Here is a 52,978-nt window from a genome sequence, read left to right as displayed (position 1 = left end):
GCCGACTGCTTCCCCGCGGTCGACTACTTCGAGAACAGCGGCCTCCCCTTCGTCATCGCCCTCAACGGCTTCGACGGGCACCAGCCGTACACGCCCGACGAGGTCCGCGAGGCGCTGCAGATCGGCCCCGACGCCCCGATCATCACCACCGACGCACGCCACCGCGCCGACGCCAAGAGCGCCCTCATCACGCTCGTCGAGCACGCGCTCATGGCACGCCTGCGGTAGGCCCGTCGCCGTACCCCGTCCCGTTCCCGGGAAGGCCCCGTACTCCGTCACACGTCACGGTGTACGGGGCCTTCCCGTGTCCGCCGCCCCGAGTCCGCTCCTCCCACCGTGCCCCGGCGGGAGGGGGAAAGGCGAAGGCCCCATCCGTTTCCGGGGGAACGGACGGGGCCTCGGGGTCCGGGAGGGCGTCAGCCCTGCCAGGAGTGCGGAGCGCGGAAGCCGGACTGGCGTTCCAGACGGCGCCATCCGGCGGTGCTGCGGCCGCGGTGGGCCGGGACGGCCTGCGGCTGCGAGGCGGCGCGGGCGAGGAGCACGGCCGTGATGGCGGCCAGTTCCTCGGGGTCGGCGTGCCCCTTCTCGACGCGGAGCAGGGATTCTGCGGGCGTGGTCATGTGCAGCGTTCTCCTCGTGGGTTACTGCGGGGGGTTGCCGTGCTTGCGGGACGGCAGGTCGGCGTGCTTGGTGCGGAGCATGGCGAGGGAGCGGATCAGGACCTCGCGGGTCTCGGCCGGGTCGATGACGTCGTCGACCAGCCCGCGCTCCGCGGCGTAGTAGGGATGCATCAGCTCGGCCTTGTACTCCTTGACCATGCGGGCACGCATGGCGTCGGGGTCCTCGGCGTCGGCGATCTGGCGGCGGAAGATGACATTGGCCGCACCCTCCGCGCCCATCACGGCGATCTCGTTCGTGGGCCAGGCGTAGGTGAGGTCGGCACCGATGGACTGGGAGTCCATGACGATGTACGCGCCGCCGTATGCCTTGCGCAGGATCAGCGAGATACGGGGCACGGTCGCGTTGCAGTAGGCGTACAGGAGCTTCGCACCGTGGCGGATGATCCCGCCGTGCTCCTGGTCGACTCCGGGCAGGAAGCCCGGCACGTCCAGCAGCGTGATGATCGGGATGTTGAAGGCGTCGCACATCTGCACGAAGCGTGCGGCCTTCTCGCTCGCCTCGATGTCGAGGACGCCGGCCAGCGACTGCGGCTGGTTGGCGACGATGCCGACGACCTGGCCGTCGAGCCGGCCGAGGGCGCAGATGATGTTGCGCGCCCAGCGCTCGTGGACCTCCAGGAAGTCGCCGTCGTCGACGATCTCCTCGATGACCTTGTGCATGTCGTACGGACGGTTGCCGTCGGCAGGCACCAGGTCGAGCAGGACGTCCGAGCGACGGTCCGCCGGGTCCTCGCTCTGCGCGTGCGGCGGGTTCTCCCGGTTGTTCTGCGGGAGCATCGACAGCAGGTACCTGACCTCCGCGATGCACGTCTCCTCGTCGTCGTAGGCGAAGTGGGCCACACCGCTGGTCTCGGCGTGGACGTCTGCGCCGCCGAGGCCGTTCTGGGTGATCTCCTCGCCGGTGACCGCCTTGACGACGTCCGGACCGGTGATGAACATCTGCGAGGTCTCGCGGACCATGAACACGAAGTCGGTCAGCGCCGGCGAGTAGGCGGCACCGCCCGCACACGGGCCGAGCATCACGCTGATCTGCGGGATGACGCCCGAGGCCCTGGTGTTGCGCTGGAAGATGCCACCGTAGCCCGCGAGGGCCGAGACGCCTTCCTGGATGCGGGCACCGGCGCCGTCGTTCAGCGACACCAGAGGTGCGCCGGCGGCGATCGCCATGTCCATGATCTTGTGGATCTTCGTGGCGTGCGCCTCGCCCAGGGCACCGCCGAAGATCCGGAAGTCGTGCGCGTAGACGAAGACCGTGCGGCCCTCGACCGTGCCCCACCCCGTGATCACACCGTCGGTGTAGGGCTTCTTCGACTCCAGCCCGAAGCCGGAGGCGCGGTGCCGCCGGAGCTGCTCGACCTCACGGAACGACCCCGCGTCCAGCAGCAGCTCGATGCGCTCGCGCGCGGTCAGCTTGCCCTTGGCGTGCTGCGCCTCGGTCGCCCGGTCACTGGGTCCGCGCCGCGCCTGATCGCGAAGGGCGTGCAGCTCGGCCACACGCCCCCGTGCGTCGGTCGGCTCGCCTGCGGTCTCGTCCAAAACGGTCATGTACGAACCCTACGGAGCCGACCAAGAAAATCCTGCCGTTGACTCCGTACAGTCTCGCGCCCGATCTGCTGTCAGCCCCGCACAGAACCATTTCGCGGCACAGGCGAAGTACCAGCTGAACGGCCTGCCGTTTTGTTGTGGTCCAACAATGGCGTCAGCCGATGGTCACCTCGCAGCCATGTACGACACCTGCCGTACCCGGAATGACGCGCAACCGCAGGCGGCGGCCGGTGGCCAGTACCTCGATCGACGGAGCGGCTCGCAGGACCCGGCCCACCGGGCGGTCCCAGGCGAGCTCCAACGGCAGCCCGGAGCGCATGGGTTCGCCGATGTGGAGGGTGGCGGTCCGGTCGTGCCTCCGTACCACCACACTCGCCGGCGACGTGACGGTGAGGGCGCCCACGGTAGCGGGCCGCCAGAAGTTCGCCGCGGTCAGCCCGAGCGAGGGCACGGCGACCGACTGAGAAATATCCGAATTGTCGAGGACCTCCAGCCAGCCCGGGTCGGCCGCACGGTCCTCGACCGCCGGCCGGGAGGCCCCGGGCATCAGGATGTATCCGTACGACAAGTTCACCGGATCGGTCCCGTGGTCCAGCCACAGGGTCTGGTAGTGACGGGTCCGCCGTTCGGGAGTGCTGCCGGTGTTGATGTCCCGCCACGCCCCGGTCCGCGCCTCGCGCAGGGTGCGCAGCCCCGACCCGCCGGGCCGCTCCGTGCGGTCGCCACCGGCCGGGGCGACCGGGAGGAGGACCCAGCCGCCGTGTCCGTCGAGCTGGGCCCAGCGGCCGTGGCGCCCGGTGGTGAGGGCCGCGGTCGGGTGCTCGCCGAGGTTCCTGTTGTCGACGACCGTCTCCACCGGCACACCGTCCGTGCAGGTGATCCCCGCCCCGAGGCAGATCACGGCATCGGCGGCGCAGAACCACGACTTGCGCGCCTCCAGGGTCGATCCGAGCCCTCTGAGGTGCTGGCCCACGGCCGCGTACTCGCCGTCGGTGGAGCCTCCGACCCACTTCACGGCCGGTTTCGGTTCCCCCCACTCGCCGCCCTCCCGGTCGGACAGGCGGCGGGTCGACACGGTCGTCCCGGGCAGCCGGTACCAGTCGACGGTCGGCCAGAACCAGTCGGTGTACTGGTCGCCCAGGTCGGTGCCGGGCCACCAGTAGAGCATCCCGGCGCCGGTGTGCCAGCCGCGCGGGTTCTCCCCGTTGCCGCACTCGTAGGCCGAGATCCGCTCCGAGGCCATGGCGATGTTGGCCGTCCACCCTGGCCGACGGTGGACGGCCCGGTCCATGGCGGAGAACAGCTTGTGCCCGACGGGCTCCGGCGCGGCGGGGACGGGGGCGGCGGCCACGGCGTGCAGCCGCGCCAGATCGGCCACCCCGAACTGGGGGTCGGTGAGAACGGGACTGACGGTGTCCCGCTCGATCCAGCCCTTGATCATGGAAAGCCAGCGGGTGCGCTCGGCGGCGGGCGCCCCGCCCGCGAGCAGCGCGACGGCCGCGATGAGCGCATGGCCGTGGAAGTGGTCGCTGCGCATGACCCGGCGGCTGTCACCTGAGAGGTGGCCGCGGCTGATCGCCCGTCCGTTGACGCTGTCCATCATGAGACCGTCGTGGATCAGGGGGGCGAAGGCGTTCTCGACGCTGCCGAGGACGTTGGCCCGACCGGGGTCGGTGATGTCCCAGGCGGAGCCCGCGAGAAGGGCGAAGAGGCGGCCGAGGCCGTCGAGCAGGACCTGCCCGTACGTGCCGGAGTAGGCCACCCGGGCGTGCTGGACGAACGACCCGTCGGCGTAGAGGCCGTCACCCGTGGTGACGTGCCGGAAGACGGGTGACAGCGCGTCGCGGGCGAGGGTGATCCTCGCCGGCTCCGCGCCGTTGATGCCGCGCAGCACGACCGAGCGGCACAGGTCGACCCGGTTGGCGCCGGTACTCGTGCCGGTGTAGGAACCGAGCGCGCTGTCCGGAACGAAGTGGTCGACGGCCTCGCAGGCGGCGCGGCGCCGCTCGTCGGTGAGCTCGCCGTGGAGCGCCGTGACGATGTCCATCAGCAGGCGCGGGCTGCCGATCCGCCACTCCCACCAGTTGCCGTAGCGGGTGGCGTCGGGGTTGTAGATCCGCTCGGAGAGATGATCGAGGCCACGGACGACGTCGGCGAGCATCGTCGTGTCACCGGTCGATCCGGTGCCCGGCTGGAGGAAGGCCTGTGCCATGGTCCACAGCCTGCTGTAACTGGCCGTGATGCCGGACGGCGGGTCGAAGCGGAGGCCGGGGAAGAGGGAGTCCCCGGCCGGCGCCATGGAGTCGCGGAAGGCCCGGGCGAGCCGGCCGGTCTCCGCGAGCCGGGAGGCGTAGGGCTCCGCGGTCGGGTCGTAGCCGGTGCCGAGCTGGAGGGCCAGCCAGCGGCGGCGCAGTTCGGCGTACGCACCGTCGGAGCGGCCGTTCGCTCCGGCAGGCAATCCCGACGCGGAAGCGGGGGCGGGGGCGGGCAGGGCCAGGGACAGCGCACCCGAGCCGGAGGCGAGCAGCAGGGCACGGCGGGACCAGGCGGGCGGGGCGGGCAACAGGGCCTCCCGGGGACGAAGTGACACGATCCGCTCGGCAGCTGGCGTAGCACCCCCGGAGGTCGGCCACAACGCCTGAATCAGGCCGCTGCCCGACGACGGCGCGCCCGCCCGGCCCGGACGGCGAGGGCCGGCGGACTGCGGCACCAGGGGACCGGACCAGGCGCGCGAAGGGGATGTACCCCACCAAGAAAAGTTGAAGTTTGAACGGGAATGCTTCTATGATGGATGTCGTTGAAGGTTCAACGAGTGGCCGGGAAGGCCACCGCCCCGCCCGACCACGTCCCCGAGGAGCAATCATGGGCCTGTTCAACCGCAAGACCAACGAGACCGCCCCCGCCGCCCCCCGCGCGGTGGACCCCGCGCTGGCGGCCCTGACCGGCAAGTACGCCATCGACCCGGCCCACAGCAGCATCGGCTTCACGGTCCGCCACGCCATGGTCACCAACGTGCGCGGTACGTTCAGCGACCACGAGGGCACGCTGCACCTGGACGGTGCCGACCCGTCCCGCTCCACCGCCGTCATCGACGTCAAGATCGCCAGCATCGACACCGGCATCGGCGACCGTGACGGCCACCTGCGCAGCGGTGACTTCTTCGACGCCGAGACCTTCCCGGTGATGTCCTTCCGCTCGACCACGGCCGAGCAGCTGGGCGGCGAGAAGTACCGCATCAGCGGCGACCTCACCATCAAGGACGTCACCCGCCCGCTCTCCATCGACCTGGAGTTCAACGGCGCGGCGACCGACGTCTACGGCAACGAGCGCGTCGGCTTCGAGGGCAGCACCGAGATCCTGCGCTCGGACTGGGGCCTGACCTGGAACGCCGCGCTGGAGACCGGCGGCGTCATGGTCAGCGACAAGGTGAAGCTGAACTTCGACATCTCGGCGATCAAGCAGGCCGTCTGACGTCGCACTCCCGCGCTCGGCCCTCGAACCCCCGTCCCCGCGGACGGGGGTTCGGCACGGACCCGCCCCGTACCCCCGGGCGCGGTCACACGGCTCGCCGGTAGGCGCTGCCGTCCCTGGCGCGGGTCAGCAGCCCGGCCTCGACCAGATAGCGGCGCAGCGCGGAGCAGTCGTCGTGGACCCCGCGGATGGCGTCGTTGACCTCGACCTCGGTGTACTCCCGGCCCTGCTGGAACAGGGTCCGCGCGAGGTGGTCGAGCAGTTGCTGACGGCGGGCCGTCTTCCGCGGGATCGCCGTCAGCCGGCCCCGGGAGAAGAGTGCGGACACGTCCCGTGAGCCGCCGGATTCGTTGTCGGACATGCGCCGAAGCCTCATGCACCCCACCCCGGCGGTGCAACGCGATTTCGCCGCCCCGCACTACAGCGGTATCTCTATGTCGAGGACCGGGCCGGTGGCCCGGGCGGGCGGCGCGTCCAGGACCTCCAGGACGTGGAGCATCGGAACGTTGATCGCGGCCACCGCCGCGGTCAGGGTGTGGTGCCCGTCCCGCCGGGCGACGTCGGCGGCATGGGCGGTGAGCGCCGTCCCCAGCCCCTTGGCCTGCCAGGCGTCCTCGATCAGCACCGCGAACTCGCCGACACCCTGCTGAGCGGTGCGCATGACGTTGGTCATGGCGATGATGCGGTCCGTCCGCTGGGCGGTGGTGGTGACCAGGGTGGTGCCGCGCTCGGGATCGCAGAGCAGCCGCCAGCCGGCCGCCGACAGTCCGGGGGTGCCCGCGTGGTAGCGCATGGCACGGCTGCCGGGCGAGCAGCGCTGGTGCAGCGCCTGCACCGGGGCGAGGTCGGCGGGGGTCGCCTCTCGCGTCCGGGTGGGGGTGCCGTCGGCAAGGGTGATCGGGTGTCCGGTGCGGTGCGTGCCGGTTTCGGGCATGCGGGGGCCTCCTCGCGGCCGGTACGGGCGGAGTGCCGCAGACCCCCGTGCGGGCGGACACCCGTCTCGGCACAGGACAAAGTCTTTTGCGATCGCAAGGCCGGCTCAAGAGGGGTTCGCGCCATCCTGGCTACGCTTCGCACAGGAAGCGTCACCGAACGGAGCTGGTCGGGAGTGGCGCGAATCGGACCGGCAGGGGCCACGGCGGGCCGGACGTGGCCGGCTGCGCCGGGCCCGGTCACCGGGGCCGGCTGCTCATCCCTCGCGGAGGCGGTGCACCTGTTCGCCGGTGCGGGACTCGATCTCCGTGGTCACCTCGTGGAGCAGGGAGTGGCTCACCCCGTTCAGGGCCCGTGCCACCGCCAGTTCATCGCCGATGTGGGGGACGTCCTGGTCCGATCGGTTGCGGTGGGCCGTGCCCTCACCGACGTACAGCTCCGCGTTCTGCCCCCGCAGGCGCGCCTCCGCCTGGGTGGTGCGGTCGCTCTCGGTGATGACGATCTCGACGTTCCACTTCTTGGTGCGCATCAGAAGCCACCGCCTCCGTCGAAGCCGCCTCCGCCACCCCAGTCGCCGCCGAAGCCGCCGCCGAAGTCGGAGGAGTTGAAGTCCGCGCCGGAGAAGTCGCCGCCGCCGAAGTCGCCACCACCGTACTCGGAGGCGTACGCCGGGGTGGACAGGGCGCTGCCCAGCAGGGTGCCGGCCAGCAGGCCCGGCAGCAGTCCGCCGCCGAAGTAACCGCCCGCCCAGGGACCGTAGGCCGGTCCCGCCTCCCAGTACGGGCGGCGGCCGGACTCGGTCTCCACGGTGCGGGCCATCGGGTCGTGGCCGTCCTGCAGACGCGCCGCGTCGGCGGCGCACACGGGCACCTCACGAGGGGTGCCGGCCACCGGGGTCCAGGTCATCTCGGTCACGGAAGGGCCGTGGCGCGGGTCGAAGAAGCACGGGGCGCGGCGCTCCGGGAGCGGGGCGCCCTCCCTGCGCGAGGCCAGCACCGCGAGCGCGTAGCGGCCCTCCTCCAGCGCCTCGGTGACGACCCGGACGTCGTGCGGGTGCTCGGCGGCCGCCATGGCGGACTTGGCCTCCTCGTAGGAGTCCAGGGCGCGTTCGTAGTCTGCGCGCATCGAGTCGTCCGCGCCGGGCTCGGACGGGCGGAAGTCGAGCCGGTCCAGTTCCTCGCCGTAGGCGGTGATGTCCTCGTCGACGACCACCCGGAGCTTCTCCAGCGCGGCCCGCTCCTCCTCGGCCTTCCTGCGGCGGCTGCGGCGGGCCACGGCGTAGGCACCGGCCGTGCCCGCGACGAGGACGGCGCCGATGGCGATCAGCGACCCCGTCCCGGCGCCGGTGGGGTCGGAGCCCTCGCTCCAGGAGGCCGGTGCGCTGCCGCGGACGGCCGGGAGCGCCTGGTCGACGAAGTTGCCGAGCTGCGTGGCGGCGTCGGTACCCGGGGTGTTCACACCTGCGACGAGGTTCCGCACGGCGTTCCGGGGCAGGACAGCGCCGTCGGCACCCGCGTCGAAGCGGTCGCCGAGGCGGATGCCGTACAGCCCGGTGATTCCGGTGGCCGTGCGCAGATCGCGCAGCACGCTGTCCGCGGGGAACTGCGTGCTCTCGGGCAGGACTGCGATGAACACGGGTTTGTCCGCGCTCAGGATCCTCTGCTCGAGGGCCTTCTCGTCGGCCGGGGAGAGCTGGGAACGGGCGGCCGGGTCGACATGGACCGGGTCCTGCTTCAGCGCGGCGGCCGCGTCGGAGATGCCCGTGGTTCCGGCGGCCGCGCCGGGAACCAGGGCCAGCAGCAGCAGAAGCGTCAGCCCGGCGAGGGCAGACAGCAGGGAAAACGGCCTGGTCCTCATACCATCGAAGCTACCCGAACGGCCCGGAATAGGACATAGCCCCCGGTCGGGACACCAGGGGCCGTGGCCTCGTGACGGTCCGCGGCTACTCCGCGGGCTCGACGCCCGCGCGCAGCAGTCCGTACGTGTACGCGTCCTCGAGGGCCTGCCAGGAGGCCGCGATGATGTTGTCGCCGACACCGACGGTGGACCATTCACCGGTGCCGTCGCCGGTGGTGACGAGTACCCGGGTGGTCGAGCCCGTGCCGTGCCGGCCTTCGAGGATGCGGACGCGGTAGTCGACCAGCTCCAGCTTGGCCAGCTGGGGGTAGATCCGCTCCAGGCCCACCCGCATCGCCCGGTCCAGCGCGTTGACTGGACCGTTCCCCTCGGCGGTGGCGACGATGCGCTCGCCCTTGGCCCACAGCTTCACCGTGGCCTCGTTGGCGTGGCTCCCGTCGGGCCGGTCCTCGACGATCACCCGCCAGGACTCGGTGCGGAAGTACGTGAGGGCACGACCTTCCGCCTCCGCGCGCAGCAGCAGTTCGAAGGAGGCGTCGGCGGCCTCGTACGTGTAGCCGCGCAGCTCGCGATCCTTGACCCGCTCGACGACGCGGCCCACGAGCTCCCGGTCGCCGCCGAGGTCGATACCGAGCTCCCGGCCCTTGAGCTCGATCGAGGCGCGACCGGCCATGTCGGAGACGAGCATCCGCATGGTGTTGCCGACCTGCTCGGGGTCGATGTGCTGGTAGAGGTCCGGGTCGACCTTGATCGCGGAGGCGTGCAGTCCGGCCTTGTGGGCGAAGGCGGAGACACCCACGTAGGGCTGGTGGGTGGACGGCGTGAGATTGACGACCTCGGCGATGGCGTGCGAGATCCGGGTCATCTCCGTCAGGGCGCCCGGCGGCAGCACCCGCTTGCCGTACTTCAGCTCCAGCGCGGCGACGACCGGGAAGAGGTTGGCGTTGCCGACGCGCTCGCCGTAGCCGTTGGCGGTGCACTGGACGTGCGTGGCCCCGGCGTCGACGGCGGCGAGCGTGTTCGCCACGGCGCAGCCGGTGTCGTCCTGGGCATGGATCCCGAGGCGCGCTCCGGTGTCGGCGAGGACGGTGGCGACGACCGCCTGGACCTGGGCGGGCAGCATGCCGCCGTTGGTGTCGCAGAGGATGACGACGTCGGCACCCGCTTCGTGTGCGGTGCGGACGACCGCCTTCGCGTAGGAGGGGTTGGCCCGGTAGCCGTCGAAGAAGTGCTCGCAGTCGACGAAGACGCGTCTGCCCTGCGCGCGCAGATGGGAGACGGTGTCGCGGACCATGGCCAGGTTCTCGTCGAGGGTCGTGCGAAGCGCGAGTTCCACATGGCGGTCGTGGGACTTGGCCACCAGTGTGATCACCGGGGCCCCGGAGTCCAGCAACGCCTTGACCTGCGGGTCCTCGGCAGCGGTCGCACCCGCGCGGCGGGTGGCGCCGAAGGCGACCAGCCGGGCGTGCTTGAAGTCGATCTCCTGGCGGGCCCGGGCGAAGAACTCCGTGTCCCGGGGGTTGGCACCCGGCCATCCGCCCTCGATGAAGCCCACGCCGAACTCGTCGAGGTGCCGGGCGATGGTCAGCTTGTCCGCGACGGTGAGGTTGATGCCCTCGCGCTGCGCTCCGTCGCGCAGCGTGGTGTCGAAGACATGGAAGCCGTCGTCGAGGACCGTGTACCTATCGGTGTCCGTGGCCTCTGTGTTCATGGCTGTTGTGACTCCTGTCGGATGAGTGGCTCCGGAAGCTCTGGCTCCACTTGCCCCCATCTTCGCGCGCCTCGGTCTCCGGCCGGGGTGGGGGCCGCAAAACGAAAAAACCTCTCGCGGGTGCGAGAGGTCTGCGCGCGGGTCTGGGGCACGGTGCCGCCGCCGCGGGGGGTTGCTGTCCACGGGTCAGCGGTCACTGCGGACCGGCGCGCTGCTGCCGATAATCATGGCGAATGCGAGCACGGTGGCAGTCTGCCACATATGCGTGCCGGCATGGACAGGGGTCTCAGTATGCGGGCGCGTTCCGGCCGCAGGCCGTGTTCGGGCCGGCCCCAGGCACCCGATCGGCGGGCGGGGGGCCGCCCGGCCGAGTGGTAGGGGAATCCCCATGAGCTCACAACCCCCGACCGGGCCGCCCTCAGGACCCGTCCCCCGGCCTTCCGGTCCGGCCCCCGGGCCCCCGCCTCCCTCCGGTGGCGGGACCCACCGCGGAGGCCCGCGGCGAAAGTGGGCGCTGATCGCCGGGGGCGCCGCGACGGCGACGGCACTCGTCGTCGTGCTGGTGGTGTCGCTCGGCGGCGACGGGGACGGCGGCGGGAGCGCGGCCTCGCCCACGCCCACCGACACGAAGGCGGCTGAGGCCGCGGCGCACGCCGTCGCGACGCGCGTGGCGCTCGCGCCCCCGGACTGGGGATCCGGGTTCACCCAGCACAAACCGTACGAGGTGGATCCCGCGCCGGAGTCCCTGGTGCGGGAGAACTGCGAGTTCGCCAGCCGCCCCAGCCGCATCGGCACGCTGGCCTCGCTGCAGCGCCATGTGACCGAGGCGTCGTCCGGTATCGCGGGGACGTCCGAGGTCAAGGTGTTCATCGACGAGGCCACGGCGAAGCAGTACCTCGCCGACGCCCGCGACAACATCCACCGCTGCCCGGACCAGTTCCGCGGCAAGGAGCGCTGGAACAGCGTGCGCGAGGCGAGCCCGCCGCAGCTGTCCGGCTTCGACGAGCTGGTCTCCGAGGAGGGCCGCCAGGTCGTCTCGGCGGGCGGGGCCAAGGTGAACGACCGCTACGTCATCGCCACCGGCCGGGACGGCCGGAACATCCTCAGCGCCTACGTGGTCGGCAAGGCCGACCTTGAAGCGCAGATCCGGAGGTACGCCGCCGACTCCCTGCTGAAGATGCAGCAGCGCCTCGAACAGCAGCCGGAGGCCGCAGCGGCGCGGTGACGAGCCGCCGCGCCGCCCCGTGCGCACGCCGCCGCCGCGCGGAGCCCGCGCGACCGCGGGTGTCGTGGGCGGTGGACGGCGGTCACGGGAGCAGCGAGTCGGCGATGAACTCCTGGACGTGGGTCAGGACCTGGGCCCGGCCGGTACCCGGTATGCCGACGGCCACGTGCACGCTAAAGCCGTCCAGCAGCGCGCGCAGCCGGGCGGCGTAGCGGTCCGGGTCGACGGCGCGGAACTCGCCCCGCGAGATGCCTTCGGCGAGCAGGGCGACGAGATCGCGGTGCCAGGCGCCCTCGATGGCGGCCTGCCGGGCCCTGGCGTCCTCGTCGGCGTTCTGCGAGCGGTTCCACACCTCCAGCCACAGCGTCCAGTGCGGGTCGCGGTGGCCGTCCGGGACGTACAGGTCCACGTACGCGTCGAGTCGCTCGCGGGCGCCGGCCGGCCGGGACAGCAGCGCGCTCCGCTCGGCGCCGAGCCGGCCCTCGCTCCACTCGAGGGTCCGCAGCAGCAGCTCGTCCTTGGTGCGGAAGTAGTAGAGCAGATGGCCGCTGCTCATCCCGACCTCGCGGCCCAGCCCGGCCATGGTGAGCCCGTCGAGCCCGTGCTCGGCGATGGTCGCCATCGCCGCGGCGAGCACCTCCTCGCGGGGTGGTGCGGTGTTGCGGCGTCGGGGGCCCGGTGGAACGTTCACCCGTACGTTCTACCCGATCTCCCGGCCGGCCGGTGGCGGCCCCCCGGGCGGATCCGCGGGCAGCCGCCCGGAGGCCGGGCACGGGGTCAGACCCGCGGCTGCTGCTGGGTGATGCAGTGGATCCCCCCGCCGCCGGCGAAGATCGTGCGGGCGTCGACGAGGGTCACCGTCCGCTCCGGGAAGAGGCGGCGGAAGACGCCTGCCGCGATCTCGTCGTTGGGGTCGTCGAAGGAGCACAGGACCACTCCCCCGTTGCAGAGGTAGTGGTTGATGTAGGAGTAGTCGACCCACTCCCCGTCCTCGTCCTTCAGCACGGTCGGCGCCGGGACCTCCACGACCTCCAGAGCGCGGCCGCGGGCGTCCGTGCTGCCGCGAAGGATCTCCGCGTAGGTCCTCGAACGCTCGTGGTCCGGGTGGGCCGGGTCCTTCTGGCTGTGGACGAGCACCACGCCCGGCCGGGCGAACGCCGCGACGATGTCGACGTGACCCTGCGTGCCGTACCTCCCGTAGTCGCCGGCCAGGCCGTGCGGCAGCCAGATCGCCTTGCTCGTGCCGAGCCTGGCGTGGATCTCCGCCTCGACCTGCTTGCGCGTCCAGTCGGGGTTGCGCCCGGCGCCGAGCTGGACGGTGTCGGTCAGCAGGACCGTGCCCTCGCCGTCGACGTGGATCGCGCCGCCCTCGTTGACGAGCGGCGAGGAGAGGACGGGGGCACCCGCCAGGTCGGCCACCTGCCGGGCGATCTTGGAGTCGTGCTCCCAGCGGGCCCAGTCCTGGGCGCCCCAGCCGTTGAACACCCAGTCCACTGCGGCCAGCCCGCCGTCGCCGTCGACGACGAACGTCGGGCCGATGTCCCGCATCCACGCGTCGTCCAGCTCGCGCTCCACGACCTCGACCTCCGCGCCGAGCAGTTCGCGCGCACCCTCCGCCTGCCCCGGTCCCACCACCATGGTGACCGGCTCGAAACGGCGTACGGCGCGGGCGACGGAGGCCCAGGCGGCACGCGCCCCCGCGAGTTCCCCGTCGTCGCGGAAGGTCGGGTTGGGGCCGGGCCAGGCCATCCAGGTGCGCTCGTGCGGGGCCCACTCGGGCGGCATACGGAACGTCATCACAGGTCCTTGTGGAGAGGGTTCGGAGCAGAACTGGGGCCCCGGGGAGCCGGACGGCTCAGAGGAAGTACAGGCGGTTCAGGGACATCGACTCGACCGGATCGGAGCGCAGGGGATCCCCGTCGAGCGTGACGAGCCCGCTGTGCGCGTCCACGGCCACGTCGCCGACGCGGGAGTTGAGGAGCAGGTCGCCGGGGCCGATGCCCCGGGTGCCGCGTACCCCGACACGGCGCCTGCGGGTGGGCATCGCGTCGCCCCCGAGGGCGGCCGCGGCCTGGGACACGAAGGCCACGGAGATGTCGGCGGGGGTCGCGCCGTGGGCACCGAACTGCGGCCCGAGGACGAGCGGTTCACAGGTGTCGGTCGCCGCGTTCGGGTCTCCGGTCACCCCGTACGCGGGGAAGCCCGCCTTCAGCACCAGCTGCGGCTTCGCGCCGAAGAACTGCGGCTTCCACAGCACGATGTCGGCGAGCTTGCCCGGCTCGATCGAGCCGATCTCGTGCGCAAGCCCGTGGGCGATAGCGGGGTTGACGGTCAGTTTGGCCATGTAGCGCAGGACACGGGCGTTGTCGTCGTGCGCACCGTCGCCCTCCATGGGGCCCAGCTCCGCCTTCATCTTCCCCGCCAGCGCGAAGGTGCGCCGCACGGTCTCGCCCGCACGGCCCATGCCCTGGGCGTCGGAGGAGGTGATGCCGATCGCGCCGAGGTCGTGCAGCACGTCCTCGGCCCCCATCGTCCCGGCCCGGATCCGGTCGCGGGCCATGGCCGCGTCGCCGGGCAGGTCGGTCTTGAGGTCGTGTACGGAGACGATCATCCCGTAGTGCTCGGCGACCGCGTCCCGGCCGAAAGGCAGGGTGGGGTTGGTGGAGGAGCCGATGACGTTCGGCACGCCCGCCATCCTGAGCACGTTCGGCACATGCCCCCCGCCGCAGCCCTCGATGTGGAAGGCGTGGATGGTCCGGCCCTCCAGCACCCTCAGCGTGTCCTCGACGGAGAGACACTCGTTGAGGCCGTCGCTGTGCAGCGCGACCTGGACGTCGTGTTCCTCGGCCACCCGAAGGGCCGTGTCGAGCGCGCGCGTGTGGGCGCCCATGTCCTCGTGGACCTTGAAGCCCGACGCGCCGCCCTCGGCGAGGGCCTCCACGAGCGGGGCCTCCCCGGAGGACGAGCCGCGCGCCAGGAAGCCGATGTTGACCGGCCAGGCGTCGAAGGCGCCGAAGGCGTGCCCGAGCGCCCAGGGGGAGTTGACGCCGACGCCCCAGACCGGGCCGAACTCCTGCCCGATGATCGTCGTGACACCGGAGGCGAGCGACGCCTCCATCACCCGCGGCGAGAGCAGGTGGACATGGGTGTCCACGGCACCGGCGGTGGCGATGAGCCCTTCGCCGGACACGATCGTCGTTCCGGTGCCGACGACGACGTCCACGCCGTCGAGGGTGTCCGGGTTCCCGGCCCGGCCGATGCCGGCGATGCGGCCCTCGCGGATGCCGACGGACACCTTGCGGATGCCCTGGACCGCGTCGATGACGAGCACGTTGCTGATGACGACGTCGCAGGTGTCGCGGACGGCGGCCGCCTTGAGGTGCAGTCCGTCACGGGCGGTCTTTCCGAAGCCCGCGAGGAACTCGTCCCCGGGTCGCTGCGAGTCGGACTCGACGCGGACGACCAGTCCGGAGTCGCCGAGGACCACCCGGTCCCCGGCGCGCGGGCCGTGCACGCTCGCGTACTCGTGCGGATCGATGCCGGTCACTGGTCCTCCTCCGGCCGGCAGGGCGCCTGCTGCCGGGACTCCCGTGGTTCGGGGTGCTGGTGGGCGGGATCGTGCGGGCCGGGTTCCCCGGGAGCCGCTTCCTCGGGAGCCGCGTCCCGCTGACCGGTCCTCTGCCGAGCGGCACTCTGCTGCGCGGCCCTGCGCCGAGCGGTCCCCCTCCGGGCGGAGTCCGGCACGGCGGACTCCGGCACGGCGGACTCCTGACCGACGGTGTTGGGGTCGAGGGGTCGCCGCCGGCCGGTGGCCCCGAGATAGCCGCAGGCGGCGGCCCGGTGCAGGGCCTGCTCCTTCGCTCCCGGAGCGTCGAGCGGGCCGTCGACCAGGCCCGCGAAGCCGATCGCGACCCGGTCGCCGCCGATCGGCACCAGCCCGACCCGGACCTCGTCGCCGGGGCCGAAGCGGACGGACGAGCCCGCGGGAACGCAGAGCCGCATGCCGTAGGCCGCCGCCCGGTCGAAGTCGAGCCGGGGATTGGCCTCGAAGAAGTGGAAGTGGGAGGTGACGCTGACCGGCACGGCCGCGGTGTTGCGCACCGTGAGGCGCACGGCCGGCTCCGGCTCGGGGTCCGCGGGGCCGGGGAGCACGGCGCCCGGCGCGGAGTCGCCGAGACTGCCGCCTCCGATCGGATCGGGGACGACAGCCAGCCGTGATCCGTCGTCGAAGACGGCCTCGACGTGGACCTCGGTGACGACGTCGGCGACGCCGGGGAGTACGTCCTCGGGGCCGAGCACGCGACGGGCCGCCTCGACGGCCTCGGCGAGCCGTCGGCCGTCCCGGGCCGCCTCGCAGACCGTGTCGGCGATCAGCGCGGTGGCCTCGGGGACATTGAGCCTGAGCCCACGGGCACGCCGGGCCCTTGCCAGTTCGGCCGCGCCGAACAGCAGCAGCCGGTCCCGTTCGGTCGGGGTCAGTCGCACGTCACCACGCCTCCCTGATGGCCCGCCGGGCCCTCGCGCTGGATGCACCACACCGGAATTTGCTCGTCCGGTTCCGGATGTTCGAACGTCACTCTAACCCCGACTTCAGCGCACGGGAAGCATTGACGCGAGGGCGACACCGGGTCCACATTGAGCAGCACTCAAATCTTGCCCGACGAAGGAGAGCCGGATGCCGATCGAACAGCGCGGAGTCGACACCGTCCCCGAGGCGGAACGGACGAGTGGCCCCCGCGACCTGGTGGCGATCCTGCTGGGCTCCAACCTGTGCCTGGGTGTGATCGTCTTCGGCTGGTTGCCGGTGTCCTTCGGCCTGGGACTCCGGGACGCGGTCACCTCGGTCGTCGCGGGCACCGTCGCCGGTGTGGCCGTGACGGCGCCGCTCGCACTCGTGTCGCTGCGCACGGCGACCAACCTCTCCACGTCCAGCGGCGCGTTCTTCGGCGTGCGTGGACGGCTGATCGGCTCGGTCGTCGGGCTCCTGCTGTCCCTCGGCTACACCGCTCTGACCCTGTGGATCGGTGGCGACGTCATGGCGGGAACCCTGGCACGGGCGCTCGGCCTGCCGGGCGGGGGCACCACCCACGCACTCGTCTACGGCCTGCTGGCCGCACTCACCGTCGTCGGCGCGGTCTTCGGCTACCGACTGCTGCTGCGGATGAGCAGGATCCTGTGCGTCGGCATGACCGTGCTCCTCGCCCTGGGTCTGGCGGCCTACGCTCCGGACCTCACCACGGCGGCGCCGGCGGGCACCCCTTACCTGCTCGGCTCGTTCTGGCCCACCTGGACCCTGTCCGCCGTGGCCGCCGGACTCAGCGGGCCGATCGCGTTCATCACGCTCCTCGGCGACTACACCCGCTACATCTCCCCCGGGCGCCACAGTCCACGGGCCGTGCTGACCGCCACCTGTCTGGGCCTCTTCGCCGGACTGCTGATCCCCCAGTTGTTCGGCACCGTGACCGCGCTGGCCGCCCGGGCCTCGGCCGACTACGCGGGGCCCCTGGTCGAGGCCGCCCCCGCCTGGTACGTCCTGCCGCTGCTGGTGGCCGCCGCGGCCGGCTCTGTCGGCAACGCCGGACTGATGCTCTACTCGATGGGCCTCGACCTCGACGCGATCCTGCCCCGGGCCGGCCGCACGGCGGCCACCGTGATCGTCGCCCTCGTGGCCACCGCGTTCGTCTTCCTCGGGCACTTCGCCTGGGACGCGCGGTCGGCGATGACCTCGTTCGTGCTGCTGCTCACCGCGATCGGCACACCATGGGCCGTGATCACCCTCATGGGTCACCTGCGCTGCCGCGGCCGCTACGACGCCGACGCGCTCCAGGTCTACAACCGGCGTGCCCGGGGCGGCGCGTACTGGTTCCGCGCCGGCTGGGAGCCCCGGGCAACCGCCGCCTGGGCACTCGGCGCGACCGTCGGCCTCCTCGCCGTGTCGACCCCGTTCCACGAAGGCCCACTGCTCGGCCTGACCGCGGGTGTGGACTGCAGCTTCGTACTGTCGGGCCTGGTGGGTGGGCTCACGTACGGGGTGATCCGGCCCCGCCGGCCCCGGATCGACGCCGGCGGGGCGCCCGCCGCCGCCCAGGGCCGGGCCGAGCCGGCGGCGGCCGGTTCGTCCTGAAGCCGCCGCGAGAGCGGGTCGACCGGTGCGGGGGCGGGTTCGTCCGGGCCCGGAGACCCGTGCGGCTCTCCGGGCCTCCGCACGGGAGGGGCGACGGATGCGGCCGCACCGCCGTGACACCGCGACCGCGCGGCACGGACGGGGCCCCGCGGTCCCCGCGGCGGGCGCGGGCGGTGCGGAGCGCTTCCCGTACCGCCGGGCCCGGTGGGTGGGACCGGCGGCTCAGCCGAGCTCGTGCATCCAGCCGTGCTCGTCGGCGGCCGTGCCGGTCTGGACGTCCAGGAGCGCCTTGCGCAGCTCCATCGTGACCTTGCCCGGCTCGCCGTTCGACTGGGTCCACTCACCGCCGGTGGACTTGACCGTACCGACGGGCGTGATGACGGCGGCGGTGCCGCAGGCGAAGACCTCGGTGAGGGTTCCGTTCTCGGTGTCGCGCTTCCACTGGTCGGTGGTGATCCTGCCCTCCTCGGACTCGTATCCGAGGTCGCGGGCGAGCGTGAGCAGGGAGTCGCGCGTGATGCCGGCGAGCAGCGATCCGGTGAGCTCGGGCGTGACGATCCTGTCCCCGTACACGAAGTACAGGTTCATACCGCCCATCTCCTCGACGGTCCGGTGCTCCAGTGCGTCGAGCCAGACGACCTGGTCGCAGCCCTTGGCCGCGGCCTCGGCCTGCGCGAGGAGGGAGGCGGCGTAGTTGCCTCCGGTCTTGGCGAAGCCCATGCCGCCGGGGACGGCGCGGACGTAGTTCTCCGACAGCCAGACGGAGACGGGCTTGACGCCGCCGGGGAAGTACGGGCCGGCCGGCGACGCGATGACGATGAACAGGTACTCGTTGGCCGGACGGACGCCCAGGCCGACCTCGTTGGCGAACATGAACGGGCGCAGGTACAGGGAGGCCTCCCCGCCGTGCGCCGGGACCCACGCCTTGTCCTGCTGGACCAGGGCGTCGCAGGCCTCGATGAAGGTCTCCACCGGCAGTTCCGGCATGGCCAGGCGGCGGGCGGAGAGCTGGAAGCGCCTGGCGTTCGCGTCGGGCCGGAAGGTGGCGACCGAGCCGTCGGGCCTGCGGTAGGCCTTCAGCCCCTCGAAGATCTCCTGCGCGTAGTGCAGGGTCATGTTGGCCGGGTCGATCGACAGCGGGGCGTACGGGGTGAGCTGGGCGTCGTGCCAGCCGCGGCCCTCCGTCCACTTGATCGTCACCATGTGATCGGTGAAGTGGCGGCCGAATCCCGGATTGGCCAGGATCGCCTCGCGCTCCGCGTCGGACAGTGGGGTCGAGGAGGGCTTGAGCTCGATCGAGGGCGTCGTCATGTCTGCGTGTCCTTCACCGTTTGGTTGTGACGGACCGCGCTCACGTCTGTACGTCTGCTCGCCCTGCGTACGGCAGTACGAGGACGTCCGAGCTTCCCCGCATGGTGCGGCCCCACGTTCGATTATCGCAGTGCGTGGGGACCGGAACGGAACAGCGTGGGCTGCGGCCCATGACTTGATGGTGGCACCCGGGGACCGCACAGGAGAAGCCGCCGGGTGCGTGTGCGACCCGGCGGCTTCGAGGTTTCGAGAGTCGAGGGGTCAGCCCGCTACCCGTACGGCGAGCGCGTCGCCGATCTCGTCGGTGGTGCGGGTGGTGCCGTCCCGCTCGGCCAGGTCGGCGGCGACTGCGTCCTCGATGCGGACGGCCTCGGCCTCGTGACCGAGGTGACGCAGGAGGAGTGCGACGGAAAGGATCGTGGCCGTGGGGTCGGCCTTGCCCGTGCCGGCGATGTCGGGCGCCGAGCCGTGGACGGGCTCGAACATCGACGGGAATTCACCCGTCGGGTTGATGTTCCCGGAGGCTGCCAGGCCGATACCACCGGTCACGGCGGCGGCGAGGTCCGTGAGGATGTCACCGAAGAGGTTGTCGGTGACGATGACGTCGAAGCGCTCGGGCTGGGTGACGAAGAAGATCGTCGCGGCGTCGACGTGCAGATAGTCGGTGGTGACCGCGGGGTACTCCAGGGCGACCTCGTCGAAGATCTTCTTCCACATGTGGCCCGCGTGGACGAGGACGTTGTTCTTGTGAACCAGCGTCAGCTTCCTGCGGGGGCGGGCGTCGGCCCGCGCGAACGCGTCCCTGACGACCCGCTCGACGCCGTACGCCGTGTTGACGCTGACCTCGGTGGCGACCTCCGCCGGCGTGCCGGTGCGCAGGGATCCGCCGTTGCCGGTGTAGGGACCCTCGGTGCCCTCGCGGACGACCACGAAGTCGATCTCGGGGCGGCCGGCCAGCGGGGTCGCGGTGTTCGGGAAGAGCTTCGACGGACGCAGGTTGACGTAGTGGTCGAAGGCGAACCGCAGCTTGAGCAGCAGCCCCCGCTCCAGGACCCCGGACGGCACGGACGGGTCGCCGATCGCTCCGAGGAGGATCGCGTCGTGCTGCCTGAGGGAGTCCAGCTCCGCGTCCGGGAGGGTCTCGCCGGTGCGGTGCCAGCGCCTGGCACCGAGGTCGTACTCCTCGGTCTCCAGCTTCACGTCCTGAGGGAGCACGGCCGAGAGGACCTTGAGGCCCTGGGCCACGACCTCCTGGCCGATGCCGTCACCGGGGATCACTGCGAGATTGAGGCTGCGAGACATATCCGCACCGTACTCCCCGTCCCATCGGATGACACGCGATGTCCATCATGCGGACGCGTCGGGTTCCGCCCGGCACCGGGGCCGGTGGGGCCGGTGGCCCCCGGGCGCCACCGGCCGGGCCTGCCGGTCAGTGGCCGGTCTCGCCGCCGTTGTCCCTGCGGTCGAGGGCGCGCTGCAGGGCGGCGGCGGCGTTCGCGGCGGCACTCCTGCGGTCGGATTCGCTCACCCGGGGTGTGTGACGGACGCGGCGGCGGAGAAGGGTCTGCTCGGACATGGTCGACTCCTTGAGATCGGGAACGATCGAAGGCGCCGGAAGGGGCGGGGAGCGGGCCGCAGGGGTTGCCTGCCTCGGGGCTCCGGCTCGGGCCGCCATTCGCTGGATCGAGCGAGACGTTCGGCTCCTACAAAGCTAAGGGAGCGGAGCCTCGCTGTCTCCACAATTAGTCGGACTTCCTACTATCTGAGACGCGATCTTGAAGAAGCGCTGGTGGGGGCGCCCCTGCCCGGAAGAGGCCCGGGCACCTCCGGCGTACGGCCGACGAAGGGTCAACTGGGCCCGCTCCCCCGGCGGGTGACGGGTCAGAGCACGTCGCCGTCCCGCCAGTCGAAGAGCAAGGAGGCCGCATCCGGGTCCGGAACGGCGCGGCCGGGCGGCTGCCGGAGGAAGGTGGAGTCCTCCTCGTCCGGCAGGGGGACGACGCCGTCGGGGCCCAGGGTCCCGATCCGGCCACGCCACAGCTGCCAGCCGCGGGAGCGGTACAGCTCCGCGCCCTCGTCGGACGCCGAGAGCGCGCCGAGTTCGTACGCTCCGTCGATCACCCTCTCCAGCGCGCCCATCACCCGCCCGCCCAGCCCCTGGCGGCGGCGGTCGGCCCGGACGGCGACCGCCTCGACGTAGCCGACGCGGTACGAGCGTCCGCGGTGCACCACCCGGCGCATGATCACACTGCCATGGGCGGCGAGGCCGTTCCGGTCTCGGATGAAGGCGTGGACACCGCCGAGGCCGTGGGACCAGTCGTCGTCGTCGAAGTCGCCGTCGAAGGCGACGTCGAGCAGGGCGCGGATCTCGCCGAGGGCGGCTTCGGACAGCTGGTAGGTGTGGGCCGTGCGCAGCGACCCGGTCGTGTTGTCCGTCATGCGGGCAACTCTGTCAGTCCCGGGCGGTCCCGCTCCTCCCGAGGCCCGTCCCGGCGTCGGTAATCCGCCATCCCCGGGGGCCCGGTCGGGCCCGCGCTGCATCGCTCCGAGCCGCCGCACGGGGCGTCCCCGTCCGGCCGGGCGGGGCCCCGGGCGATCCGGCTGTACGCGGACGGCCGGGTCCGCCGCTTCGCGGGCTCGCCGGAGCGATCAGGCCACGAGCGGGCGGCGTCCGGGGCGTACCGAGTCGTGGGGCGCCGCTGTCAGCCCGCGAGTGCGAGTGCGAAAAGGCCGAGGCCCTCCTCCCCGCCGCGATCGGGCCGGACCCCGGCGGGTCGGGGCCGGTGCCCGGGCCCGTGGCCGGGCCCCCGCCCGCGCGACGCGCCCCGACGCCGCGTCCTACCGGGAAGTGGCCTTCTCCAGCTGGTCGGCGACCCGCCCCACCCAGTCGGTGAACTCCTCGCGGTGGTGAGCCTCATCCCCGCACAGCGCCGCGACCTGCGGATCCGTGATCCGGTCAGGTCCCGCCGCCAGGAGCCGGTGCAACTCCTTCATCACGGAAGCGAGTCGCCGCGCATCGGAATGCTCGATGGCGTCGACCCCGTGACCGGGACCGAGAGTGGTGGAACCAGGCATGGCGTGCCTCCTCGCGCGGGCCCCCTCCCCAGCAGCGTAAGCCCGCTCCCGGCCGGACGCCGGACGTGAGCCGCCCCCGGCCGGTCCGTGGGGAACCGGCCGGGGGCGGTGTTCACGGAGCCGGGCCGTGCGGCCCGGCACGCGGGCGTCAGCCCATGTGCGGGTAGCCGTACTCGGTCGGCGGGACCAGCGTCTCCTTGATCGCGCGGGTCAGCGTCCAGCGCATCAGGTTCTGCGGGGCGCCCGCCTTGTCGTTGGTGCCGGAGGCACGGCCGCCGCCGAAGGGCTGCTGGCCGACGACGGCGCCGGTCGACTTGTCGTTGATGTAGAAGTTGCCCGCGGCGTAGCGGAGCTTGTCCATCGTGTACGCGGTCGCCGCTCGGTCACCGGAGATGACCGAGCCGGTCAGCGCGTAGGCCGACACCGACTCCATCTGCTCCAGCATCTCCTCGTACCTGTCGTCCTCGTAGACGTGCACCGCGAGGAACGGGCCGAAGTACTCGGTGGTGAAGACCTCGTTCGCGGGGTCCGTGCACTCGACGACCGTGGGGCGGACGAACCAGCCCTCGGAGTCGTCGTAGGTGCCGCCGGCGACGATCGTGCAGGTCGGGTCTTCCTTGGCACGGTCGATCGCGGCCTTGTTCTTGGCGAAGGCGCGCTCGTCGATGACGGCGCCGACGAAGTTCGTCAGGTCGGTGACGTCACCCATCCTGATGCCGTCGACCTCGGTCGCGAACTCCTCCTTGAAGCCCGAGTTCCAGATGGAGGCCGGGATGTACGCACGCGAGGTCGCGGAACACTTCTGGCCCTGGAACTCGAAGGCGCCGCGGGTCAGCGCGGTCTTGAGGATCGCGCGGTCGGCGCTCGGGTGCGCGACCACGAAGTCCTTGCCGCCGGTCTCGCCGACGATGCGCGGGTAGGAGCGGTACTTCTCGATGTTGTTGCCGACCGTCTTCCACAGGTGCTGGAAGGTCCGGGTCGAGCCGGTGAAGTGGATACCGGCCAGGTCCGGGTGGTTCAGCGCGACCTCGGAGACGGCGATGCCGTCGCCCGTGACCAGGTTGATGACGCCCTTGGGCAGCCCGGCCTCCTCCAGCAGCTCCATGAGCAGCACGGCGGCGTGGGTCTGGGTCGGGGACGGCTTCCAGATCACCACGTTGCCCATCAGGGCCGGGGCGGTGGGCAGGTTGCCGGCGATGGCCGTGAAGTTGAACGGCGTGATCGCGTAGACGAAGCCCTCCAGCGGGCGGTGGTCCAGCCGGTTCCACACACCCGGGGAGTTGGCCGGCGGCTGCTCGGCCAGGATCCGGCGGGCGTAGGCGACGTTGAACCGCCAGAAGTCGACCAGCTCGCAGGGGGTGTCGATCTCGGCCTGCTGCGCGGTCTTCGACTGGCCCAGCATCGTGGAGGCGGCCAGCGTCTCGCGCCAGGGGCCGGCCAGCAGCTCGGCGGCGCGCAGGATGATCGCGGCGCGGTCGTCGAACGACATCGCGCGCCACGCCGGGGCGGCGGCGAGGGCCGCGTCGATCGCGTCCTGCGCGTCCTGCTGGGTGGCACCCCGGAAGGTGCCGATGACGGCCTGGTGGTTGTGCGGCTGGACGACCTTGAACTCCTCGCCGCCACCCATGCGCTTCTCTCCGCCGATGGTCATCGGGAGGTCGATGGGGTTCTCGGCCAGCTCCTTGAGCTTGGCCTCCAGCCGGGCACGCTCGGCCGAACCGGGAGCGTAGCCGTGCACCGGCTCGTTGACGGGGGTGGGGACCTGGGTCACAGCGTCCATGGCTACCTCTTCCGAGTGAATAGCTGACTCCAGCCGGGAGCAGCTGAAGCGGTGGCTTGCGTTGGGTCGCGGTCAGGGTCGGGGCCCGGCCGTCACGCGCCCGCCGCGGCGGGTGACGGAGAAGCCCCCTCGGGGCGGAGTCACGAGTTCCGTAACTCCCTTGCACGGAAACGGGTCCGGCCCGGTCGGCCGAAGGGCGCCGGCTGTCGCCGTCCGGCTCGCGTCCGGGTGATGACGGTCGGCGCTCCCTCTCCGCATCAGTTCTTGGCGATCATCATCAGTTCTTGGTGATCATCGAGCGGACGAAGAACAACAGGTTGGCCGGCTTCTCCGCCAGGCGGCGCATGAAGTAGCCGTACCAGTCGGTCCCGTACGCCGTGTACACCCGCATCCGGTGCCCCTCGGCCGCCAGGCGCAGGTGCTCGTCGCTCCGGATTCCGTACAGCATCTGGAACTCGTACTCGTCCAGTTTGCGCCCGGCGCGGCGCGCGAGCTCCTGGCTGACGGAGATCAGTCGCGGGTCGTGGGACCCGATCATCGGGTAGCCCGTGCCGTCCATCAGGACCTTCAGGATTCGGACGTACGCCTTGTCGACCTCGGCCTTGTCCTGATGGGCGACGGAGGCCGGCTCCTTGTACGCGCCCTTCACGATACGCACACGGCTGCCGTTGGCGGCGAGGCGGCGGGCGTCCTCCTCGGTGCGGAAGAGATATGCCTGGATCACGCACCCGGTCTGCGGGAAGTCCTTCCGCAGCTCCTCGTGGACGGCGAACATCGAGTCCAGGGTGGTGTGGTCCTCGGCGTCCAGGGTGACCGTGGTGCCGATCGCGGCGGCGGCCTCGACGACCGGGCGGACGTTCTCGAGCGCCAGCTCGTGACCGCCCTCCAGGGACTGGCCGAACATCGACAGCTTGACCGACATCTCGGCCCTGGTGCCCAGCCCCAGGGGCTCGAGGTGCTCGATCAGCCGCAGATAGGCGTCGCGCGCGGCGGTGGCCTGCTCACGGGTGGTGATGTCCTCGCCCACCACGTCCAGGGTGACCTCGAGCCCCTTGGTGGTGAGATCGGCGACGATCGGGATGACCTGATCGACCGTCTCTCCGGGGATGAAGCGGTCGACGACCGGCTTCGTCATCGGCGCGGCCGAGACGAGACGACGCATCCTGTCGCTGCGTGACGCGGCGAGGATCACGGGACCCAGCACGGGCACCTCCACGGAACACGGGTAGCAGGGGGCCGGAACCGACTGCGCGGTGTACGGCACGGATAACCACCGTGAAACCTAAATATCGCTCCGGCGCCGGGCCATCGACACCTGTCACGCATCCAGCCGCACCTCTTCAGACATTTGTCTGAAGAGGTGTCCACCCGATGGGAGAATGTCCGGGTGAAGGGCGATTACCAGGAACTGGTGGACGAGATATCGGGCCTGCTGGGCGTCCCGGCGACGCTGGAGAACCGGGACTTCGAACTGATCGCCTTCGGCGCGCACGACAGCGACGACGACAGCGCCATGGACCCCGTGCGCACCCGCTCGATCCTCACCAGGAAGTCGACCCCCGCGGTGCGCTCCTGGTTCGAGGGCTTCGGCATCACCAGGGCGACCGGCCCGGTGCGGATCCCGGCGGCCCCTGAGGCCGGTGTCTTCCGCGACCGGATCTGCCTCCCCGTCCGCCATCGCGGGATCGTCCTCGGCTACGTGTGGCTGCTCGACGCCCGGCCCGGGCCGACGGCCGGGCAGCTGACCTCGGCCATGCAGGTGACCGACCGGATCGGTGCCCTGCTCGCCGACGAGGAGAGGGCGGGCACGGATCTGTCCCGGGAGTTCCGCGCCGTGCTCACCGCCGAGCGCGGCTGGCAGTACGACATGGCCCTCGCGGCCCTCCGCACGGCGCTCGGGACTGCCGCCGAAGGGCTCCACACCGTGGTGTGCGTGGCCCCGTGGTCCTCCGGGGACGCCCCGTCGGCCCGCGCCGTCGCCGGGGCGGCGGCCCTGTGCACGGTGCCCTGGCCCTGGGCCGCCGGCCCCGCGGCGGGGCGCTCTCCGGAATCCCCCCACGCGGGCGGCGGTGCCCCCGGCGACCCGGGCCGCGGTGCCACGGCCTCCCCCGGCAGGACCAGGAAGGGCGGACGCGGCGGACCGAGGCCGAACGAGGCGTCTCCCACGGTCACGGACCCGGCCGGTGACGGCGCTGAGGGCGGGCACGCCCTCGCCGTCCTGCTGCGACTGCGCGCCGCCGACGTGCTCGCGCCCGCCCTCACCGCGGCCGGACGGCTCTCGGAGGACGCCGCATCGGCAGCCGCGGGTATCGCCCTGCCCCGCCGGGGCGTGGGCGACCTCGCCGCGTCCTGGCGGGAGGCCGCCTCCACCGCTCGCGCCGTCCTCGCCGAGCCCGGGCTCGGCCCGGTCGCCGACTGGTCCTCGATCGGGCCGTACCGACTGCTGACCGCGCTGCCCCCGGGCCGGTCCCGCGACCCCTCGGCCGCGGCGCTGCTCACGCCGGTGCATGCCGAACTCGCCCGTACCGCCGAACTGTTCCTCGACTGCGCCGGTCAGGCGGGCCGTGCGGCCTCCGCCCTCGGCATCCACCGGCAGACCCTCTACTACCGCCTCTCCCGGGTGGAGCAGCTCACCGGGCTCGATCTCGACGACGGCGAGGACCGGCTGCTGCTGCACATGGCCCTGAAGGCCGCCCGACTGTGACCCGGGGCGCGGGGACGAGGCCCTGGCCGGGAGTCGACGGCGGCGGCCGGGGCAGCGGGGGCGAGGCGAGGCCAGTGCTCCCCTGCCAGACGCGTTGACCTGCAGAAACGCTCCTTCCGGGGTGTCCCGTCCCCCTTCGGGTGAACGGCGCATGACGGTGATCGGGGCAGGGCAGCTTGATCGCGTCCTCCCGTCGCCAGGGACGGGGTCCTCCACCGCACTCCGGGAATCGCCATGCTCCGCAGGTCCGCCCTGTCCGCCGCAGCACTCGCCGCCGCCCTCTCCCCCGCGCTGCTCCCCGCCCCGGCGGGCGCGGTCCCGGTCGCGCCCGCCGCCCCCGGCCAGGTCTGCTTCTGGACCGCGGCCGGACAGCATGGCACCGGATGGTGCTACAGCCCGCCGGGTTACCGGGACGTCCCCGGCTTCCTGCACGACAACGCCGCCTCCTTCCGCTCCGACGTCAACCGCGACGTGTACGCCATCGACTGGGCCCGCGGCACCTGCTACGCCCGGCTGATCCGCGCCTACGACCACAGCGACAACTGGTCCTGGGGATCCCGGATCGACGGGGTCGCCGACACCGATCAGGGCTGCGAGGCCGGCTGAGCCGTGCGTGCCCTGCGAACCGCCTGCGCCGCCGTCGCGGCCCTCGTCCTCGCCGGATGCGCGGCCGGGTCCGCCCGCACCGCCCCGGCCCCTCCGGCGAACGGACGGGAAGGGGACGCCCTCATCCGGTACGCCCAGCAGGTCCTGGTCGACCGGTGCCTCGCCGGACGGGGCCTGACCACGGCGGGAAGGCCCGCGTCACCGGAGGAGAGCGGTCGGCTCCAGGCCGCGCTCTTCGGCGCGGGTCCCACGGAGCTGTCCCTCACCCTGCCCACCGGCCACACCGTTCGGGCCCACACCGACGGCTGTCTGGCCGCCGCCCGGCACACCCTCTACGGCGACCAGCGCCGCTGGTTCCGTGCCGAGGTGACCGTCAACAACCTGGGCGCCGAGGCCGCCGCGCGGATGCGCGCCGATCCGGCCCACCGGGCGGCGCGAGCCCGGTTCGTCCGCTGCCTGAAGTCGGCCGGTGAGTCGCCGACGCGCGCCGGGGACACAGCCGCCCTGCAGAGGTGCCGCCGCGGGAGCGGGCTGGCGTCGGCGGAGGCCCGGCTCGAACCGGTCCAGCTCGCCGAGGTCCGCTCCCTCCGGCGGGACCAGCTGACCGTCCATGAGCAACTGCGCACCGGCGCACTGCACCGCGCGGCGGAGATCTCCGCCGCACACCACCACGGGAACAACCCAGAGAAAGGTCCTTCATCGCCATGACCGTGAAGCGCACCCTCGCCTCCGCGGCGACCGCCGTACTCCTGCTGACCGGCGGGCTCGCCGCGGCCGCCGCACCGGCCGGCGCCGCCGACTGCCCGAGCGGTGAGTTCTGCGTCTGGGAGAACGCCCACTTCGCCGGCCAGCGCGCCAACTGGTCGGGAGACGACCGCTGGTGGGAGAGCTGGATCGCCGACGAGGACTCTTCGTGGGCGAACCACGGCATCTCCGGGCCCGGTATCAAGGACCACGTCAAGGTGTACTCGAGCGCCCACCTGGGCGGGCACATGACGATCTGCCTGGCGCCGGGACAGGAGGTCGGCTACAACGGCGCGGCCAACGACAACGGCGACTCCCACACCTGGGCGATGGGCTGCTGACCCGCCCCGAAGGTGTCCCCGCGCCCCGCGCGGGGACACCGGTCCTCGGCTGCACCGTGCCGGAACGCGGCGCACCCGCCCCCGCGGAAGCCCGTGCGGGACGGGCGTCGCGGAGACGGGTGCGGGTGCCTGCGGAACCGGCCTCAGGCCGTGAGGTTCACCGAACGGGCCGAGGTGGCACCGATCTCCTCGGCGATCTCGTTGAGCACGTTCTGCGGCACGGTGTCGTCGACGGTGAGCACGACCAGCGCCTCGCCGCCCTCCTCCTGGCGCGAGACCTGCATGCCGGCGATGTTGAGCCCGGCCTCGCCGAGGATGCGGCCGACGGTGCCCACGACGCCCGGACGGTCCTCGTAGCGCGCGACGACCATGTGGTCCGCCAGCGCCAGGTCGATGTCGTAGTCACCGACGGCCACGATCTTCTGCAGGTGCTTGGGCCCGGCCAGCGTGCCCGAGACGGCGACCTCCTCGCCGCCCGACAGCGTGCCGCGCACCGTCACCACGTTGCGGTGGTCCGGGGACTCCGAGCTGGTGGTGAGCCGGACCTCGACGCCGCGCTCCTGAGCGAACAGCGGGGCGTTCACGTACGACACGGTCTCGTCGATGACGTCCTCGAACACGCCCTTCAGCGCGGAGAGTTCGAGCACCTTCACATCGTGCTGGGTGATCTCGCCGTACACCTCGACATCGAGCCGGACCGCGACCTCGCCCGCCAGCGCTGTGAAGATCCGGCCGAGCTTCTCGGCGAGCGGCAGACCGGGGCGGACGTCCTCGGCGATGACACCGCCCTGGACGTTGACCGCGTCCGGTACCAGCTCTCCGGCGAGGGCGAGGCGGACGGACTTGGCGACGGCGATACCGGCCTTCTCCTGGGCCTCGTCCGTGGACGCGCCGAGGTGCGGGGTGCAGACGACCTGGTCGAACTGGAACAGCGGGGAGTCCGTGCACGGCTCCTTCGCGTACACGTCCAGGCCCGCGCCCGCGACCCGGCCTTCCTTGAGTGCGCTGGCCAGCGCCTCCTCGTCGACGATCCCGCCGCGCGCGGCGTTGACGATGCGGACGGTCGGCTTCACCCGGTGCAGCGCCTCGTCGCCGATGAGGCCGAGCGTCTCGGGGGTCTTGGGGAGGTGGACGGTGATGAAGTCCGAGACCTCGAGCAGCTCGTCCAGCGTGAGCAGCTTGACGCCCATCTGCGCGGCGCGCGCGGGCTGTACGTAGGGGTCGTACGCGACGATCTTCATGCCGAAGGCGGACATCCGCTGGGCGACCAGCACGCCGATGCGGCCGAGCCCGACGACGCCGAGGATCTTCTCGCTGAGCTCCACCCCCGTGTACTTCGAGCGCTTCCACTCGCCGTTCTTCAGCGCGGTGTTGGCCTGCGGGATGTTGCGCGCGGTGGCCACGATCAGACCGCAGGCGAGCTCGGCGGCGGTCACGATGTTGGACGTCGGCGCGTTGACGACCATGACACCGGCCTTGGTGGCCGCGGAGACGTCCACGTTGTCCAGGCCGACTCCGGCTCGCGCCACCACCCTGAGCTTCCTGGCGGCGGCGATGGCCTCGGCGTCGACCTTGGTGGCGGACCGCACCAGCACGGCGTCGACATCGGCGATGGCGGGGATCAGCTCGGCGCGGTCCGCGCCGTTGCAGTGCCGGATCTCGAAGTCCGGACCGAGCGCGTCCACGGTGGCGGGCGACAGCTCTTCGGCGATGAGTACAACGGGTTTACGGGGCGCAGTGCTCACGTGAGTCCTCACTGGTCCAATGCGGACGGCCGTCCCGACGGCCGCTGGCGGTGGAGGGGCTAGCCGCGTGGAAGACGCACGACGCTGTGGGCCTGACCTGACGCGTATGTACTGACCACTCTAGTGGTGCGGGAGGGCGTCTATTCCGCCTTGGCGGAAGGATCACCCGTCCGGGTTGGACTTGCTGTCCAAGGACGGTCCCGGGATGCGGCGCGAGGGGCTGCGGGGACCGCCGGGGTGCCCTGGACGACGTGCGGCGGGCCCCCCAGGGCCCGCCGCACCGAGGCTCACGCCTCCTCGTTGTCCACCCAGCTCATGAGCTTGCGCAGCTCCTTGCCGGTGGTCTCCAGCAGGTGGTTCTCGTCCTGCTTCTTGTACTCGTTGTACTTCTTCAGACCGCCGTGGTACTCGTCCATCCAGTTCTTGGCGAAGGTGCCGTCCTGGATCTCGCCGAGGACCTTCTTCATCTCGGCCTTGGTCTGGTCCGTGATGATGCGGGGGCCGGTCACGTAGTCGCCCCACTCGGCGGTCTCGGAGACGGACCAGCGCATCTTCTCCAGGCCGCCCTCGTACATGAGGTCGACGATCAGCTTCAGCTCGTGGAGGCACTCGAAGTAGGCGATCTCCGGCTGGTAGCCGGCCTCGACCAGGGTCTCGAAGCCCGCCTTGACGAGCGCGGCGGTGCCGCCGCAGAGCACGGCCTGCTCGCCGAACAGGTCGGTCTCGGTCTCCTCGGTGAAGGTGGTCTTGATGACGCCGGCGCGGGTGCCGCCGATGCCCTTGGCGTACGAGAGCGCCAGCGCGAAGGCGTTGCCTGTCGCGTCCTGCTCGACGCCGGCGATGCACGGAACGCCGCGGCCCTCCTCGTACTGGCGGCGCACCAGGTGGCCGGGGCCCTTGGGGGCGACGAGCGCGACGTCCACGCCGGCCGGGGGCTTGATGAAGCCGTACCGGATGTTGAGGCCGTGGCCGAAGAAGAGCGCGTCGCCGTCCTTCAGGTTGTCCTTGACGGACTCCTCGTACACCTGGGCCTGGATCGGGTCCGGGACCAGGATCATGATGACGTCGGCCTCGGCGGCGGCCTCCGACGGCGTCACCACGCGCAGGCCCTGCTCCTCGGCCTTGGCCTTGGACTTGGACCCCTCGTGCAGACCGACGCGGACGTCCACACCGGAGTCACGCAGCGACAGCGCGTGGGCGTGGCCCTGGCTGCCGTAGCCGATGACCGCGACCTTGCGGCCCTGGATGATGGACAGGTCGGCGTCGTCGTCGTAGAACAGCTCGGCCACTGGGTTTCTCCTTGGGTGTTCCGGTGTTGCGTCCCACCGTACGGCGGGGAGCGATGAGGGGGTCTGGGGGTCTCGCCATCCGGGCGGCCCGGCCGGATGCCGGCCGGGTCCGCGTGTCAGGCGCTGCGCTCGAGGGCGCGCAGGCTGCGGTCCGTGATGGACCGGGCGCCGCGCCCTATGGCGATCGTGCCGGACTGGACGAGTTCCTTGATGCCGAACTGCTCCAGCATCTTCAGCATGGCCTCGAGCTTGTCACTCGAACCGGTGGCCTCGATCGTGACGGCCTCGGGCGAGACGTCCACGGTCTTGGCGCGGAACAGCTGGACGATCTCGACGATCTGGGAGCGCGTCTCGTTGTCCGCGCGGACCTTCACCAGGACCAGCTCGCGCTGGATCGCGGCGCCGGGTTCCAGCTCGACGATCTTCAGCACGTTGACCAGCTTGTTCAGCTGCTTGGTCACCTGCTCCAGCGGCAGGTCCTCGACATTGACCACGATGGTGATCCGGGAGATGTCGGGGTGCTCGGTGACCCCGACGGCGAGCGAGTCGATGTTGAAGCCGCGGCGGGAGAAGAGCGCCGCGATCCTGGCGAGGATGCCGGGCGTGTTCTCCACCAGGACGGAGAGCGTGTGCTTGGACATGGTCGTCGTGTCTCTCTCTTCGCTCAGTCGTCTTCGTTGTCGCCGAAGTCGGGGCGGACCCCCCGCGCGGCCATGACCTCGTCGTTGGAGGTGCCGGCGGCGACCATCGGCCACACCATGGCGTCCTCGTGGACGATGAAGTCGATCACGACGGGACGGTCGTTGATGGCGTTGGCCTCGGCGATGACCTTGTCCAGTTCGGCCGGGTCCTCGCAGCGGAGGGCGACGCAGCCCATGGCCTCGGACAGCTTCACGAAGTCCGGGATGCGGGTGCCCTTGCGGGGGGTCTGGCTGGCACCGACCTGAGAGCCGATCGTGTGGTGCCCGGTCTCGTCGGAGTGCAGGACGGTACTCGAGTAACGCTCGTTGTAGAACAGGGTCTGCCACTGACGGACCATGCCCAGCGCACCGTTGTTGATGATCGCGACCTTGATCGGGATGCCGTTCAGGGCGCAGGTGACCAGCTCCTGGTTGGTCATCTGGAAGCAGCCGTCGCCGTCGATCGCCCACACGGCGCGGTCCGGCATGCCCGCCTTGGCGCCCATGGCCGCCGGGACGGCGTAGCCCATGGTCCCCGCGCCGCCGGAGTTCAGCCAGGTTGCAGGCTTCTCGTAGTCGATGAAGTGCGCGGCCCACATCTGGTGCTGGCCGACACCGGCGGCGAAGATCGTGTTCTCCGGAGCGAGCCGGCCGATCCGCTGGATGACCTGCTGCGGCGAGAGGCTCCCGTCCTCGGGCAGGTCGTAGCCCAGCGGGTAGGTCTCGCGCCAGCGGTTGAGGTCCTGCCACCAGGCGGTGTAGTCGCCGGTGTTGCCCTCGCTGTACTCGGCCTGGACGGCCTGGACCAGGTCGGCGATGACCTCGCGGGCGTCACCCACGATCGGGACGTCCGCGGCCCGGTTCTTGCCGATCTCGGCCGGGTCGATGTCGGCATGAACGATCTTGGCGAACGGGGCGAAGCTGTCCAGCTTTCCGGTGACGCGGTCGTCGAAACGGGCGCCGAGGGCGACGATCAGGTCGGCCTTCTGCAGCGCGGTGACGGCGGTGACCGAACCGTGCATGCCCGGCATCCCCACGTGCAGCGGGTGGCTGTCGGGGAACGCGCCCAGCGCCATCAGGGTGGTGGTGACGGGGGCCTTGGTGAGTTCCGCGAGGACCTTCAGCTCGGCGGTCGCCCGGGCCTTGAGGACCCCGCCGCCGACGTAGAGGACGGGGCGCTTCGCCTGGGTGATCAGCTTGGCGGCCTCGCGGATCTGCTTGGCGTGCGGCCTGGTGACCGGCCGGTAGCCGGGGAGATCCGTCTGGGGCGGCCAGCTGAAGGTGGTCCGCGCCTGGAGGGCGTCCTTGGCGATGTCGACAAGGACCGGGCCGGGGCGGCCGGTGGAGGCGATGTGGAAGGCCTCGGCGATCGTCCGCGGGATGTCCTCGGGCTTGGTGACCAGGAAGTTGTGCTTGGTGATCGGCATCGTGATGCCGACGATGTCCGCCTCCTGGAAGGCGTCGGTGCCGATGGCCTTGCTGGCCACCTGGCCGGTGATCGCGACGAGCGGCACGGAGTCCATGTGCGCGTCGGCGATCGGCGTGACCAGGTTGGTGGCCCCCGGGCCCGAGGTGGCCATGCACACGCCGACCTTTCCGGTGGCCTGCGCGTAACCCGTGGCCGCGTGACCGGCGCCCTGCTCGTGCCGGACCAGGATGTGACGCACCCTGGACGAGTCCATCAGCGGGTCGTACGCCGGGAGGATGGCCCCGCCGGGAATGCCGAACACCGTCTCGGCCCCGACCTCCTCGAGCGAACGGATGAGGGACTGCGCGCCCGTGACGTGCTCAACGGTGGCGGAGGGCTGTCCGCCGGTGCGGGCCCGCGGCTGCGGATGGTGGGCCCCGGAGGCCTGCTCGGTCATCGGCATTCTCTTCTCGAAGCTGAGGGTTTTGCGGGGGTTTGGTGGTACCAGTGCAACAAAAAACCCCTCGTGCCGGGAGGCAAGCGAGGGGAGCGCGTCGGTGCCGTGTGCAGAGCCCGTGCAGGGGCCGTGCTTCAGCCGACGCGCTTTCCAAGTACGAGAATTCGGGTGCGCATGGCACTGACCTTCTCCCCGGCGCACCGTGACTGTCAAGTGGGTGGGACAGGCGTCTCATTATTTGAGCGCATCGGGGGACGGACGACGATCTCGGACGTGGCCGGGGAACGCCGGACGGGCAGCGACCGGGCGGAGAGCACCGGCAGGGCGGACCCATCGGGCACCGGGAACTCGCCACGCGCCAGCACACGGCGCAGCCGGTGCTCGTCGAGCGGCCCGGAGAAGGCCATCCCCTGTCCGTGGGTGCATCCCATGGCACGCAGGGCCAGCACCTGCTCGGGAACGTCCACGCCGTCCGCCACGGACTTCATGCCGAGGTCCCGGGCGATCCGCAGCAGACCCGCTGTGATCTTGTGAAGTCTGGCCGATTCCACCACGCCCTCGACCAGCCCGCGGTCGAGCTTGAGCACGTCGATGGGGAGACGGCGCAGGGCGATGATCGCCGCGTATCCGCTGCCGAAGCCGTCCAGGGCGATCCGTACGCCGAGTCTGCGCAGCGCCACCAGACGGTGCTCCAGTTCGTCGAAGGAGATCCGCGGGTCGCTGTCCGCCAGTTCGATCACCAGGGAGCCCGAGGGAAGCCCGTGGCGGGTGAGCAGGCTCTCGACGGAGCCGAGCGGTGTGGACCGGTCCAGCAGCCTGCGCGCGGGGATTCGTACCGACACGGGGACGCGATGACCGAGCCGGACGCGTTCCGCCGCCTGCTCGACGGCCTCCTCCAGCAGCCGGTGGCCGAATCCGGCGGTCGGGTCGCCGTCCTCGGCGACCCGGCGCAGCTCGTCGGGGGTGAACAGGATGCCCTGGGACGAGCGCCAGCGCGCCTGCGCCGCCACGGCCGCGATCCGGCCGTCCACGAGGCCGACCACGGGCTGATGGACCAGGGTGAACTCGCCGTCCTGGAGCGCGGTGCGCGCTCGCGCGGACCGGTCCATGAGCAGGGCGGCGTCGGTCTGCATCTGGGGCGCGTACAGCTCGACCCGGTCCTTGCCGCCCGCCTTGGCCCGGTACATGGCCAGGTCGGCGTTGCGCAGCAGGTCGCCGGCGCTGATGCCGGGCTCGGCGAAGGCGACGCCGATGGACGCGGCGACCCTGAGCTCATGGCCCTCCACCCGGTACGGCTGGGAGAGCATGAGCCTCAGCCGGTCGGCGATCTCCCTCACCTGGTGCTCCCGGGCGGCGTGGTCGCGGGAGCCGTCGCCGAGGATGAGCGCGGCGAACTCGTCACCACCGAGCCGGGCGGCGGTGTCCCCCGCCCGCACGGACTCCTGGAGGCGGCGGGCGGCCTGGATCAGCAGCTCGTCGCCCGCCTGGTGGCCGTGGCGGTCGTTCACCCCCTTGAAGCCGTCGAGGTCGATGAAGAGCACGGCCGTGCCGGCGTCCCCGGCACGCCGGCCGCCGAGCGCCTGCCGCACCCGCTCGGTGAACAGGGCGCGGTTGGGCAGGTCGGTCAGTGGGTCGTGCTCGGCGTTGTGCTGCAACTGGGCCTGCAGACGCACCCGTTCGGTGACGTCCCTGCTGTTGAAGATCAGCCCGCCCTGATGGCGCTTGACGGTGGACTCGACGTTCAGCCACTGGCCGGTGCCGGACCTGAAGCGGCACTCGATCCGGGTCGTGGGCTCCTCGACGGGCGGGGCCGCCAGGAATCTGCGCACCTCGTGGACGACGCGCCCGAGGTCCTCGGGATGGATGAGCGACGACAGCTCGGAGCCGATGAGCTCGTCCGCGTCGCGGCCGTAGACGCCGGCGGCGGCCGGGCTCACGTAGCGGAGTATGCCGGTCGGGGCGGCGATCATGATCACATCGCTGGAACCCTGCACCAGGGAGCGGAAGTGGTTCTCCTTCTGCGCGAGTTCATGGGTGAGGGCGATGTTGTCGAGCAGCATGATGCCCTGCCGCACGACCAGGGCGAGGACGACCGTGCACCCCGTGAACACCACCACCCGGTCCACGCGGCGGCCCTCGATGACGTTGTAGAGGATGCCGAGCGTGCAGACGGCGGCGGCCAGGTAGGGGGTGAGTGCGGCCAGCGAGCCCGTGATCGGCCGGACGGTCGGGCGGGGGCCGCGGACCTGCGCGACGGGCGGCTCCGGCCGGCGCACCCCCCAGGGCGCGTACGCGAGCAGGAGCGAGGCGGCGAACCAGCCCGCGTCCAGCAGCTGGCCCGAGCGGTAGCTCTCCCGCAGCAGCGGCGAGGTGAACAGCGCGTCGCACAGCACGGTGAGGGCGAGTGCGGCGATCGCCGTGTTGATGCCGGACCTGTTGGCGTGCGACCGCCGGAAGTGCAGGGCCAGGACCATGCTCACAAGGACGATGTCGAGCAGCGGATAGGCCAGTGACAGCGCCGCCTCGGACACGCTCTCCCCCTCGAAGTGCGCGGTGTGCGCGAGGGCGAGGCTCCAGGAGAGCGTGAGCAGGGAGCCGCCGATGAGCCATGCGTCCAGCCCCAGACAGACCCAACCGGCCCTGGTGACGGGCCGTTTGGCGAGGACGAGCAGTCCGACGATGGCGGGCGGGGCGAAGCAGAGGAAGAACAGATCGGCCGGGGACGGGCTCGGGACCGGCCGGTCGAGGACCACCTCGTACCAGCCCCAGACCGCGTTTCCGCAGGCGGCCATGGCCGAGGACACGGAGAACAGCATCCAGGCGGGCCGAAAGCGGCTGCCCCGCGCACGCGCGTAGAGGAAGCAGGAGACCGCGGCGAGTCCGGCGGCGAAGCTCAGCCCGAAGTCGCCCATGATCAGGGCCAGTTGCTCGGACCCCCAGCCCAACGCCGCGCCGATGGCGTAACCACCGCTCGCGAGGACCAGCAGGACCTGCGGCAGCAGCCCCGTGCCGCCGCCTTCCCGGGCCTGGTGGCGGGCGAGGAGCGCCGCGGGGGCGATCACCGTACCGCTCCTGACAGCGTTTTCATCCGGCTCCGCCTGCGGGGCCGGCCGTGCGGGCCGCCGCGGAAGCGCCTGCGCGGCAGGTCCGGGCCGGGACGGGACGGGCCGCCCGGTCCCCGCATCGGAGTGCGCGAGGGTGGTCGGCGGCGCTCCCGCCGCGTCGGATGGTTCGTCCACTGGCTGTGCATCGCCCGTCGACCCCCCTCGAAGTCTGGTCGCTCCGCAGCGCCGTTCCCGAACCCGACGCAGCCCCCAAGTCGGGACGATACACCAGAGTCGTCACTCAGGGACATAGGCCATCTACGCTCAGTGACGGCAAGACTGTTTGTCGACACGGCGCGCATCCGACCGACTCCGCAGGGTGTCCGGCGCGTACCAGTGTGGCGTCTACCCGGTCGTGAGGACCACGTTTCGAAGGGGCTCGCCCGCCGCCCAGCGGGTCAGCTGTGCGGCCAGCAGCCGCTTGGCCCGCGGCAGGAACGCCGACGTGGAGCCGCCGACATGGGGGCTGACGAGGACGCCGGGAGCGTGCCAGAGGGGGTGCCCGGCGGGCAGCGGCTCGGGGTCGGTGACGTCGAGAGCCGCGGTGATCCGGCCGGTTGCGACCTCCTTGAGCAGCGCTTCGGTGTCGACGACCGGTCCGCGCGCCACGTTCACCAGAAGTGCGCCGTCCTTCATCCGGGAGAGGAATCCGGCGTCGGCGAGATGACGCGTGGCCGGCGTGAGCGGAGTGGAGAGGATCACCACGTCCGCCTCCGGGAGCAGCGCCGGCAGATCGGTGAGTGCGTGCACTTCGCCGCGCTCGGTGGTACGGGCGGAGCGCGCGACGCGCGCCACCCGCGCGCATTCGAACGGCACGAGCCGCTCCTCGATGGCCGCGCCGATCGAACCGTAACCGACGATGAGCACGGACCTGTCGGCGAGCGCCGGGTAGAAGCCCGCGTGCCACTCCTCCCGCCGTCGGCCCTCCACGAAGCGCGGGATGCCGCGCAGGGAGGCGAGGACCAGGGCGAGGGCGAGTTCGGCCGTGCTCGCCTCGTGGACTCCCCGGGCGTTGCACAGGCGCACGCCCGGCGGCAGCGAGCCGAGGCCCGGCTCGACGTGGTCGATCCCCGCCGAGAGGGTCTGCACGACCCGCACGTGCGTCATCGCGGCGAGCGGCCGCACGGCGACGTCCGTGCCCTTCATGTACGGGACGACGTAGAAGGCGCACTCCGCGGGGTCCGCGGGGAAGTCCTGTCCGCCGTCCCAGAAGCGGTAGTTCAGCCCCGACTCCGAGGGAGCGGGGAGCCCTTCGATCTCGTCGGCCGGAATCGGGAGCCACACGTCAGCAGTCATGTTCAGGAGGCTAACCGCCGGGAGGCTGAGCGTGGCGAGGCGGGACGCAGACGTTAGTTTGGGGGGCGGCACGAGGAGGGGTACGGGCAGGTGGACCGCAGGACAATCGGTGCGGGGGCGCTCGGTGTGGGCGCGATCGGCCTCGGATGCATGCCGATGAGCTGGGGGTACACCGGCTCGCAGCAGCGTGGTGACCGTTCGCTGCGGACCGTGCACGCGGCGCTGGACGCCGGGGTGACGCTGCTGGACACGGCCGACATGTACGGCCCCTTCACCAACGAACTCCTGCTCGGCAGGGTGCTGAAGGAACGGCGGGCGGACGTCTTCGTCTCGACGAAGGTCGGGCTGCTCGTCGGCGACCAGCACATCGTCGCCAATGGCCGGCCCGGCTACGTGCGGCGGGCCTGTGACGCGTCGCTGCGCCGGCTCGGGACGGACTCCATCGACCTGTACCAGCTCCACAGGGCGGACCCGGAGGTCCCCGTGGAGGAGACCTGGGGCGCCATGGCGGAGCTGGTGTCGGCCGGGAAGGTCCGGGCGCTCGGCCTGTGTGCCGTGGGGGCGCGCGCGTCACGCAGATTCGGCGCCGGGCGCCATGACGGAACGATTCGGCAGCTGGAGCGGGTGCAGCAGGTCTTCCCGGTGAGCGCGGTGCAGGCGGAACTGTCGGTGTGGTCGCCCGAGGCGCTCGGATCGCTGCTGCCCTGGTGCGAGGCGCGCGGTGTGGGCTTCATGGCCGCGATGCCGCTGGGCAGCGGCTACCTCACCGGCACGCTGACGCCGGGGGAGGGGTTCGAGCCGGATGACCTCCGGGCCCGCCATCCGCGGTTCACGGCGGACATGATGGCCGCGAACCAGCCGCTGGTGGCGGGGCTGCGGCGGGTCGCCGAACGGCACGGCCCCGGCACGACGCCCGCCCAGGTGGCGCTGGCCTGGGTACTGGGGCAGGGTCGGCACGTCGTACCGGTTCCGGGTACGAAGCGGGAGCGGTGGGCCGTGGAGAACGCGGCGGCGGCGCGGCTGGAGCTGACGCCGCGGGACACCGCCGAGATCGCGGCGCTGCCGCCCGCCCTGGGATCCTGGGACCAGTAGGTTCGTATGGATCGGCGGGCCGCGGCGCGGCAACAGCAGGCGTGCGCCTTCCGCGGTTCGCGCGCCAGCCCGTTCACCGGCGAAGGGAAGCAGGACCGTGCAACGTTCAGTGGTGACGGCCGTACTGGCAGCTGCCGCGCTGATGCTCTCCACCGGGTGCTCGTCCGACGGTGGGGCAGGCGCGCAGGCCGGCCGTGACGGCGCCCCCTCCCGCTCGGCCCCGCCGTCGGCGACGTCCGGCGGCGCCTCCGAGACGGCACCGCCGGCGAAGGGGTCGGTGCGGGTGGCGGCCACGCTGACCCGCGGCCTGAAGTCGCCCTGGGGCCTCGCGGCCCTTCCCGGCGGCGACCTGCTGGTGTCCTCACGCGACGAGGGCACCATCACGCGCGTCGACGCCGAGTCCGGGAAGAAGACGCTGCTCGGCTCGGTGCCGGGCGTGGCGCCTGCGGGCGAGGGAGGGCTGATGGGGCTTGCCGTCTCCCCCGACTTCGCCTCGGACAACCTGGTGTACGCGTACTTCACCACCGCTTCGGACAACCGCATCGCCCGCATGCTGTACGACGAGGGCGAACCGGCGGGGCAGCAGCTCGGCGCACCCGACACGATCCTGCGGGGCATCCCCAAGGGCCGTATCCACAACGGCGGACGGATCGCCTTCGGCCCGGACAGGATGCTGTACGCGGGCACCGGCGAGACCGGTGAGACGGGCCTGGCCCAGGACAAGAAGTCCCTGGGCGGCAAGATCCTCCGCATGACCCCCGACGGCCGGCCCGTGCACGGCAATCCGTCGGCCGACTCCGTGGTCTATTCGTACGGCCACCGCAATGTGCAGGGCCTCGCCTGGGACTCCCGGAAGCGGCTGTGGGCGTCGGAGTTCGGGCAGAACACCTGGGACGAGCTGAACCTCATCGAGCCGGGGAAGAACTACGGCTGGCCCGAGGCCGAGGGCAGGGCCGGCAGGTCCGGCCTCGTGGACCCGGTGGCGCAGTGGCGCACGCAAGAGGCGTCGCCGAGCGGCATCGCCTATGCCGCGGGATCCATCTGGATGGCGGGGCTGAGGGGCGAGCGCCTGTGGCGGATCCCGCTCGCCGGCACCGAACCGTCCGCGGAACCGCAGGCGTTCCTCGAGGAGGAGTACGGCCGGCTGCGCACGGTCCTGCCGGTCGAGGGAGCCGCGGGCGGCCGGGACGTCTGGCTGGTCACCAGCGAGACGGACAACAGAGGCACTCCTGCGGCCGGGGACGACAGGATCCTGCGGCTGACGGTGGAGTGACCCGCGTCCCGCGTCTGCGGCCGGCGACGCCGGACCCCGTATGAGTCCGGACGGCGGAGTCGGGCGTGAGGGTCAGGCGGCCGCGGGGAAGAGGCGGAGGCGATGCGCGAGCGCCGCCGCCTCGCCCCGGCCGGTGATGCCGAGCTTCGCGAGGACACGGTGTTCTCCCTCTGTGGCGATTGCGAGGCCGCCGGCGTCCTCGCTGTCCCTGACACCTCGGCTGTCGTCCCCCAGGGGGTGCGGCCGCATCGGGAGAGTTCCGCATCCTGGCGCGTCAGAAGCCCCAGGCCGGGCTCATGGCGACCGCAACCGACCGGCTTCCCTGCGGAGTTCACCCGGGGCTCCCGGGAACTCCCCGAGTCCCGAGGGGTCCTTCTGCGGTCTCCCGGCGGACGGGTCGTGCTCCCGGAAGGGCCGGGGCCGGACCGGAGCATAGGCTGACCGGATGATCCCGACTGAGAACCCGGGGGACCTCGGAGCGCCGATCGGAGAGAGGCCGACCGCGACCGGTGCCTGGGTGGCGAAGAACCTCGCCGAGGGCGAGCGCCTCACCGGCGCCGAGCGGCTGCGCGGAGGGTGGACGGCCGAGATGAGGCGTCTGTCCGTGACGGGGCCGGCCGGCGAGCGGACGCTGGTGCTGCGCTCGTTCGTCAAGCCCTTCTTCGTCCGCCATGCGCCGGGCCTGCTGGCGCGCGAGGCGGAGGTCCTCCGGCTGCTCGCCTCCGATGGCGTCCCGGCGGCGTCCCTCGTCGCCGTCGACGCCACCGCCGAGCACTGCGACCACCCCTCCCTGCTGATGTCGCTGCTGCCGGGGAGAGTGCGTCTTGACGACGAGGAGGCCGGACGGCGTGCGCCGCTGCTCGCGGAACAGCTCGTGCGTATCCACGAGGTGCCGGTGTCCGCGGAGTCGAGACCCCGGGTGTACCAGGCGTGGACCTCGGCGGAACGGGTCACCCCGCCGTCGGCCACCCGGCGGCCAGCGCTCTGGGAGCGCGCGGTGGACGTCGTACGACAGGCGCCGCCCGCGTACCGGGGGTGCTTCCTGCACCGCGACTTCCACCCGGGCAACGTGCTCTTCACCGGCGCCGGGGACACCCTGCGGATCAGTGGGGTCGTCGACTGGGTGGAGACCTCGTGGGGACCGGCAGATCTCGACGTGGCGCACTGCTCCAGCGCACTGGCCCTCCTGCACGGCACCGCCGCGGGCATGCGGTTCGCCGACCTGTACACGGCTGTCGGGGGAACGCTCGACGGCGACCCGGCGGCCCATCTGTACTGGCGGCTGCTGGACGCACTGGCATTCGCGCCCGACGCCGGGAAGGTCGGCGGGCCATGGCGCGAGCTGGGCCGTACCGATCTGACGCCCGACGTGCTCACGGGCAGGCTGGAGGACTACCTCCAAGCCCTCCTCGACCGGTACACGTGAGGACTTCGACCGGGCCGGTGGCGTTCCCGGCGTCGGGCGCAGTTGCGCACCGCACCGGGTTGCCCGCGCTCCGGGGGCCGGCGGGACGACTCGGCTGACCGCCCGGAGCGAGGTGCCCCACCGGCCGCGGGCGGCGGCGACAGGGTACGCGCTCGGTACGCGCGTCACCGCGGTGGCGGAGGGCCGGCCGCGGGCCCGGGGCGGTTCGTCGCACCTCAGGAGGGCGAGCAGGCGCCCGCCCCGAGGGAGGATGCGGTCCGGCCGACGGACGGGGCCCCCACGTGTCACCCGTGGTCGGCGGGCGGGCCGCCGGGGCGCGACGACGATCGGCCGCGGGCACGCGCCTTCCCCGCGGCGGAGTCCATCGGAGATCATGAGGCATGCGCCCGGACGACTGGCATCTCACCGAGAACGTCGACGACTTCCTCGCCCGAGCCGGGGATTTCCTGCGCTCCCGGCTCGCCCAGCACATCATGCCGCTGACGTGGGCCCAGAGACTGCGAACCCGCGGGGCTGCCGCGTACGGCGGACGGGCACCTGTCTTCGGGCTGCTGGAGCGGGCCGGCGAGGTGTTGGCCGTGCTGTACCGCGTCCCGCCCCGTCTCGGTCTGGGCCTCACCTCGCTCACCCCCGAGCAGGCCGACGGCCTCGCCGCCCACCTGGCCTCCCTCGGGCACTCCCTTCCGTCCGTCAGCGCGGACCACGGCACCGCCGCCGCGTTCGCCGGGGCCTGGCAGCGGCACACGGGCGCAACGCCGACACCGCGCGTCCGGCTCCGCCTGCACCGCCTCGGCACGCTCACCCCACCGGAGCCGTTCCCGGCGGGCCGGAGCCGCCTCGTGGGCGAGGACGACCATCGGCAACTCATCCGATGGTGCGGCGAGTTCGCCGCCGATGTCGGGGAAGTCGTCTCCGTCGACGCCGATTCCTGGGCCGGCACACGCTTCGCCGACAAGAGCTACACGTTCTGGGAGACCCCGGACGGCACGCCCGTCTCCATGGCGGGAGCGAACCCCATGGTGGCCGGAATGATCCAGGTCGACCCCGTCTACACCCCGGCCCACCTGCGCGGTCGCGGCTACGCGGGCGCCGTCACGGCCGAGGTGAGCCGGGCCGCGCGGGCCGCGGGCGCCGAGGAGGTCGTGCTGTTCACGAACGCGGCCAACCCCACGAGCAACGCCCTCTACCAGCGCCTCGGGTACGTCCCGATCGCCGACTGGTCCGCGTACGACTTCGCGCACGCCGAAGCCGGAGACCGCTGAGGAACGCGACAGGCACGGCGGGGTCCGCGACTTCGGCCCGGTCGCACCCCTGCGTGCTCCCCGCGCCCGGCGGCCGGTCGCTCAGCGCCCCTCGGCGGAGCGTCGGGCCCGCCACTCGGGCGCGAGGACGGACCAGACCTCCATGTCGTGGCGAACGCCCTGCCACGGGAAGCTCTCGCGCAGCACTCCGTCCAGGCTCATCCCGAGCCGCTTCGCGACGCCGATGGAGCGGTGGTTGGCGGAGGAGGCGAGCCATTCGACGCGGTGCATCCCGCGCTCCTCGACGGCCCAGTCGATGAGCCGTTCCACGGCGCGGCCGATCAGTCCCCTTCCGGCGGCGGACGGCTCCAGCCAGACGCCGACCTCGCAGGACTCGTTCGAGGTGTCGAAGATCCGGAAGAGCACGCCCCCCACGAGCGTGCCGTGGAGCCGGACGGCCCAGATGCGGCCGGTGTCGGCGGCCTGCTTGTCGGCGTAGTTCTGGAGCACGGCTCGGGCGGACCGGACGTCCTTGACGTTCACCGTCAACGGCACCCAGGGCCCCGTGTACTCCCGGGCACGCTCGATGTGCTCCAGGAACTCCACGGCCTGCCAGGGTTCGATGGGCCGCAGTTCCGCGCCGTCCCCCAGGGATATCGCGAACATCCCGCTCCTTGCGCTCGTGGCGCGCCGCGCACATGCCGGCGCCGCCTCGTGATCGTCGTACCGGACGCCGCACCTCGACGGGGGAACCCCGTCCGACACGGCGCTAGCGCGTGAGCGTGCCGTCCTCGCTGACCCGCGTCCCGGCGATCTTCGCATGGGCGGGCGAAGGGCTCTCGGGGGGCTCGATGCTGAGGCGCGGAAGCCGGCGGTCCAGCCAGCGAGGCAGCCACCAGTTGGCGCTGCCCAGCATGTGCATGAGCGCGGGCACCAGCAGGGTGCGCAGGACGAACGCGTCCAGCGCGACCGCGGCGGCGAGGCCGATGCCGAACATCGCGATGACCCGGTCCCCACTGAGGACGAACGCGAGGAAGACGGAGATCATGATGATCGCGGCCGAGTTGATGACCCTGCCCGTCTCGGCGAGGCCGACCCGTACGGCACGCCGGTTGTCCCGCGTCTCCAGCCACTCCTCGTACATCCGGCTCACCAGGAACACCTGGTAGTCCATCGAGAGCCCGAAGAGTACCGAGACCATGATCACGGGGAGGAAGGGCTCGATCGGGCCGGCGCTGCCGAGCCCCAGCGGTTCGGAGCCCCAGCCCCACTGGAAGATCGCGACGACGACGCCGAACGCGGAGGCGACCGCGGCCACGTTCATCAGGGCGGCCTTGAGCGGTATGCCGACCGAGCGGAAAGCGAGCAGCAGCAGCGCACAGCCCAGCGAGATGACCACGCCGACGAACAGCGGCAGCTTCCCGACGATCACGTCGGCGAAGTCGTCGTGGCTCGCGGTCACTCCGCCGACGCGAACGTCGAGCGAGGTGCCGCTCTCCGCCGCGGGCAGCACATCGGCACGCAGCCGGTCGACGAGATCGCTGGTCCGCTGCGACTGGGGGGCGGACTCCGGGACGACGGTGACCACGGCGGTGTCGGCCCGGCTGTTGAACGTCACGGGGCTGACGGAGGCCACGCCCTCGGTGGCCCGGAGGGCGGCGGGCAACTGCTGCATCGCCAGCCGGTCATCGGCGCCGTCGAGAGCGGCGACGAGCGTGAGCGGTCCGTTGCTGCCCGGCCCGAACCCCTCGGCTACCAGGTCGTACGCCTTACGGGTGGTACTGGAGGCGGGGGCGTTGCCCTGGTCGGAAGTGCCCAGGTGGAGCGAGAACGTGGGCAGCGCGAGGACGGCCATCACCACGGTGGCGACCAGCCCCAGCAGCTTCGGGTGGCGCTCGACGAAGGCGGACCAGCGGGCGGCGAAGCCGGTCGTGAGCTCGGGCCGCGGGCCGCGCCGGGCGAGTCGTCTGCGCTCGGGGCGGCCCAGTGCGCGCATCCCGATGAAGGACAGCAGCGCCGGCAGCAGGGTGACGGAGGCGGCGACGGTCAGGAGGACGGTCAGACAGGCCGCGATCGCCACTCCGTTGAGGAAGGAGAGTTGCAGGATCATCATGCCGAGCAGCGCGATGCAGACGGTGAGGCCGGCGAAGACGACCGCACGCCCCGTCGTCGCCACGGCCTTCTCGGCGGCGTCGGCGACGGACAGCCCGCGCCGCAGGCCCTTGCGGTGGCGGGTGACGATGAACAGGGCGTAGTCGATCCCGACGCCGAGCCCGATCAGCAGCCCGAGCACGGGCGCGAAGTCCGCGACGTCCATGACATGGCCGAGGAGCACGATGCCCGCGTAGGCGGCGCCGACGCTGACCAGCGCGGTGGCGATGGGCAGCAGGCTGGCGGCCAGCGAGCCGAAGGCGAGGAAGAGGACCACGGCGGCCACGGCGACGCCGACGATCTCCGCGAGGTGTGAGGTCGGAGTCTCGGCGAGAGCGGTGGCGCTGCCGCCGAGTTCGACCTGGAGTCCGTCGCGTGCGGCGGCCTTGGCCGTGTCGACGACCGCTCGGGCCTGGGACTCGGGGACGTCCCCCGGCTTCGCCTCGAAGGCGACGGTCGCGTAGGCCGTACGGCCGTCCTCGCTGATGCGGGCCGCGCCGTCCGGTCCGCCGTCGATGGCGCGCGCCTCGCCTGCGGCCGCCGTACCCTCACCGGCCCTGCCCGCGGAGCCGGACGCGGCGGGGGTCTTGTCGGCGGACGTCTTGCCGGGGGACGTCTTGCCGGGGGAGGCCTCGTCCGTGGAGGTCTTGCCGGCGGAGGTCTTGCCGGCGGAGGTCTTGCCGGCCGGGGTAGTGCCCGATGCGGTGCCCGATCCCTTCCGGTCCGACCGCTCCCCGGCGCCCTTCTTCCCGCCCGCCTTGCCTGCTTTGTCCGTCTTCCCCGTCTTGCCTGCCCTGTCCCCCTCCCCCGCCTTCCCGGCGGAGGCACCCGCGGCCTTCCCGGACGGAGGCTGCGGGGAGGCGTACGGACCGGTGACCGAGGCGACGCCGTCCAGCCGTTCGACCTTCTTCAGCATCGCCGTCACCCGCTGCTCGACGGCGGCCGATCGGACACTGCCCTGCTCGGTGCGCCAGACGATGGTGTCCCCGCCGTCGAACCTCCCGTGGAAGCCGTCCCGGAGGAGTTCGGTGGCCCGACCGGATTCGGTGCCGGGTACGTCGTAGTCGTTCGAGTAGGCCGTGCCCGCGAAGGCGGCGGCGACCGAGACGCCACAGAGGGCCGACAGCCAGAGCAGGACGGCGACGAGTCGGTGCCTGATGCACCACCGAGCGATGGCGGCCAACGGACGAGCTCCCTGATGGTTCGTGGATCTTCACTGGGAACTGCCCGCAAAGAACACATGACCTGCAGGGCAACACTCTCTCAGGAGAAAGTGATCGTTAGGGCCCCTTCGCCCGGTTCGTGGCAATACTCACAGGTGCGGAGGGAGTTCGGGGACGTCCGCTCCCGAACTCCCTCCCCTCGTGGTCGTCCCGGACGACCGCTGTCTCCGGGTGACGTCACGGATGCCTGCGGCCTCATCCGGAGACGCTGGGCCTCCCGTTCTCGATGTGTCCCATGAGGCGCCTGCGGAAGCCGCTCCCGTCGTCCGTCGTCACCTCGACGTCGTACCAGCCGTGGGCGTCGGCGGCGGAGTGGACGAGGCTCCTGCTCCGGCCGGGCTTCACCGTGACCTCCCGGGTCCAGTCCCCCAGGTCCTCGTCGTCGACGTACCCGAGCGGGCGGAGGGTGAAGGTGACGGCGCCGTCACCGCCGTTGCGGAAGGTGAGGTGCAGATCGCGGTCGTGGTGGTCGACACGCGAGGTGACCTCGGCTCCCGACCCCCCGGCCGGTCCCGCGAACTCCCGGCGGAAACCGTTCGGCCCGGTGATCGTGAAGCGGTAGGAGTCACCAGCGAGGGGCACGCTCCACCGGACAGCGCCCCTCACGTCCCTGTGCTGCGGGACGGGGAACTCACCGGCGTACGGATACAGCGCGAAGTGCGCGCTTGCGCGCCCCGTGTTGCGGAGCGCGACCGTGACCTTCCCTCCACCGACCCTCGCCCAGGCGTCCGGCTGGTACGGCAGGGGACGTGCCGGCCGGGTGCCCGGCTCCTGCACGGGCATGCGCTGGACCGCCGGCGGCTGCGGCCGCCAGCGGCCCGTGAAGGGCGGGATCGGGGCCGGGCGCTCCACCTCGGGAAGCGGCCCGCCGCGCCGGAAGTCGAACGCGGAGGTGAGGTCGCCGGCGACGGTGCGCCGCCAGGCGGTGATGTTGGGCTCCTCGATCCCCGTCCACTTCTCCAGGAATCTGATCACGGAGGTGTGGTCGAACGTCTCGGAGCAGACCCAGCCGCCGATGGTCCACGGGGAGACGACGAGCAGAGGAACCCGGATGCCGAGGCCGGTGGGCCTGCCCTGCCAACGCTCGTCGGTGTCGCCGGTGGGCGGGACCGGCGGCGGCACATGGTCGAAGAAGCCGTCGTTCTCGTCGTAGTTGATCAGGACGACGGTGTGCCGCCAGACGTCGGGGTGGGACCCGAGGGCATCCAGCACCTTGTAGACGAGGGTCGCCGAGCCGATCGGCGAGGAGGAGCCGGGGTGCTCGGAGTCGATTGCGCTCGGCACCAGGTACGAGACCTCGGGGAGGGTGCCGGCCGCCACGTCGGCGCGGAACCGCTCGGCGAGGGTGCCGGTCCCGCCGCGCCGCAGGCCCCGCTCGAAGAGGGACCGCTCCTTCGCCGTCAGCGTCGCGACGCCCTCCTCCAGCGCGGCGAGCAGCCGCTCCCGCTCGGCCGGGTCGGCGGTGTCCCTGACCTTCGCGTAGAAGGCCTCCATGTACGTGAAGCCGCCGGCCTTGGCGAGCGCCTTCCGCGCGATCCGCTTGAAGGTGGTGAAGAACTCGATGTTGTTGTCGGTGAAGTTCTCCCACTCCTGGTACGTCTGCCAGCTGCGGCCGGCCCTCTCCAGCCGCTCGGCGTACGTCGGCCACGGGTAGCCGGGGTGGGTGTCCTCGGCGTACGCGGCGTTCGTCACCGCGCGGCTGCCGTCGGCCTCGTAGCCGGTCCAGCCGCTCCACAGATGGTTGCGGTTGGGACTGGTCGAGGTGTGGACCGAGGAGTGGTAGGCGTCGCAGACCGTGAAAGTGTCGGCGAGCTCGTAGTGCAGGGGGATGTCGCGGCGGTCGTAGTGGGCCATGGTCGCGGCGGTCTTCGCGGGGATCCAGCCGTCCATCCAGCCGTCGCGCCACGCCCTGGCCCCGCCGTCCCACGAGTGGTCGAGGTCGCCGATGTACTGCAGGTCCTTCTTCTGGGTCTCGGCGGCGCCGCGCACCGGGAAGGGCAGCACGGTGCCGAGCGGCCCGGGCTGTTCGAAGACGGACGTGCCCGAGGGGAGTTCGACGGCGTTGCGGTCGCCGAAGCCGCGCACTCCGCGCAGGGTGCCGAAGTAGTGGTCGAAGGACCGGTTCTCCTGCATCAGGACCACCACGTGCCGGATCGCGCGCAGACCGCCCGCGGGGGGCTCGGCGGCGAGGGCCGACCGCAGGGAGGGCGGCAGCAGGGACCCGGCCGCGGCGGCGCCGAGGGCGCCCCCGCCGAGTGCGAACAGCCGTCGCCGTGAGATGTCGGTGGCCAAGTCATCCTCCTGAGTCCCTCGTTACCGCCCGGAAGCTAGTGAGGCCGGATGGCGGAGGAGAGGCCCGCGGAGGGCCGCGGGATGAACGTCCCGGAGGGCGTCGGGAGAGACCGGGTCGAGATCCCGCCATTGGCCGACCGGCCGTGGGGTTCAATTCGGTGGCGCTGTCGGTGCGGACTGTCACCATGGGCTCATGACCAGTCGGGGGGAATCGCAGACAGTCATCGCCGGCAGGGCCGCACCGGCGGGCTCGGCCGCCGAGACGGCCGTGATAGCGGAGATAGCCGAGCACCTGCACGGGTCGCCCCGTGAACACCTGGGGGGTCCGCCCGTCGCGATCGTGCACCATCGGCCCGAAGCGACACGACTGGAACGGCGCGAGGCGTTCCGGGAGGTCTACGGGCCGATCGTGGCCACGATCGGGGAGCCGACGCTGTACGGCGGGTCGGCGTGGGGTCCCAGTGTCCGCTGGCGCGACGAGGGCCGGCTGGTGCTGCTGTCGGGTGACCGGTTCCGCGTGACGCTGTCGGTGCACCGGCCCGAGGAGCTGGAGCGGGGCGAGCACCACTGCTTCACCTGGGGCGGCGCCCGGTCGGCCGGTGAGCCGCACGACTTCGACCTCCTGCCGTACAGCTGGCAGCTGTACCGCGGCGGCCCGGGCGAGTGGCCCGGCGAGCGCCCGGACCACCGGCTCGCGGGCGACTGGGAGCAGTGGGAGAGCGCCCTGGAGTTGCTGCTCGCCGCCTGGGCGGAGCAGCTTCCCGTGCAGGTACCGGGCGACTGGGCCGGTTTCACGGTCGTGGCGGACCGGGACCCGGGACGCGATCTCGTCGTCTCGTACAGCCCGGGCGAGGGCCTGGAGGTCGCTGTCGACGACCGGGACGCGCCGCAGGGCCCCGAGCGGGACAGGTTGATGCGGGAGTGCGGCTGGCACGGCCATGACCGGGGCTGGTGGCACTCGGCCTTCCCGGAGGCCGATGAACGCTCCGCGGCCGCCGCCGCGCGACTGGCCGTCTCGGAACTCCGCTCGCGCGGCGCGGCAGGCCCTCAGGAGCTGGCCGCCCGGGAGGCCGGCGTCGACGACCGCGGCGAGCTGTGGCTGCCGGGCCTGGGGATACGGGTCTGCTGAGGCCGCTGCCGACGGCACCGGGCCGGCACGCCGGGCAGCGACAGCCCCGTGGGGGCCGCCCGGTTCTCGCTCCCCGTGCCCCGCGTTGCCCTGCCCTGCGTTGCCCTGCCCTGCGTTGCCGTGCCCTGCGTTGCCGTGCCCTGCGTTGCCTTGCGCGCCGGGCCGGAAGGGCTCGCCCTCCGAGCACGGGGCCCGGCCGGCCTGCCGTCCGCGCCACCCGGCCCGTTGCCGTGTCCGCCCGGACCCCGGCCGACGGTCCGAGCCGGGCGGGCCCCGCTTCTCCGCCCACCTGCCCGACCGGCCGGGCAGGCGCGAGGGGCGGGACACCGGCAGACCGGTGCCCCGCCCCTCGCCCGTGAGGCCGGTGCTCAGCCTTCGGTCACGCCGAGCCTCTCCAGGATCAGCTCCTTGACGCGGGCCGCGTCGGCCTGGCCACGGGTGGCCTTCATGACCGCGCCGACCAGGGCGCCGACCGCGGCGACCTTGCCGCCCCGGATCTTGTCGGCGACGGCGGCGTTGCCGGCGATCGCCTCGTCGACGGCCGCGCCGAGCGCACCCTCGTCGGAGACGACCTTCAGACCGCGCCTCTCGACGACCGCGTCCGGGTCGCCCTCGCCCGCCAGCACGCCCTCGATGACCTGACGGGCCAGCTTGTCGTTCAGCGAGCCGTCCGCGACCAGGGCGGTCACCCGGGCGACCTGCTCCGGCGTGATCGGCAGCTCCTCGAGCGACCGGCCGGACTCGTTGGCGTTGCGGGCCAGCTCGCCCATCCACCACTTGCGGGCGGAGACCGGGTCGGCGCCGGCCGCGATCGTGGCCACGATCGGGTCGATCGCTCCCGCGTTCAGGATCGACTGCATGTCGTGCTCGGAGACGCCCCACTCCTTGCGGAGGCGGTTGCGGCGCACCCGCGGCAGCTCGGGCAGCCCGGCGCGCAGCTCCTCGACCCAGTCACGGGACGGGGCGACGGGAACGAGGTCGGGCTCCGGGAAGTACCGGTAGTCCTCAGCCTCCTCCTTGACCCGGCCCGAGGTGGTCGAGCCGTCCTCCTCGTGGAAGTGGCGGGTCTCCTGGACGATGGTGCCGCCGTCCCCCAGCACCGCGGCGTGGCGCTGGATCTCGAAGCGGACCGCCCGCTCCACGCTGCGCAGCGAGTTGACGTTCTTGGTCTCGCTGCGCGTGCCGAACGTCTGCGAACCCTTCGGCATCAGCGAGAGGTTCACGTCGCAGCGCATCTGGCCCATCTCCATCCGGGCCTCCGACACACCGAGGGCCCTGATGAGCTCGCGCAGTTCGGCTACGTACGCCTTGGCGACCTCGGGGGCACGGTCACCGGCGCCCACGATGGGCTTGGTGACGATCTCGATGAGCGGAATGCCGGCCCGGTTGTAGTCGAGCAGGGAGTGGGACGCGCCGTGGATACGGCCGGTGGCGCCGCCGACGTGGGTCGACTTGCCCGTGTCCTCCTCCATGTGGGCGCGCTCGATCTCCACGCGGAAGATCTCGCCGTCCTCCAGCTGGACGTCCAGATAGCCGTTGAAGGCGATCGGCTCGTCGTACTGCGAGGTCTGGAAGTTCTTCGGCATGTCCGGATAGAAGTAGTTCTTCCGGGCGAAGCGGCACCACTCGGCGATCTCGCAGTGCAGCGCGAGGCCGATCTTGACGGCGGACTCGACGCCGACCGCGTTGACCACCGGCAGCGAGCCGGGGAGGCCCAGGCAGGTGGGGCAGGTCTGGGAGTTGGGCTCGGCGCCCAGCTCGGTCGAGCAGCCGCAGAACATCTTGGTCCTGGTGCCGAGTTCGACATGGACCTCAAGGCCCATGACGGGGTCGTAGGACGCGAGTGCGTCCTCGTACGACACCAGGTCAGTCGTGACGGTCACGGTGAACTTTCCCTCTCAGCCCAGCAGGACGTCGTCGTCGCCCAGGCGCTTCAGCTCCCGGTAGAGGATCGCGAGTCCGGTGACGATGGCGGCGGCGGACACGGCGGCGTCGACCAGCCGGAGCGTGTCGTGCTCCAGGCGGGCCTTCCGGGCCTGCTTCGCGACGCCGATGGCTCCGAACGCGGTGGCGGCCATGGACACGTACGTACCGGTCCGGGACTTGGTGAAGCCCTTGGCCTTCTGCAAGCTACTCACAGTGACGGTGCCTCCTCCAGCAGCGGGTGGCCCCAGCGTGCCACGAAGGCCGCCTCGACGGCCGCACCCACCTTGTAGAGCCGTTCGTCCTTCATCGCGGGGGCGATGATCTGCAGACCGACCGGGAGGTTGTCCTCCGGGGCCAGGCCGCAGGGCAGCGACATCGCGGCGTTGCCGGCCAGGTTGGTGGGGATGGTGCACAGGTCGGCGAGGTACATCGCCATCGGGTCGTCGGCACGCTCGCCGATCGGGAAGGCGGTGGTCGGGGTCGTCGGGGAGACGATCACGTCGACCTGCTCGAAGGCCTTCTCGAAGTCCTGCGTGATGAGCGTGCGCACCTTCTGGGCGCTGCCGTAGTACGCGTCGTAGTAGCCGGACGACAGGGCGTACGTGCCCAGCATGATCCGGCGCTTGACCTCGTCGCCGAAACCCTCCTCGCGGGTCAGCGAGGTGACGTCCTCCGCCGAGCGGGTGCCGTCGTCGCCGACGCGCAGGCCGTAGCGCAGACCGTCGAACCGGGCGAGGTTCGAGGAGCACTCGGACGGCGCGATCAGGTAGTAGGCGGAGAGCGCCAGGTCGAAGGAGGGGCAGTCGAGCTCGACGATCTCGGCGCCCAGCTCCTTCAGCAGCTGCACGGACTCGTCGAACCGCTGCACGACGCCGGCCTGGTAGCCCTCGCCGCGGAACTGCTTGACGACACCGACCCGCATGCCCTCGACCGAACCGTTGCGCGCGGCCTCGACGACCGGCGGGACCGGGGCGTCGATGGAGGTCGAGTCGAGCGGGTCGTGCCCGGCGATGACCTCGTGCAGCAGCGCCGCGTCCAGGACCGTACGGGCGCAGGGGCCGCCCTGGTCGAGGGAAGAGGAGAAGGCGACCATGCCGTAGCGGGAGACCGCGCCGTAGGTGGGCTTCACGCCGACCGTG

At 72.0% G+C, this 52,978-nt stretch carries 43 protein-coding genes and 1 pseudogene (1 of these 44 running past the window's edge); 13 read left to right on the top strand and 31 right to left on the bottom strand.

Annotated elements, in window-relative coordinates:
• Positions 1–228, top strand: a pseudogene (locus tag AB0J10_RS27525) (ATP-binding protein); the annotation flags it as partial.
• Between the two features lie 188 nt (positions 229–416).
• On the opposite strand, the gene AB0J10_RS27520 reads toward AB0J10_RS27525, so the two are convergent.
• From AB0J10_RS27520 to AB0J10_RS27510, 3 genes are all read right to left on the bottom strand, one after another.
• Entirely contained in the window at positions 417–620 is a 204-nt protein-coding gene (locus AB0J10_RS27520; protein WP_138052968.1) for an acyl-CoA carboxylase subunit epsilon, read from the bottom strand.
• Positions 621–641: 21 nt separating this feature from the next.
• The gene (locus AB0J10_RS27515) at positions 642–2,225 is read right to left on the bottom strand and encodes an acyl-CoA carboxylase subunit beta (protein ID WP_363065157.1); all 1,584 of its coding nucleotides are present in this window, start codon (positions 2,223–2,225) and stop codon (positions 642–644) included.
• A 154-nt stretch (positions 2,226–2,379) separates the two neighbouring features.
• A complete protein-coding gene (locus AB0J10_RS27510) occupies positions 2,380–4,788 on the bottom strand; it encodes a polysaccharide lyase 8 family protein (RefSeq protein ID WP_363065156.1) in 2,409 nt (802 codons plus the stop codon).
• 299 nt (positions 4,789–5,087) lie between these two features.
• Between AB0J10_RS27510 and AB0J10_RS27505 the strand changes: the two genes are divergently transcribed.
• Positions 5,088–5,696 carry a YceI family protein gene (locus AB0J10_RS27505; protein ID WP_363065155.1) on the top strand — a complete coding sequence of 203 codons (609 nt, stop codon included), beginning with the start codon at positions 5,088–5,090 and terminating at the stop codon, positions 5,694–5,696.
• Between the two features lie 85 nt (positions 5,697–5,781).
• Here AB0J10_RS27505 and AB0J10_RS27500 read toward each other — a convergent pair whose 3' ends face one another.
• The 5 genes from AB0J10_RS27500 to cimA all read right to left on the bottom strand — a co-directional run bounded on the left by AB0J10_RS27500 (position 5,782) and on the right by cimA (position 10,197).
• On the bottom strand, positions 5,782–6,057 hold the full coding sequence (locus AB0J10_RS27500; RefSeq protein ID WP_363065154.1) for a DUF2087 domain-containing protein: 276 nt from the start codon (positions 6,055–6,057) through the stop codon (positions 5,782–5,784).
• 57 nt (positions 6,058–6,114) lie between these two features.
• Positions 6,115–6,630 (bottom strand): GNAT family N-acetyltransferase, encoded by a 516-nt coding sequence (locus AB0J10_RS27495; RefSeq protein WP_363065153.1) that lies wholly within the window; start codon positions 6,628–6,630, stop codon positions 6,115–6,117.
• A gap of 255 nt (positions 6,631–6,885) precedes the next feature.
• The gene (locus AB0J10_RS27490) at positions 6,886–7,158 is read right to left on the bottom strand and encodes a DUF1876 domain-containing protein (RefSeq protein WP_363065152.1); all 273 of its coding nucleotides are present in this window, start codon (positions 7,156–7,158) and stop codon (positions 6,886–6,888) included.
• A complete protein-coding gene (locus tag AB0J10_RS27485; RefSeq protein ID WP_363065151.1) occupies positions 7,158–8,486 on the bottom strand; it encodes a hypothetical protein in 1,329 nt (442 codons plus the stop codon). The genes AB0J10_RS27490 and AB0J10_RS27485 overlap by 1 nt, the downstream gene beginning before the upstream one ends.
• Positions 8,487–8,571: 85 nt before the next feature.
• Entirely contained in the window at positions 8,572–10,197 is a 1,626-nt protein-coding gene (cimA, locus tag AB0J10_RS27480; RefSeq protein ID WP_363065150.1) for a citramalate synthase, read from the bottom strand.
• A gap of 388 nt (positions 10,198–10,585) precedes the next feature.
• Between cimA and AB0J10_RS27475 the strand changes: the two genes are divergently transcribed.
• Positions 10,586–11,422 carry a hypothetical protein gene (locus tag AB0J10_RS27475; RefSeq protein ID WP_363065149.1) on the top strand — a complete coding sequence of 279 codons (837 nt, stop codon included), beginning with the start codon at positions 10,586–10,588 and terminating at the stop codon, positions 11,420–11,422.
• A gap of 82 nt (positions 11,423–11,504) precedes the next feature.
• Here AB0J10_RS27475 and AB0J10_RS27470 read toward each other — a convergent pair whose 3' ends face one another.
• The 4 genes from AB0J10_RS27470 to ureA form a co-directional block, all read right to left on the bottom strand.
• Positions 11,505–12,059 carry a TetR/AcrR family transcriptional regulator gene (locus AB0J10_RS27470; protein WP_363065162.1) on the bottom strand — a complete coding sequence of 185 codons (555 nt, stop codon included), beginning with the start codon at positions 12,057–12,059 and terminating at the stop codon, positions 11,505–11,507.
• A 140-nt stretch (positions 12,060–12,199) separates the two neighbouring features.
• The gene (locus AB0J10_RS27465; protein ID WP_363065148.1) at positions 12,200–13,219 is read right to left on the bottom strand and encodes an agmatine deiminase family protein; all 1,020 of its coding nucleotides are present in this window, start codon (positions 13,217–13,219) and stop codon (positions 12,200–12,202) included.
• 58 nt (positions 13,220–13,277) lie between these two features.
• Complete coding sequence (locus tag AB0J10_RS27460) at positions 13,278–14,960, bottom strand: urease subunit alpha (RefSeq protein ID WP_363065161.1); 1,683 nt, start codon at positions 14,958–14,960, stop codon at positions 13,278–13,280.
• 5 nt (positions 14,961–14,965) lie between these two features.
• A complete protein-coding gene (gene ureA, locus AB0J10_RS27455) occupies positions 14,966–15,907 on the bottom strand; it encodes an urease subunit gamma (RefSeq protein ID WP_363065147.1) in 942 nt (313 codons plus the stop codon).
• A gap of 190 nt (positions 15,908–16,097) precedes the next feature.
• Between ureA and AB0J10_RS27450 the strand changes: the two genes are divergently transcribed.
• Entirely contained in the window at positions 16,098–17,546 is a 1,449-nt protein-coding gene (locus AB0J10_RS27450) for a cytosine permease (RefSeq protein ID WP_363065146.1), read from the top strand.
• Positions 17,547–17,768: 222 nt separating this feature from the next.
• Here AB0J10_RS27450 and AB0J10_RS27445 read toward each other — a convergent pair whose 3' ends face one another.
• The 7 genes from AB0J10_RS27445 to AB0J10_RS27415 all read right to left on the bottom strand — a co-directional run bounded on the left by AB0J10_RS27445 (position 17,769) and on the right by AB0J10_RS27415 (position 24,916).
• On the bottom strand, positions 17,769–18,857 hold the full coding sequence (locus tag AB0J10_RS27445; protein WP_363065145.1) for a branched-chain amino acid aminotransferase: 1,089 nt from the start codon (positions 18,855–18,857) through the stop codon (positions 17,769–17,771).
• A gap of 261 nt (positions 18,858–19,118) precedes the next feature.
• Positions 19,119–20,159, bottom strand: coding sequence for a 3-isopropylmalate dehydrogenase (locus AB0J10_RS27440; protein ID WP_363065144.1), 1,041 nt, complete (start codon positions 20,157–20,159; stop codon positions 19,119–19,121).
• Between the two features lie 127 nt (positions 20,160–20,286).
• Positions 20,287–20,433 carry a hypothetical protein gene (locus tag AB0J10_RS27435; protein ID WP_167745991.1) on the bottom strand — a complete coding sequence of 49 codons (147 nt, stop codon included), beginning with the start codon at positions 20,431–20,433 and terminating at the stop codon, positions 20,287–20,289.
• 305 nt (positions 20,434–20,738) lie between these two features.
• Positions 20,739–21,296: a GNAT family N-acetyltransferase gene (locus tag AB0J10_RS27430; protein ID WP_363065143.1), complete on the bottom strand. Its 558-nt coding sequence runs from the start codon at positions 21,294–21,296 to the stop codon at positions 20,739–20,741.
• A 399-nt stretch (positions 21,297–21,695) separates the two neighbouring features.
• A complete protein-coding gene (locus AB0J10_RS27425) occupies positions 21,696–21,932 on the bottom strand; it encodes a hypothetical protein (protein WP_363065142.1) in 237 nt (78 codons plus the stop codon).
• A 148-nt stretch (positions 21,933–22,080) separates the two neighbouring features.
• Complete coding sequence (pruA, locus tag AB0J10_RS27420) at positions 22,081–23,712, bottom strand: L-glutamate gamma-semialdehyde dehydrogenase (RefSeq protein WP_363065141.1); 1,632 nt, start codon at positions 23,710–23,712, stop codon at positions 22,081–22,083.
• Positions 23,713–23,989: 277 nt separating this feature from the next.
• Entirely contained in the window at positions 23,990–24,916 is a 927-nt protein-coding gene (locus AB0J10_RS27415) for a proline dehydrogenase family protein (RefSeq protein ID WP_363065140.1), read from the bottom strand.
• A 183-nt stretch (positions 24,917–25,099) separates the two neighbouring features.
• On the opposite strand from AB0J10_RS27415, the gene AB0J10_RS27410 reads away from it, so the two are divergent.
• The 4 genes from AB0J10_RS27410 to AB0J10_RS27395 all read left to right on the top strand — a co-directional run bounded on the left by AB0J10_RS27410 (position 25,100) and on the right by AB0J10_RS27395 (position 28,107).
• Complete coding sequence (locus AB0J10_RS27410) at positions 25,100–26,416, top strand: helix-turn-helix domain-containing protein (protein ID WP_363065139.1); 1,317 nt, start codon at positions 25,100–25,102, stop codon at positions 26,414–26,416.
• Positions 26,417–26,650: 234 nt separating this feature from the next.
• Positions 26,651–27,022, top strand: coding sequence for a hypothetical protein (locus tag AB0J10_RS27405; RefSeq protein WP_363065138.1), 372 nt, complete (start codon positions 26,651–26,653; stop codon positions 27,020–27,022).
• Positions 27,023–27,025: 3 nt separating this feature from the next.
• A complete protein-coding gene (locus tag AB0J10_RS27400; protein WP_363065137.1) occupies positions 27,026–27,730 on the top strand; it encodes a hypothetical protein in 705 nt (234 codons plus the stop codon).
• Positions 27,727–28,107 (top strand): peptidase inhibitor family I36 protein, encoded by a 381-nt coding sequence (locus AB0J10_RS27395; RefSeq protein WP_363065136.1) that lies wholly within the window; start codon positions 27,727–27,729, stop codon positions 28,105–28,107. Before AB0J10_RS27400 ends, AB0J10_RS27395 begins: the two co-directional genes overlap by 4 nt.
• Positions 28,108–28,250: 143 nt before the next feature.
• Here the strand turns inward: AB0J10_RS27395 and serA are convergent, their stop codons facing one another.
• The 6 genes from serA to AB0J10_RS27365 form a co-directional block, all read right to left on the bottom strand.
• On the bottom strand, positions 28,251–29,852 hold the full coding sequence (serA, locus tag AB0J10_RS27390) for a phosphoglycerate dehydrogenase (protein ID WP_269728230.1): 1,602 nt from the start codon (positions 29,850–29,852) through the stop codon (positions 28,251–28,253).
• Positions 29,853–30,139: 287 nt separating this feature from the next.
• The gene (gene ilvC / locus AB0J10_RS27385) at positions 30,140–31,141 is read right to left on the bottom strand and encodes a ketol-acid reductoisomerase (protein WP_138052993.1); all 1,002 of its coding nucleotides are present in this window, start codon (positions 31,139–31,141) and stop codon (positions 30,140–30,142) included.
• 116 nt (positions 31,142–31,257) lie between these two features.
• A complete protein-coding gene (ilvN, locus tag AB0J10_RS27380) occupies positions 31,258–31,782 on the bottom strand; it encodes an acetolactate synthase small subunit (RefSeq protein ID WP_363065135.1) in 525 nt (174 codons plus the stop codon).
• Positions 31,783–31,805: 23 nt separating this feature from the next.
• Entirely contained in the window at positions 31,806–33,692 is a 1,887-nt protein-coding gene (locus AB0J10_RS27375) for an acetolactate synthase large subunit (RefSeq protein ID WP_363065134.1), read from the bottom strand.
• A 203-nt stretch (positions 33,693–33,895) separates the two neighbouring features.
• Positions 33,896–36,748, bottom strand: a complete 2,853-nt coding sequence (locus AB0J10_RS27370) for an EAL domain-containing protein (RefSeq protein WP_363065133.1) — start codon at positions 36,746–36,748, stop codon at positions 33,896–33,898.
• A gap of 387 nt (positions 36,749–37,135) precedes the next feature.
• Positions 37,136–38,086, bottom strand: coding sequence for a 2-hydroxyacid dehydrogenase (locus AB0J10_RS27365; RefSeq protein ID WP_363065132.1), 951 nt, complete (start codon positions 38,084–38,086; stop codon positions 37,136–37,138).
• A gap of 90 nt (positions 38,087–38,176) precedes the next feature.
• Here AB0J10_RS27365 and AB0J10_RS27360 point away from each other — a divergent pair, with 90 nt between their 5' ends.
• From AB0J10_RS27360 to AB0J10_RS27345, 4 genes are all read left to right on the top strand, one after another.
• Positions 38,177–39,178 (top strand): aldo/keto reductase, encoded by a 1,002-nt coding sequence (locus tag AB0J10_RS27360; protein WP_363065131.1) that lies wholly within the window; start codon positions 38,177–38,179, stop codon positions 39,176–39,178.
• 142 nt (positions 39,179–39,320) lie between these two features.
• Positions 39,321–40,451, top strand: a complete 1,131-nt coding sequence (locus AB0J10_RS27355) for a PQQ-dependent sugar dehydrogenase (protein WP_363065160.1) — start codon at positions 39,321–39,323, stop codon at positions 40,449–40,451.
• Positions 40,452–40,896: 445 nt separating this feature from the next.
• A complete protein-coding gene (locus AB0J10_RS27350; protein WP_363065130.1) occupies positions 40,897–41,877 on the top strand; it encodes a phosphotransferase in 981 nt (326 codons plus the stop codon).
• A 380-nt stretch (positions 41,878–42,257) separates the two neighbouring features.
• Complete coding sequence (locus AB0J10_RS27345) at positions 42,258–43,139, top strand: GNAT family N-acetyltransferase (protein WP_363065129.1); 882 nt, start codon at positions 42,258–42,260, stop codon at positions 43,137–43,139.
• 81 nt (positions 43,140–43,220) lie between these two features.
• Here the strand turns inward: AB0J10_RS27345 and AB0J10_RS27340 are convergent, their stop codons facing one another.
• The 3 genes from AB0J10_RS27340 to AB0J10_RS27330 form a co-directional block, all read right to left on the bottom strand.
• Positions 43,221–43,784: a GNAT family protein gene (locus AB0J10_RS27340; RefSeq protein ID WP_363065128.1), complete on the bottom strand. Its 564-nt coding sequence runs from the start codon at positions 43,782–43,784 to the stop codon at positions 43,221–43,223.
• Positions 43,785–43,887: 103 nt separating this feature from the next.
• Positions 43,888–46,452 carry an MMPL family transporter gene (locus AB0J10_RS27335; RefSeq protein ID WP_363065127.1) on the bottom strand — a complete coding sequence of 855 codons (2,565 nt, stop codon included), beginning with the start codon at positions 46,450–46,452 and terminating at the stop codon, positions 43,888–43,890.
• Positions 46,453–46,687: 235 nt separating this feature from the next.
• Positions 46,688–48,784, bottom strand: coding sequence for a phosphocholine-specific phospholipase C (locus AB0J10_RS27330; RefSeq protein WP_363065126.1), 2,097 nt, complete (start codon positions 48,782–48,784; stop codon positions 46,688–46,690).
• 193 nt (positions 48,785–48,977) lie between these two features.
• Here AB0J10_RS27330 and AB0J10_RS27325 point away from each other — a divergent pair, with 193 nt between their 5' ends.
• The gene (locus AB0J10_RS27325; protein ID WP_363065125.1) at positions 48,978–49,913 is read left to right on the top strand and encodes a hypothetical protein; all 936 of its coding nucleotides are present in this window, start codon (positions 48,978–48,980) and stop codon (positions 49,911–49,913) included.
• Between the two features lie 368 nt (positions 49,914–50,281).
• Here AB0J10_RS27325 and gatB read toward each other — a convergent pair whose 3' ends face one another.
• The 3 genes in view from gatB to gatA are tightly spaced (at most 15 nt apart) and all read right to left on the bottom strand, a layout consistent with a single transcriptional unit that may run on beyond the window.
• Positions 50,282–51,796 (bottom strand): Asp-tRNA(Asn)/Glu-tRNA(Gln) amidotransferase subunit GatB, encoded by a 1,515-nt coding sequence (gene gatB, locus AB0J10_RS27320; protein WP_363065124.1) that lies wholly within the window; start codon positions 51,794–51,796, stop codon positions 50,282–50,284.
• A 15-nt stretch (positions 51,797–51,811) separates the two neighbouring features.
• Positions 51,812–52,051, bottom strand: a complete 240-nt coding sequence (locus tag AB0J10_RS27315; RefSeq protein WP_167450267.1) for a hypothetical protein — start codon at positions 52,049–52,051, stop codon at positions 51,812–51,814.
• A protein-coding gene (gatA, locus tag AB0J10_RS27310) for an Asp-tRNA(Asn)/Glu-tRNA(Gln) amidotransferase subunit GatA (RefSeq protein ID WP_363065123.1) crosses the window boundary here: on the bottom strand, positions 52,048–52,978 show its 3' portion. 569 nt of this gene lie beyond the right edge of the window; only the last 931 of its 1,500 coding nucleotides appear in the window; its start codon lies beyond the right edge, outside the window; the stop codon is at positions 52,048–52,050. Before gatA ends, AB0J10_RS27315 begins: the two co-directional genes overlap by 4 nt.

The organism is Streptomyces sp. NPDC049887 (assembly GCF_040656535.1).
Lineage (GTDB): Bacteria > Actinomycetota > Actinomycetes > Streptomycetales > Streptomycetaceae > Streptomyces.
Note: the sequence above shows the minus strand (reverse complement) of the source record. Positions and strands in the feature narration are given on the sequence as shown.

What these genes read in the sequence shown, in the direction of transcription:
- AB0J10_RS27475 (WP_363065149.1), top strand. Translation starts at nt 10,586, where the DNA reads ATGAGCTCACAACCCCCGACCGGGCCGCCCTCAGGACCCGTCCCCCGG.
- AB0J10_RS27500 (WP_363065154.1), bottom strand. Translation starts at nt 6,057, where the DNA reads ATGTCCGACAACGAATCCGGCGGCTCACGGGACGTGTCCGCACTCTTC.
- AB0J10_RS27345 (WP_363065129.1), top strand. Translation starts at nt 42,258, where the DNA reads ATGCGCCCGGACGACTGGCATCTCACCGAGAACGTCGACGACTTCCTC.
- AB0J10_RS27515 (WP_363065157.1), bottom strand. Translation starts at nt 2,225, where the DNA reads ATGACCGTTTTGGACGAGACCGCAGGCGAGCCGACCGACGCACGGGGG.
- AB0J10_RS27425 (WP_363065142.1), bottom strand. Translation starts at nt 21,932, where the DNA reads ATGCCTGGTTCCACCACTCTCGGTCCCGGTCACGGGGTCGACGCCATC.
- AB0J10_RS27365 (WP_363065132.1), bottom strand. Translation starts at nt 38,086, where the DNA reads ATGACTGCTGACGTGTGGCTCCCGATTCCGGCCGACGAGATCGAAGGG.
- AB0J10_RS27350 (WP_363065130.1), top strand. Translation starts at nt 40,897, where the DNA reads ATGATCCCGACTGAGAACCCGGGGGACCTCGGAGCGCCGATCGGAGAG.
- AB0J10_RS27495 (WP_363065153.1), bottom strand. Translation starts at nt 6,630, where the DNA reads ATGCCCGAAACCGGCACGCACCGCACCGGACACCCGATCACCCTTGCC.
- AB0J10_RS27340 (WP_363065128.1), bottom strand. Translation starts at nt 43,784, where the DNA reads ATGTTCGCGATATCCCTGGGGGACGGCGCGGAACTGCGGCCCATCGAA.
- AB0J10_RS27485 (WP_363065151.1), bottom strand. Translation starts at nt 8,486, where the DNA reads ATGAGGACCAGGCCGTTTTCCCTGCTGTCTGCCCTCGCCGGGCTGACG.
- AB0J10_RS27405 (WP_363065138.1), top strand. Translation starts at nt 26,651, where the DNA reads ATGCTCCGCAGGTCCGCCCTGTCCGCCGCAGCACTCGCCGCCGCCCTC.
- AB0J10_RS27445 (WP_363065145.1), bottom strand. Translation starts at nt 18,857, where the DNA reads ATGACGACGCCCTCGATCGAGCTCAAGCCCTCCTCGACCCCACTGTCC.
- AB0J10_RS27490 (WP_363065152.1), bottom strand. Translation starts at nt 7,158, where the DNA reads ATGCGCACCAAGAAGTGGAACGTCGAGATCGTCATCACCGAGAGCGAC.
- AB0J10_RS27505 (WP_363065155.1), top strand. Translation starts at nt 5,088, where the DNA reads ATGGGCCTGTTCAACCGCAAGACCAACGAGACCGCCCCCGCCGCCCCC.
- AB0J10_RS27465 (WP_363065148.1), bottom strand. Translation starts at nt 13,219, where the DNA reads ATGACGTTCCGTATGCCGCCCGAGTGGGCCCCGCACGAGCGCACCTGG.
- AB0J10_RS27395 (WP_363065136.1), top strand. Translation starts at nt 27,727, where the DNA reads ATGACCGTGAAGCGCACCCTCGCCTCCGCGGCGACCGCCGTACTCCTG.
- AB0J10_RS27450 (WP_363065146.1), top strand. Translation starts at nt 16,098, where the DNA reads ATGCCGATCGAACAGCGCGGAGTCGACACCGTCCCCGAGGCGGAACGG.
- cimA (WP_363065150.1), bottom strand. Translation starts at nt 10,197, where the DNA reads ATGAACACAGAGGCCACGGACACCGATAGGTACACGGTCCTCGACGAC.
- ilvN (WP_363065135.1), bottom strand. Translation starts at nt 31,782, where the DNA reads ATGTCCAAGCACACGCTCTCCGTCCTGGTGGAGAACACGCCCGGCATC.
- AB0J10_RS27375 (WP_363065134.1), bottom strand. Translation starts at nt 33,692, where the DNA reads ATGCCGATGACCGAGCAGGCCTCCGGGGCCCACCATCCGCAGCCGCGG.
- AB0J10_RS27520 (WP_138052968.1), bottom strand. Translation starts at nt 620, where the DNA reads ATGACCACGCCCGCAGAATCCCTGCTCCGCGTCGAGAAGGGGCACGCC.
- pruA (WP_363065141.1), bottom strand. Translation starts at nt 23,712, where the DNA reads ATGGACGCTGTGACCCAGGTCCCCACCCCCGTCAACGAGCCGGTGCAC.
- AB0J10_RS27355 (WP_363065160.1), top strand. Translation starts at nt 39,321, where the DNA reads ATGCTCTCCACCGGGTGCTCGTCCGACGGTGGGGCAGGCGCGCAGGCC.
- AB0J10_RS27440 (WP_363065144.1), bottom strand. Translation starts at nt 20,159, where the DNA reads ATGTCTCGCAGCCTCAATCTCGCAGTGATCCCCGGTGACGGCATCGGC.
- AB0J10_RS27325 (WP_363065125.1), top strand. Translation starts at nt 48,978, where the DNA reads ATGACCAGTCGGGGGGAATCGCAGACAGTCATCGCCGGCAGGGCCGCA.
- AB0J10_RS27430 (WP_363065143.1), bottom strand. Translation starts at nt 21,296, where the DNA reads ATGACGGACAACACGACCGGGTCGCTGCGCACGGCCCACACCTACCAG.
- AB0J10_RS27435 (WP_167745991.1), bottom strand. Translation starts at nt 20,433, where the DNA reads ATGTCCGAGCAGACCCTTCTCCGCCGCCGCGTCCGTCACACACCCCGG.